The organism is Phormidium tenue FACHB-1052, from assembly GCF_014696675.1.
GTDB classification, from domain to species: Bacteria; Cyanobacteriota; Cyanobacteriia; order Phormidesmidales; family Phormidesmidaceae; genus Nodosilinea; species Nodosilinea tenuis_A.
In genome coordinates, this window is record NZ_JACJQN010000006.1 from 114,198 (window position 1) to 171,868 (window position 57,671).

At 57.0% G+C, this 57,671-nt stretch carries 47 protein-coding genes, 1 tRNA gene and 1 riboswitch (2 of these 49 cut by a window edge); of the genes, 23 read left to right on the forward strand and 25 right to left on the reverse strand.

All coding sequences use genetic code 11. From position 1 onward, the window contains the following. Positions 1 to 676, reverse strand: the 5' portion of a protein-coding gene (locus tag H6G07_RS10490) for a WecB/TagA/CpsF family glycosyltransferase (RefSeq protein WP_073608330.1). Its footprint begins 122 nt before the window's first position; only the first 676 of its 798 coding nucleotides appear in the window; it begins with the start codon at positions 674 to 676; the stop codon falls past the left edge of the window. A gap of 668 nt (positions 677 to 1,344) precedes the next feature. Between H6G07_RS10490 and H6G07_RS10495 the strand changes: the two genes are divergently transcribed. The 3 genes from H6G07_RS10495 (at position 1,345) to H6G07_RS10505 (ending at position 6,334) form a co-directional block, all read left to right on the forward strand. Next, complete coding sequence (locus tag H6G07_RS10495) at positions 1,345 to 2,862, forward strand: polysaccharide biosynthesis/export family protein (RefSeq protein ID WP_084173091.1); 1,518 nt, start codon at positions 1,345 to 1,347, stop codon at positions 2,860 to 2,862. A 96-nt stretch (positions 2,863 to 2,958) separates the two neighbouring features. Continuing rightward, positions 2,959 to 5,142: a GumC family protein gene (locus H6G07_RS10500; RefSeq protein ID WP_084173089.1), complete on the forward strand. Its 2,184-nt coding sequence runs from the start codon at positions 2,959 to 2,961 to the stop codon at positions 5,140 to 5,142. Between the two features lie 541 nt (positions 5,143 to 5,683). Continuing rightward, positions 5,684 to 6,334: a PTPA-CTERM sorting domain-containing protein gene (locus H6G07_RS10505; protein ID WP_171973000.1), complete on the forward strand. Its 651-nt coding sequence runs from the start codon at positions 5,684 to 5,686 to the stop codon at positions 6,332 to 6,334. 209 nt (positions 6,335 to 6,543) lie between these two features. On the opposite strand, the gene H6G07_RS10510 is transcribed toward H6G07_RS10505, so the two are convergent. From H6G07_RS10510 to H6G07_RS26675, 4 genes are all read right to left on the reverse strand, one after another. Then, positions 6,544 to 9,147 (reverse strand): chloride channel protein, encoded by a 2,604-nt coding sequence (locus H6G07_RS10510; protein ID WP_073608327.1) that lies wholly within the window; start codon positions 9,145 to 9,147, stop codon positions 6,544 to 6,546. A 115-nt stretch (positions 9,148 to 9,262) separates the two neighbouring features. Further along, positions 9,263 to 9,484: a hypothetical protein gene (locus H6G07_RS10515; protein ID WP_073608326.1), complete on the reverse strand. Its 222-nt coding sequence runs from the start codon at positions 9,482 to 9,484 to the stop codon at positions 9,263 to 9,265. Between the two features lie 231 nt (positions 9,485 to 9,715). Then, entirely contained in the window at positions 9,716 to 11,269 is a 1,554-nt protein-coding gene (locus H6G07_RS10520) for a TolC family protein (RefSeq protein ID WP_073608325.1), read from the reverse strand. A 142-nt stretch (positions 11,270 to 11,411) separates the two neighbouring features. Then, a complete protein-coding gene (locus H6G07_RS26675; RefSeq protein WP_277882065.1) occupies positions 11,412 to 11,546 on the reverse strand; it encodes a hypothetical protein in 135 nt (44 codons plus the stop codon). Between the two features lie 64 nt (positions 11,547 to 11,610). Between H6G07_RS26675 and H6G07_RS10525 the strand changes: the two genes are divergently transcribed. Both H6G07_RS10525 and H6G07_RS10530 read left to right on the forward strand, forming a co-directional pair. Then, positions 11,611 to 12,285 (forward strand): MerR family transcriptional regulator, encoded by a 675-nt coding sequence (locus tag H6G07_RS10525; RefSeq protein ID WP_242026725.1) that lies wholly within the window; start codon positions 11,611 to 11,613, stop codon positions 12,283 to 12,285. Then, positions 12,282 to 13,556 carry a vWA domain-containing protein gene (locus H6G07_RS10530; RefSeq protein ID WP_073608323.1) on the forward strand — a complete coding sequence of 425 codons (1,275 nt, stop codon included), beginning with the start codon at positions 12,282 to 12,284 and terminating at the stop codon, positions 13,554 to 13,556. Before H6G07_RS10525 ends, H6G07_RS10530 begins: the two co-directional genes overlap by 4 nt. A gap of 66 nt (positions 13,557 to 13,622) precedes the next feature. On the opposite strand, the gene htpG is transcribed toward H6G07_RS10530, so the two are convergent. Further along, positions 13,623 to 15,602: a molecular chaperone HtpG gene (gene htpG, locus H6G07_RS10535; RefSeq protein WP_073608322.1), complete on the reverse strand. Its 1,980-nt coding sequence runs from the start codon at positions 15,600 to 15,602 to the stop codon at positions 13,623 to 13,625. Between the two features lie 1,066 nt (positions 15,603 to 16,668). Here htpG and H6G07_RS10540 point away from each other — a divergent pair. Beyond that, positions 16,669 to 19,722, forward strand: a complete 3,054-nt coding sequence (locus H6G07_RS10540; protein ID WP_199312019.1) for a hybrid sensor histidine kinase/response regulator — start codon at positions 16,669 to 16,671, stop codon at positions 19,720 to 19,722. Next, positions 19,706 to 21,910, forward strand: coding sequence for a two-component system response regulator (locus H6G07_RS10545; RefSeq protein ID WP_073608321.1), 2,205 nt, complete (start codon positions 19,706 to 19,708; stop codon positions 21,908 to 21,910). The genes H6G07_RS10540 and H6G07_RS10545 overlap by 17 nt, the downstream gene beginning before the upstream one ends. A gap of 3 nt (positions 21,911 to 21,913) precedes the next feature. On the opposite strand, the gene H6G07_RS10550 is transcribed toward H6G07_RS10545, so the two are convergent. Next, on the reverse strand, positions 21,914 to 22,510 hold the full coding sequence (locus H6G07_RS10550; protein WP_073608320.1) for a YdeI/OmpD-associated family protein: 597 nt from the start codon (positions 22,508 to 22,510) through the stop codon (positions 21,914 to 21,916). A 95-nt stretch (positions 22,511 to 22,605) separates the two neighbouring features. Beyond that, a complete protein-coding gene (gene dnaA, locus H6G07_RS10555) occupies positions 22,606 to 24,027 on the reverse strand; it encodes a chromosomal replication initiator protein DnaA (protein WP_073608319.1) in 1,422 nt (473 codons plus the stop codon). 399 nt (positions 24,028 to 24,426) lie between these two features. Between dnaA and def the strand changes: the two genes are divergently transcribed. The 3 genes from def to chlP all read left to right on the forward strand — a co-directional run bounded on the left by def (position 24,427) and on the right by chlP (position 26,999). Next, positions 24,427 to 24,975, forward strand: coding sequence for a peptide deformylase (gene def / locus H6G07_RS10560; RefSeq protein WP_073608318.1), 549 nt, complete (start codon positions 24,427 to 24,429; stop codon positions 24,973 to 24,975). Between the two features lie 207 nt (positions 24,976 to 25,182). After that, complete coding sequence (locus tag H6G07_RS10565; protein ID WP_199312020.1) at positions 25,183 to 25,563, forward strand: hypothetical protein; 381 nt, start codon at positions 25,183 to 25,185, stop codon at positions 25,561 to 25,563. Positions 25,564 to 25,763: 200 nt separating this feature from the next. Continuing rightward, positions 25,764 to 26,999 carry a geranylgeranyl reductase gene (gene chlP / locus H6G07_RS10570; RefSeq protein WP_073608316.1) on the forward strand — a complete coding sequence of 412 codons (1,236 nt, stop codon included), beginning with the start codon at positions 25,764 to 25,766 and terminating at the stop codon, positions 26,997 to 26,999. A gap of 325 nt (positions 27,000 to 27,324) precedes the next feature. Here the strand turns inward: chlP and H6G07_RS10575 are convergent, their stop codons facing one another. Further along, positions 27,325 to 28,488 (reverse strand): GuaB3 family IMP dehydrogenase-related protein, encoded by a 1,164-nt coding sequence (locus H6G07_RS10575; protein WP_073608315.1) that lies wholly within the window; start codon positions 28,486 to 28,488, stop codon positions 27,325 to 27,327. Between the two features lie 172 nt (positions 28,489 to 28,660). Here H6G07_RS10575 and H6G07_RS10580 point away from each other — a divergent pair, with 172 nt between their 5' ends. From H6G07_RS10580 to H6G07_RS10595, 4 genes are all read left to right on the forward strand, one after another. Next, a complete protein-coding gene (locus H6G07_RS10580) occupies positions 28,661 to 29,365 on the forward strand; it encodes a potassium channel family protein (protein ID WP_073608314.1) in 705 nt (234 codons plus the stop codon). A gap of 3 nt (positions 29,366 to 29,368) precedes the next feature. Further along, positions 29,369 to 30,541 carry an anhydro-N-acetylmuramic acid kinase gene (locus tag H6G07_RS10585; protein ID WP_073608313.1) on the forward strand — a complete coding sequence of 391 codons (1,173 nt, stop codon included), beginning with the start codon at positions 29,369 to 29,371 and terminating at the stop codon, positions 30,539 to 30,541. Between the two features lie 148 nt (positions 30,542 to 30,689). After that, positions 30,690 to 31,151, forward strand: coding sequence for a hypothetical protein (locus H6G07_RS10590; protein WP_073608312.1), 462 nt, complete (start codon positions 30,690 to 30,692; stop codon positions 31,149 to 31,151). 373 nt (positions 31,152 to 31,524) lie between these two features. Further along, positions 31,525 to 33,066 (forward strand): serine/threonine protein kinase, encoded by a 1,542-nt coding sequence (locus H6G07_RS10595; protein WP_190740707.1) that lies wholly within the window; start codon positions 31,525 to 31,527, stop codon positions 33,064 to 33,066. Positions 33,067 to 33,093: 27 nt separating this feature from the next. On the opposite strand, the gene H6G07_RS10600 is transcribed toward H6G07_RS10595, so the two are convergent. The 7 genes from H6G07_RS10600 to H6G07_RS10630 all read right to left on the reverse strand — a co-directional run bounded on the left by H6G07_RS10600 (position 33,094) and on the right by H6G07_RS10630 (position 42,840). Next, complete coding sequence (locus H6G07_RS10600; protein ID WP_073608310.1) at positions 33,094 to 33,966, reverse strand: universal stress protein; 873 nt, start codon at positions 33,964 to 33,966, stop codon at positions 33,094 to 33,096. A gap of 592 nt (positions 33,967 to 34,558) precedes the next feature. Further along, positions 34,559 to 34,753 (reverse strand): NblA/ycf18 family protein, encoded by a 195-nt coding sequence (locus tag H6G07_RS10605; protein WP_073608309.1) that lies wholly within the window; start codon positions 34,751 to 34,753, stop codon positions 34,559 to 34,561. Positions 34,754 to 35,275: 522 nt separating this feature from the next. After that, positions 35,276 to 36,031, reverse strand: a complete 756-nt coding sequence (locus H6G07_RS10610) for a PP2C family protein-serine/threonine phosphatase (RefSeq protein WP_073608308.1) — start codon at positions 36,029 to 36,031, stop codon at positions 35,276 to 35,278. Positions 36,032 to 36,051: 20 nt separating this feature from the next. Next, positions 36,052 to 37,785: an ABC1 kinase family protein gene (locus tag H6G07_RS10615; protein WP_073608425.1), complete on the reverse strand. Its 1,734-nt coding sequence runs from the start codon at positions 37,783 to 37,785 to the stop codon at positions 36,052 to 36,054. A 237-nt stretch (positions 37,786 to 38,022) separates the two neighbouring features. Further along, the gene (locus H6G07_RS10620; protein WP_073608307.1) at positions 38,023 to 38,352 is read right to left on the reverse strand and encodes a DUF6825 family protein; all 330 of its coding nucleotides are present in this window, start codon (positions 38,350 to 38,352) and stop codon (positions 38,023 to 38,025) included. A gap of 124 nt (positions 38,353 to 38,476) precedes the next feature. Beyond that, positions 38,477 to 40,000: a serine/threonine-protein kinase gene (locus H6G07_RS26680; protein ID WP_139297017.1), complete on the reverse strand. Its 1,524-nt coding sequence runs from the start codon at positions 39,998 to 40,000 to the stop codon at positions 38,477 to 38,479. A 65-nt stretch (positions 40,001 to 40,065) separates the two neighbouring features. Beyond that, complete coding sequence (locus tag H6G07_RS10630) at positions 40,066 to 42,840, reverse strand: CBS domain-containing protein (RefSeq protein WP_073608305.1); 2,775 nt, start codon at positions 42,838 to 42,840, stop codon at positions 40,066 to 40,068. Between the two features lie 148 nt (positions 42,841 to 42,988). Between H6G07_RS10630 and psbZ the strand changes: the two genes are divergently transcribed. From psbZ to H6G07_RS10645, 3 genes are all read left to right on the forward strand, one after another. Beyond that, a complete protein-coding gene (gene psbZ, locus H6G07_RS10635) occupies positions 42,989 to 43,177 on the forward strand; it encodes a photosystem II reaction center protein PsbZ (RefSeq protein ID WP_017301429.1) in 189 nt (62 codons plus the stop codon). A 12-nt stretch (positions 43,178 to 43,189) separates the two neighbouring features. After that, positions 43,190 to 43,765, forward strand: a complete 576-nt coding sequence (gene ribH / locus H6G07_RS10640) for a 6,7-dimethyl-8-ribityllumazine synthase (RefSeq protein ID WP_073608304.1) — start codon at positions 43,190 to 43,192, stop codon at positions 43,763 to 43,765. 114 nt (positions 43,766 to 43,879) lie between these two features. After that, a tRNA-Gly gene (locus tag H6G07_RS10645) sits at positions 43,880 to 43,951 on the forward strand. A 207-nt stretch (positions 43,952 to 44,158) separates the two neighbouring features. Here the strand turns inward: H6G07_RS10645 and H6G07_RS10650 are convergent. The 3 genes from H6G07_RS10650 to H6G07_RS10660 all read right to left on the reverse strand — a co-directional run bounded on the left by H6G07_RS10650 (position 44,159) and on the right by H6G07_RS10660 (position 48,398). Continuing rightward, positions 44,159 to 45,925, reverse strand: a complete 1,767-nt coding sequence (locus H6G07_RS10650; RefSeq protein WP_073608303.1) for an adenylate/guanylate cyclase domain-containing protein — start codon at positions 45,923 to 45,925, stop codon at positions 44,159 to 44,161. 267 nt (positions 45,926 to 46,192) lie between these two features. Next, complete coding sequence (locus H6G07_RS10655) at positions 46,193 to 47,395, reverse strand: glycosyltransferase family 2 protein (protein WP_073608302.1); 1,203 nt, start codon at positions 47,393 to 47,395, stop codon at positions 46,193 to 46,195. A gap of 181 nt (positions 47,396 to 47,576) precedes the next feature. Continuing rightward, positions 47,577 to 48,398, reverse strand: coding sequence for an HAD-IIB family hydrolase (locus H6G07_RS10660; RefSeq protein WP_073608301.1), 822 nt, complete (start codon positions 48,396 to 48,398; stop codon positions 47,577 to 47,579). A gap of 388 nt (positions 48,399 to 48,786) precedes the next feature. Here H6G07_RS10660 and H6G07_RS10665 point away from each other — a divergent pair, with 388 nt between their 5' ends. Both H6G07_RS10665 and H6G07_RS10670 read left to right on the forward strand, forming a co-directional pair. After that, entirely contained in the window at positions 48,787 to 49,233 is a 447-nt protein-coding gene (locus tag H6G07_RS10665; RefSeq protein ID WP_073608300.1) for a T3SS (YopN, CesT) and YbjN peptide-binding chaperone 1, read from the forward strand. A 98-nt stretch (positions 49,234 to 49,331) separates the two neighbouring features. Beyond that, the gene (locus H6G07_RS10670) at positions 49,332 to 50,138 is read left to right on the forward strand and encodes a peptidoglycan recognition protein family protein (RefSeq protein ID WP_244901922.1); all 807 of its coding nucleotides are present in this window, start codon (positions 49,332 to 49,334) and stop codon (positions 50,136 to 50,138) included. Here H6G07_RS10670 and H6G07_RS10675 read toward each other — a convergent pair. The 4 genes from H6G07_RS10675 to H6G07_RS10690 form a co-directional block, all read right to left on the reverse strand. Beyond that, positions 50,135 to 50,803: a hypothetical protein gene (locus H6G07_RS10675; protein ID WP_073608299.1), complete on the reverse strand. Its 669-nt coding sequence runs from the start codon at positions 50,801 to 50,803 to the stop codon at positions 50,135 to 50,137. The genes H6G07_RS10670 and H6G07_RS10675 overlap by 4 nt on opposite strands. Before the next feature lie 42 nt (positions 50,804 to 50,845). Further along, positions 50,846 to 51,532 (reverse strand): response regulator transcription factor, encoded by a 687-nt coding sequence (locus tag H6G07_RS10680; RefSeq protein ID WP_073608298.1) that lies wholly within the window; start codon positions 51,530 to 51,532, stop codon positions 50,846 to 50,848. Positions 51,533 to 51,744: 212 nt separating this feature from the next. Further along, entirely contained in the window at positions 51,745 to 52,506 is a 762-nt protein-coding gene (locus tag H6G07_RS10685; RefSeq protein ID WP_073608297.1) for a response regulator transcription factor, read from the reverse strand. A 113-nt stretch (positions 52,507 to 52,619) separates the two neighbouring features. Continuing rightward, positions 52,620 to 53,951 (reverse strand): aminopeptidase P family protein, encoded by a 1,332-nt coding sequence (locus H6G07_RS10690; RefSeq protein ID WP_073608296.1) that lies wholly within the window; start codon positions 53,949 to 53,951, stop codon positions 52,620 to 52,622. Between the two features lie 240 nt (positions 53,952 to 54,191). On the opposite strand from H6G07_RS10690, the gene H6G07_RS10695 reads away from it, so the two are divergent. From H6G07_RS10695 to H6G07_RS10705, 3 genes are all read left to right on the forward strand, one after another. After that, positions 54,192 to 54,500, forward strand: a complete 309-nt coding sequence (locus H6G07_RS10695; protein WP_139297016.1) for a hypothetical protein — start codon at positions 54,192 to 54,194, stop codon at positions 54,498 to 54,500. Between the two features lie 77 nt (positions 54,501 to 54,577). Beyond that, a riboswitch (cobalamin riboswitch) is annotated at positions 54,578 to 54,768 on the forward strand. Between the two features lie 71 nt (positions 54,769 to 54,839). Next, positions 54,840 to 55,325, forward strand: coding sequence for a hypothetical protein (locus H6G07_RS10700; protein WP_084173087.1), 486 nt, complete (start codon positions 54,840 to 54,842; stop codon positions 55,323 to 55,325). A gap of 71 nt (positions 55,326 to 55,396) precedes the next feature. Further along, a complete protein-coding gene (locus H6G07_RS10705; RefSeq protein WP_073608422.1) occupies positions 55,397 to 55,798 on the forward strand; it encodes a DUF1636 domain-containing protein in 402 nt (133 codons plus the stop codon). Between the two features lie 17 nt (positions 55,799 to 55,815). On the opposite strand, the gene H6G07_RS10710 is transcribed toward H6G07_RS10705, so the two are convergent. Next, the gene (locus H6G07_RS10710; protein WP_073608294.1) at positions 55,816 to 56,313 is read right to left on the reverse strand and encodes an ureidoglycolate lyase; all 498 of its coding nucleotides are present in this window, start codon (positions 56,311 to 56,313) and stop codon (positions 55,816 to 55,818) included. Between the two features lie 158 nt (positions 56,314 to 56,471). Here H6G07_RS10710 and H6G07_RS10715 point away from each other — a divergent pair, with 158 nt between their 5' ends. Continuing rightward, on the forward strand, positions 56,472 to 57,620 hold the full coding sequence (locus H6G07_RS10715; RefSeq protein WP_073608293.1) for a pyridoxal-phosphate-dependent aminotransferase family protein: 1,149 nt from the start codon (positions 56,472 to 56,474) through the stop codon (positions 57,618 to 57,620). A gap of 21 nt (positions 57,621 to 57,641) precedes the next feature. Here H6G07_RS10715 and H6G07_RS10720 read toward each other — a convergent pair whose 3' ends face one another. Continuing rightward, positions 57,642 to 57,671 carry the final stretch of a DEAD/DEAH box helicase gene (locus H6G07_RS10720; RefSeq protein ID WP_073608292.1) on the reverse strand. Its footprint extends 1,560 nt past the window's final position, so the window shows 30 of its 1,590 coding nt (coding positions 1,561-1,590); its start codon lies off the right edge, out of view; the stop codon is at positions 57,642 to 57,644.

Here is a 57,671-nt window from a genome sequence, read left to right on the forward strand (position 1 = left end):
CTTGGGTGAGCCGATAGAGCCACTCTAATCCCGAGTCCTGTACCCAGGCGGGAGCATGCTTTTTTATACCGGCATAGATAGGAAATACTCCACCAATACCCACCATCGCCGCTTTAATTTTAGAGCGGTGTTGGTACATCCAAATTTCTTGCTTGGGGCAGCCCAAGGCAACAAACACAATTCCGGCCTGGCTAGCGTTGATGTCTTTTACAACCTGGGCATCTTCTTCGGCAGTCAAAGGCCGAAAGGGCAGCGGATCCATGCCTGCAATGGTTAGATCTGGATACTCTTTTTGAAGGCGCTGCCGCATTTTGCCGAGGGTCAACTCATCGGTGCCTAGGAAATAAACCGGTAAACCCGATGCTGACGCCCGTTCGCACACTGCGCGCAGAATATACATGCCTGCGACGCGATCGTGAGTACTCTTGCGCAGCAGATTTAAAGTCCACACTAGGGGCATACCGTCTGGAGTAAGCAGATCGGCTTGGCTTAACACCTTAGCAAAGGTCTCGTTCCACCGCGCTTCCATCAGCATGTGTACATTGGCTACACAAACTACTCGGCTCAGCCGCTGTTGGCCCCAGTGCATGATTAGATCAATTTGCTCTGCAAAAGGGTTGGCTGCAACCGAAAATCCAATTACGGATTCGTTGATGAGATTCTTGGAGATTGACATGATCCTAAGGAGCTTAAAGGACAATCAGTGGTAGACGCCCCGATAGGATTTGTCAGTTAAAAACTACTGGTTTACATCTGTTGTACACAGTCCGTAGCTAGCTAAGCTATGGACCCGTCAAAACACTTGAGACGCGCACCGTCTAAAAAAGTTCATCGTTTAAGAAAAAATACTGCCTAACTACTACATTTGGTTTGCTCAAAATGCAGCGCCAAGCTTAACTAGACCACTCCAAAGCAATTATAAAGATGCGGGTTTTGAGGAATATTCCTCCTAACCCGCTCCAACGGTTCTATCTGGGCTAGGTTGCTTATAAAAGTTTCCCGCCCATACTTTCCGTTGATGATCGTGACTACTAATGCTAACCCTGGATTTTGTTGACTGACTTTTGCTTAGACCATGGCTGGAGGGGGTGGCCTGAGACCTTGACTTGGCGATGCACCGCTCAACATTAGCATGTACATAACTTAATGTGACACACTTTTGCTTGGCCAGTGAAAATACGTACTCCCCTTTAGCCTATCTTAGCGGCTCTTACTCATTTACAAAAATTCTGTAAAGGGTTCAGTAAAACTACGGCCCGAGACCAAAACCTTTCGGATTCATGACAAGACCTACGGATATTGAATAGACGCAGGGCTTACTTTACCTGAAAAGGGAGTCTACTCATGTCTAGTTTAGTTATATCTAAGGCGCTGCTAAAGCAGCGCTTGGGCTTAGCCCTCACAGCAGGCCTGCTGCTCATGGGCATTGATGGCCTATACCCCAGCGTTGCCCCAGCCCAACGAATGCCGGGTGGCAGCACGACCGCGGTGCCTTTAGTCGAGGCTCAAAAACCTCCAACAACGACTGCTGCACCTCGGCTGTCACCGCAGGTGTTCAACGAACCTTACACGTTGGGAGCTGGCGATCGCGTGCAGCTTACCCTTTTTCAGCTGCCCCAGTACAGCGGCGATTTTGAAGTGCAGGCCGATGGCACCCTGACTCTGCCGGTTGTGGGCGATGTCAACGTACAGGGCCTCACCCTAAACACCGCTACCGAACGGATTACGGCCCGCTACAACCAGTTTTTGCGCCGTCCAGGGGTAACGCTCAATCTGCTCACTCGCCGTCCGCTGGTGGTGGGGGTCGCCGGAGAAATTAACCGGCCTGGGTCTTATACCCTAAGCATCAACGGCACAGCCTTTCCCACGATTACTCAGTTGTTGACTCAGGCAGGGGGTGTCACCGGCAGCGCCAACGTCCGCGAGGTGCAGGTGCGGCGGCTGCGCAACGGCCAGACTCAACTATTTGCTGTCAATCTGTGGGATTTGGTCAGCGGCGGCGACTTGGGTCAAGACATTACGCTGCGCGATGGCGACAGCATTTTTATTCCCTCTACTCTAGTGCCCCTCGAAGAGGCTCAATTGTTGGCCGAGGCAGCGATAGCGCCGACCAACACCTCACCCATCAACATTGCGGTGGTGGGCGAAGTCTTTCGCCCTGGCCCCTATACCCTTAGAGGTGGCAGCACTCGCACTGGTGATGCCGGCCTGCCCGGCGGTGAAGGTGGTAGCTCGGCTCGGCCTCCCAAAATTACTGATGCCATTCAACTTGCTGGGGGCATTAAGCCCATGGCCAACATTCGCCAAGTGCAGGTGCGGCGTCTGACCCGCACCAGTGGTGAGCAAGTCTTTACCGTAGACCTATGGAGCCTGCTAGAGGCGGGCGCCACCCAGCAAAACGCGCTGCTTCAGGAAGGCGATACGGTGTTTATTCCCACCGCAACGACAGCATTAGGGCCAGCGGAGTCTTCGAGTCTCGCCGCCGCCAGTTTTGCGCCCGACACCATTCGAATCAATGTCGTAGGTGAAGTTCGTAACGCCGGATTGGTTGAGGTGCCCCCCAACACGCCCCTCAACCAGGGGATTTTGGCGGCTGGTGGTTTCAACACTCGCGCTAGAGAAACCACTGTGGGGCTGGTGCGTCTTAATCCAGATGGCACAGTTACCCAGCGAGAGATCAACATCGACTTTGCCCAGGGCATCAGCGATGCTGACAATCCAGCGCTGCAAAACAACGACATCATTATTGTCGGTCGCTCGGGCCTAGCCAGTTTTTCAGACACGTTGGGCGGCATAGCCAATCCCCTCGCCAATTTCCTGAATATTTTGTCTGCACCCTTCCGCATCTTCAATTTGTTTTGATCAAGACATAGGAACGTGGCTTGCTACTAAAGCACACATTTTGTGATTGGAGCACCTCTTTACCGCCCACAACCACACTTAATTTAGGAATCAGGGATGAAAGCTCACACTCTCCAACCTTCGCCCACACTACCCATGGCTGCGGGGGCCGACTCTGGCTCAGAAGGCGGGCTAGATCTGGGCAGCCTGCTATCTACCCTCAGGCGCAGACTGCTCTTAATTGCTGGCATAACCGCTGCTTTGGCTGGGGCTGCGGGACTACGGGCCTACCTCAGCCCGCCCTCTTACTCTGCCACCTTTGAAATTTTAATTCAGCCTCAGAGCGCTGAAACTGAGGTGATCTCTTCGCTGTCTGAGGTGCCTGTGAATCAGCAGGAGACGGAACTAACCCTGGGTGACCAAACCAGAATCTTAACCAGCCCTGGGGTGCTGAAGCCAGTAGTGGACGATCTGCGCGCTAAGGGGCTAGAGGGCTGTGTGCCTCCGGCCCAAGCCGCATCAACCGGTACATCTGAAGAAGAGTTAAATAGAACTTGTTATAGCCAAGTTAAAAGTCGACTAGGTCTGCAACTAACGAAGGAATCAAGAATTGTTCGGGCAACATACCGGGGGGCATCGTCTCAAGATGTCGAGTATGTGGCCAATTTAATTGCCCGAACGTTTCTAGACTACGGGCTGGCTTCACGCCAGCGCGACCTACAGCAGGGGCTTAAATTCTTAGAGGACAAAATACCCGATGCCGGCAAAAGGGTAGATGAGCTTCAGGGCAACCTGCAAAGTTTGCGCCAGGGCTCTAATTTAATCACCCCCGAGGCTGAAGGCAGCAAGCTATCTGGCCAAATTGCTGACTTTGAAAATGAGTATCGGGCCGTACTGATTGAGTTAGAAGAAAACCTGACCCGTTACGAAGAACTAGAACGCCAGCTGAGCGATCGCCCTCAGGACGTTTCGGTGTCATCAGTGCTCAGCAGCAACAGCCGCTATCAAACTCTAGTTGAGCAACTACTGACTTTAGATAGCCAGATTGCTCAGGCTTCTACAATTTTTCGCAGCACCAGCGACGATATGCAGGTGCTGCAAGAGCAGCGCCAAAATCTGCTGGCCCTCATGGCTCGCGAAGGGGCCAACGCCCAACAAGAGCTAATGGGCCAAATTGAAGTCCTGGCGGCAAGAGAGGCGGCCCTCTCGTCGACGCTGGCCAACCTCAACGTAGATGTAGGCCAGCTAGCTGGGGTTACCCGCGAGTTTACTGATCTAGAGCGAGAGTTGACTATTGCTAACACCAACTTGAGCCAGCTGCTAGAGCGCCGCGAAACTTTACAGATTGAGGCAGCTCAGCGCGAGCTGCCCTGGGAGCTGATCACCCCTGCGACGGTGGCCACCGATGTTGCTAATTTGTCAAACAACTTGGTGCTGGGGGGGCTACTCGGGCTGCTGCTCGGAGTTGGTTTGGCCCTCGCCCTCGATTCTCAAAAAGATGTACTCTACACCGCCCGCGATCTCAAACGAGTTACACCAGTACCGATTTTGGGGTTGATTCCCCACAACGGTGCGGTCGAACGGGGTTATGACGAGCAGCATTTGCTGTCGCTGTATCAGGTAATCGATGAGATGTTGAATGGCCAAGGGCCTAAAAAGGGAGATTTGCCCATTGAAGATCTCTACGCCTATCGCGAGGCGTTTCGATCGCTGGTGGCTAACCTGCAGCGGCTCGATGCCGATCGCCCGCTCAGATCGCTGGTGATTAGCTCTGCCGACAACCAGCTAGCTGACTCAACCACCGCCGCTTATTTGGCCTGGGCCGCTGCTGAGCTAGGCAATCGAGTACTGCTGATCGATGCCGATTTTCGCTTTCCACACCTGCACAACTTTTTAGAGTTACCTAATCAGCAGGGCTTTGCCAACATTCTGGCCGGTGAGCTGGATCTAAAGAATGTGATTAAGCGATCGCCCACCGAACCCAATCTGTTTGTACTAACCACAGGCACTACAGAGATTGATCCGGCTCGGCTCTTGTCGTCATCTAAGATGACCCAATTTGTGGCCAAAACTGAGTCTTATTTCGACTTAATTATCTACGACTCGCCACCGTTTTCTGAGTACGCCGACGCCGCCTTACTTTCGGCAGAAACCAGTGGATTGGTGCTCGTATCTCATCTAGGCACTGTTAAGTCGATTCAACTTGAGCAAGCGCTAGAGAAACTCTGGATCGCTAAAATTCCTTTGGTTGGCTTAATTGCCAAAGAAGCTGTCTCTAAACTATCACTGCTACCCGTTTAATCTGTAAAGAGCCCAAACGTAAATGGGTTTACGTAGCTGCCGAGCGACCGAGTTGCAATGTTTCCAAATAAAGGCAAGCTTTACACATTTTGTTGATTCCTTAAAGAAAGGCGACTTAGAATTGTAAATTAGAGCAAATTCTGCCTGTGCAGTTTACTCTAGAAGGGTGGCATGAAATGCATCTTTCAACGCAGACATCATAGAATCTACCAAACTCTATACAGTGGATAACATCTCAAGCTTCAGGCATAAATCTACCTAAGGTGCAGCTACCACAGCAGATCGAGAGTTGCAAACGGTTTCTGTCTGGTCTGACCATTTTAAGGCCACTACTGAAGCTTAACAGAAACCCCAAAGTACAAGGCAACAACGTTCCACTGCACTGCATCTCCCAACCAATCAGCTTATAGTCTGCCCCCTCGGATCAGGGATTTCTAATACTTTAGGGCACAGCTAAGAACACGAATTTCTCATCTACCGCAGCTACATTGCCCAAAGTTAGTTTGAACTAAATCTCTATATTTGGATGAGGATTGAAGCCATGAAAACACTTTCCAAGCTTAGCCTAGCTGTTGCGGGTGCAGCGGCAATGGGTTCAATTGCAACTGTATTTAATGCAGATGAAGCCTACGCAGCCAGTCTATATGGCAGCATCTCCTTCAGCAACTCCCTGTCGGGAGTTAATCCAGGCGTTAACCCTGGCACCGACACCTTTAACCTTGGGGCACCAAATTTGGGAACAACGACCGGCGATTTTGCCGGGGTAACCATTACCTCGCTGATCTCGTCCTTCACGATTGACCGCGTAGACCCCTTTGACAATGACCCTTCTGGTGACGGAATTACCCAAGGGCTGTACAGCTTTGCGGAAATTTCTGATTTCTTTACATTGAGCAACGGCTTTACCTTTGCTTTAGATGCAGGACAATTAGTCAGAACCCGATTCCAAAATAGGAACTTTGTATCCATTGGTGGTTTGGCTCCCCTAAGCGGCCGGTTTATTGATTCCAGCGGCGAAGTCGCTGGCTTTGGTAGCCTTTCGTTTACCGGTGTACCGAACGGCTCGGGTACTTACGGAGTGAGCATCACAACCGAGGAAATTCCAACCCCATTCCTGCTGCCTGGCCTGCTTGGAATGGGAGTAGCTGCGCTACGGCGTAAGCAAGAGGAGTCGACAGAAGGAGACACCTAAGCCACAGACACGATACGCTATCAGTTTTCATATGAACGTTGGTGACCGTATCGTTAGCTACTGGTAATCATTAGCGTGATTTGTGTCGAATACGGGCCGCCTAAAAGGCGGCTTTTTTATGGTCGTCGCCACGAAGATTAAAACGTTTTCGTCGATAGTCTACAAGCGATGGCTGCACGACAGTTTGGCAGCTAAGGTTTAGGTCGCTTCTAGTTTTGGGTTTCGACTTGACGTAGCAGGATGATGGTGATGTCGGTGTTTTGGGCAATTTCCAATGGCACATTGCCCTTAATGACCTGGCTTAGCAGGTTTTCGCGGGAAGCGCCGAGTAAAATGGCGTCGCTGTGACACAGGTTTGCCATATCAACGATCGCATCTGAAACCGAGGGATGAGTCAGCACCTGGGTATAGACAGGCCGCCGCAAAGTAGCCTCTAGCTCATCGGCCATCTCGGAGATGTGTTGAGGCGTAAGGCACTCGCCCTTCTCGGGGTGACAGATGGTGCAGAGCTGAATTTCTGGGGAGTGGCCCAGGGTGAGCAGGCCAGGCAGCAGAGCCTGGGCGCTTTGGGCATTGGGGCCGCCTGCGGTGGGGATTAGCCAGCGATCGAAGGTGAGGTTGCGACCGGGGCGCACCACAACCACCTGGCAGGGAGCCTGACGAATTAAGGTATCGACCACGCCGCTGATGACGCGACCGGGGGTGAGGCTGGGGTGGTGCCAGCCCATCAGCACCAGGTCGATGTGGCGCTCTTTGATCACTTCGAGCAGGGTGCGACCAATTTCGTGGGCGGCCCGTACCTGAAAATGCACCGATAGGCCACTATTTTCGGCATAGGAAAGGGCAAGCTGACGCAGGGGCTCGACTTTCTGCAAATCGACTTTGGCTTCGGCGGGGGCGACGCTGCGGGGCACGGGGACGACGTGGATACATTCCAACTCGTAGTGCAGACCGTGGGCGATCGCCGCCGCAATCTTAATCAAATCGGGTGCGGTGCGGGGGTCAGCCAGGGGCACCAGCAGTCGTCCCTGGCCGATGGCAGGAGCCTGCTGTTGAAACACCATGTAGGAGGGTTCGGCCTGGGGGCCAAGTTCGAGTTGGTCGCCGCTGACCTGGTCGCACTCGGCGCGAATGATGTCGGCGCGGGTAATGATGCCCACCAGCTTGTTGCCCTGGGTGACGGGCAGGCGGCTGAGCTTAAGCCGGTTGAGCAGGTGCAGCACGCGGGGCAAAGTGGCGTCGGGGGCGACAGTGACCGGCTGGGTGGTCATAATATCGGCCAGGGTGACGTAGTCATCTAGGCCCTGGGTAGTGGAGTCGCTCAGGTCGCTCTGGGTGACGATGCCCACCAAGCGACCGTCTTCGAGCACTGGAAAGCCGCGATGGTGCGATCGCGAAAACGCCTGCGCCACCTCGGGCAGGCTCATCTGGCTAGAGAGGGTTTCGACCCGCCGCTGCATTAAATCTGCCGCCTTGAGGTGGCCCCAGGGGTTGTTGGCCTGGGGCACCGGCTCTAGGTGAATGCCCTGGAGGGCGAGCAGGCGGTTATAGATCGAGCCATCGTTGGCGCGATCGGCAATCAGGTAGGCCACCCCTGAGCCAATCATCAGGGGCAGCACCAGGTTAAAGTTGGCGGTCATCTCAAACACGATCACGATCGCCGTGATCGGCACCCCCGTCACCGCGCTAAAAAACGCGCCCATGCCCGTCAGCGCGTAGGTGGTGGTGGTGGCCAAATCAGCCGGCAGGGGCCAAGCCCCAAAGCCGGTGTAGACGCCTTGGGCAAAGAAGCTCACCAGGCAGCCCAACGCCGCCCCCAGCACCAGCGAGGGGGCAAAAATTCCCCCCGGTGCTCCAGAGCCGTAGGCCAGCAGCGTTAGCAAAAACTTGGCGACAAAGGCGATCGCGATCATTTGCCACCCAGCCGATCCCGTCACAAAAAACTCTTGCAGCCCAGTGTTATCAATTGCCGCTACCGGCACAAACACCCCCACCAGACCCGTGACCAGACCCGCCAGGCCAATGCGCCCCGGCAATCCCAACTGCTTAAACTGGCGAAAAAACGCCAAACTGCCAAAAATGCCCCGCCGAAATAGCGACCCCAGCAGCCCGGCCATTAGTCCCAAAATAATCAAAAAAGGCAGATCATGGACTGAAAGGCTGATGGGTCGGGCATCCATCGTCAGATTTAGCCCCTGCCCCCCCAGCAGCCGCGACACCACGGCCCCAATAAACGACGCCAAGATAGCGCTGCCCAGAGTGAGGTCAGAAAAATCTTGCAGCAGCTCTTCGACCACAAACAGCACCCCAGCAATGGGGGCATTAAAACCAGCGGCCAAACCAGCCGCCGCACCAGCAGAAATTAGCTGCCGCCGATACTCGGGCGAGGTTGGTACCCAGCGACTTAGCTGCGCCGCCAAGCCCGCACCAATTTGCACCGTTGGCCCCTGCCTTCCCAAAGAAAGGCCTGACCCCAGCGCCAAGAGTGTGCTGCCTAGCTTGACCAGCGCCACCCGCAGATTCAGCGGAATTTTGGCGAAACCGAGCGCCGCCTTGACCTGAGGAATGCCGCTGCCTGAAGCCTCTGGGGCCAGTCGTTCGACCGACCAGCCTGACAGCCAACCGCCCACCAGCCCAATAGTGGGTAGCGCCAGCCATAGGGGTAAAGTACTGGAGGTGCGCCACAGGGTAAGTAGCTCGACTCCCTGCTTGAGCAGCACCGCCGCTAGCCCCGACACCAGCCCGATGACGCACGCCTCGGCAATGGCTACCCGCTTGCGGCTCAGCAAGGGTTCCAGGCGCTTTAACAACATCACGGGGGCGGCATCATTACAGGGGCAAGGCAGACCACAGCCAGGGCAAGGGGCAGTGCCCGACTCAGTGTAGTCTTCCCTTAACTATCCCAAAGTGTAGCCTGTAATGAGACGCCTACGGATGGAGTTCGCAGTCAGGGAAGCGGCCCAGCCCATTGGCTTCCACAATGGCGTTGCGACATTTTAAGGGCGTTTTGCCAGTCATTTCCGATAACCGCTTCAGGCTAATGGCAGGAGAGCCACCCCTAGGAGCAGTCATATAAAGTCGGTAAGCCACCTCTAGCACTTGATCATCCAGCAGCAGCGGCCTAACTGTGGAACTAATGACGTCTAGCATGGCGGTAGGAGAACTCGTTATTTAAGTATGTTTACGGATGTTTCTCCTTAAGCCGTCTATCTCACGATGGGTTCTCAGGACAGAAATTGGACAGCGACAGCCTACTCTAGACGGATAAACCCTGCTCTGTAAGCCGAGCAAAATCAGCCTATGCGAGGGATTAGCTTGAAATCGAGGTGAGCGGCAGTGATTTGGAACAAAAGGTGCTGCCGTTTGCGTTTGTCCCCTCACCTATTCTTGCAATTCAGGGGCAATCTCTAGCTCCGTCGCCCAGCGATCGAGCGTAATGCCTACAGTCTGCTCTAGCTGCGCAACGCTGTTGAGAAAGTCGATACGGGCCGCCAGCTCGTTGGTTTCAGCCGTCACCAGCGCTTCTTCTTGATCGATTAGCTGAAACAGCGTGTTGCTTCGCCCTAAGCGAAACTGCTCTTGATCGGCAGCGAGCTGAAGGCGGGCGTTGAGGGTAGCCCGCTCGGCGGCGACCACCTGCCTGAGGCTCGACTGAGCTGAGCTGAGCCCGGCGATAACATCGTTGCGAATTTCGTCTTGCAGCTGGGCTAGGGTATTGTCTTGCTGTTGCAGGGTGATGTCGCTAGCTACCCGGTTGGTTTCGGGCTGGGGGTCGCCAAAGGTGCGGCTGGCCACTAGCCCCACAGCGCTGCGGGAGCGATCGCCCAGGGTGCCATCGGCAACGGCATCGAGCTGCCAGCGTAGGTTATCTTGAGCCACTAGCAGGTCGAGTTCTTGCTGCTGTCGCTGGAGTTGGGCCTGCCGGTAGTCGGTGCGCTGGTCTAGGGCCAGGATCACCAAGGCTTCTGGCTGGTAGGTGGCAAGCTGGGCGGCAGCAGCAGTGAACAGCTCGGCAATGGTTTCTACCGATGCCACAAAGCGCAGGTTGCGATCGGTGCCGATGAGGTTGAGTAGGGTGCTATTGGCCTGATCGAGCTGGTTTTGGGCATCGACTAGGCTGCGCTGGGCATCGGCTAGCGATCGCTCGGGTTCAAACAGGTCAATGGGAGCCCGCCGCCCCGCCTCTACTAAAGCCTGCACAATGTCGAGCTGCTGCTGCCGCCGCTCCAAAGCCTGGGCCTGAATCTCGACCTTGGCCTGGGCGTTGATCAGGTTGTTATAGCTGAGAATGGCGGTGGTCAGGGTGTCGATGACGGTGCTGCGTAGGGCTAGCTGGTTACGAGTTTCGCTCAGGCGGGCCTGGTTGAGCGGGGCTTCGTTGACAGCCGTGCCAAAGCCCCGCAGCAGGGGTTGGCTGACTCTAAATTGTAGGGGTGACCCATCCTCAAAGGGCGTTAGCCCCAGCTCAAAACTGGTGCCCAGACGAGTGGTGAGGGTGGTGTCGAGCCGCACCTGCTGGTCGAGGTCGGTGTCACTGCCCCCCAACAGAACTGAACCGGGAGTCGACTCGATGAAACCGCTATCGTCGGAGCGCCTGCGAGTGGCATCGACCCGCAGGGTTGGCGTTAGACGCGGGTTAAAGGTTTGCTCAGCGGCGGCGAGCTGCTGCCGCTGCACAATGCGCCCTAGGGCCTGGTTGCGCAACTCGCGGTTGCCCGCCAGAGTCAGGTTGAGCAAGTCGGGCAGGGTAAGCATGACTGGCTCAGATGTTTCATCCGGTGGTGAAACCAAGTCAGATTCTGAGGGAATCTCTACCAAGGGTTGCGATTCTGCTAGAGCTGGAGGAATGACTGCACCACCATGACCCAACCCCAAGGCTACTCCTAACCAGACTAGGGCAATGTGCTGGCCAGCTAAGACTGGTAAGGTTGCCATACATTTAGTCGTCTCCTCAACCTACGATCTAACGAAAATAGAACCGGCTCTCCTAGGATACCTATGCAGTGGTTGGAGAAGACTGCCAGCAGATGAGGCAGCGGAGCCGAAATCGCTCAAAGTTGATGCAGCTATAACCAAATCACTTGATCAACGCTAGACGAGTGTTGATGCCTTCGCCGCCCCCCAGGCGGGGGCGGCGCTCAAAGTATCTGGACAGCCGGTAATCAGAACAACGGGGGATGGCATGGGGTGGATAGGTGAGGGTCACGGGCATACACTTACATTTTTTAATGTCATTGACATTTTAATTTGCAAGTGACTATGATGGGTCTATGAGCATGTTGCAACAAATTGCCCAGCAACAGCCCGAGATGGTCTTAGATCGCTTCGTTGAGGTGACCAACGACCTACTGCCGCAGTTTTTGCCCGACCAGGGTTCTGGTAATCGTGGGCAAGAGCCGGTCAACCCTCGGCTGGTGCGCCACTACACCACTCAGGGATGGTTAGATAAGCCCCTCAAGCAGGGGCGCGAAGCTCGGTATACCTACCGGCATCTACTGCAATTGTTGGTGCTGCGCCGCTTGCTAGCAGAGGGCTACAGCACCAGCTCCATCGGCAGCCTGATCGGCGGCCAGTCGGACGCGGCCTTGGAAAACATTTTGCAAGGAGGCGTTCACCTCAAAGTTGAGGCCGCGAACCCGGCGCTGGCGTTTTTGTCTCAAATTCGCGATCGCCCCGCCATGTCCTCCCTCGACCGCTCGGCCTCGGCACAAAAGCAGTCAGCCATGCCAGGGTTGCAGGCCGCCCCTGATTCCCCGACCCCGGCAGCGCCCCCGTCCCAGTCCGCCTCATCGCCCCCCCAAACCTGGACTCGACTCGAAGTTCTCGACGGTCTAGAGCTCCACATTCGGCAAGACTTTGTAGCGCCATCTACCGCCCACGAACGGGACAGCCTGCTGCAACTGATTGCTGCCCATCTCGCCCACCTCAAATCCACCCAGAGGCCACCATGACCCAAGCCAAACCCGCTCTTCCCACTGTCGAATTGATTCCGCTCCACGGGGCGATCGTCACCCAGCAGCCCATGACCCTGGATGTGCTGGTGCGAATCACGCCCCCAGCCGTCACCCTCAAGGCCGATCGCGTGCCGCTCAACCTCAGCCTGGCAATCGATCGCTCTGGCTCCATGCAGGGGCAGAAAATGCATTATGCCCGCGAAGCCGCCCGCTTTGCGGTGGAGAATTTGCTGCCCTGCGATCGCATCAGCGTCGTCCTCTTCGATGACCGCATCGAAACCCTGGTGCCCAGCACCCTGGCCACCGACAAAAATACCCTGCTCGAAAAGCTCAGCCACGTTCACTCGCGGGGCTCAACGGCCCTCCATGCCGGGTGGGTCGAGGGTGGGGTGCAGGTCAGCCAGTACCTCAACCCCGCCCAGCTCAACCGAGTAATTGTGCTCTCCGATGGATTGGCCAATGTGGGGGAAACTAGACCGGATGCGATCGCCAATGACGTCCACGGCCTGGCCCAGCGCGGCGTCAGCACCACCACCCTCGGCATCGGCAACGACTACAGTGAAGACCTGCTCGCCGCCATGGCCCGCAGCGGCGACGGCAACTTTTTCCACATCGAGTCTGCCGACCAGCTACCGACAATTTTTGAAACCGAGCTGTCGGGGCTGGCGGCCACCCTGGGCCAGCGCGTCAGTCTGGGCATTAAGCCAGGCAACGGCGTCACAGTGATGGACGTGCTGAATGACTTTGATATGACCGACACTCGGCGTTACAAACTGCCCAACCTGATGGTGGGGTCACAGGTTCAGGTAGTGGTGCGCTTGCAGGTGCCCGCCCTAGAGCGCAGCGACGAACTGATGCAGGTGCGCCTCGCCTGGGATGACGCGGAACAGCCCGGTCGGCAGGTGCTGCGGGCCGGGCTGGAGCTGCCCCTAGTCAACTCCGAGCAGTTCAGCGACTTCCCCGCCGATGCCTCGGTGCAGGAGCAGGTCGCCCTGCTGATGGCCGCCCGCGCCCGCCGCGAAGCCGTTCAGTACTCCGACCAGGGCAACTATGCCGCTGCTAGCCTGTCCCTAGCCAATGCCCGCGTCGCCATGGCCTGTATGGCCCCCAGCGAAGCCCTATTAGAAGAGCAATCCATTCTGGAAGATTTAGAGGCTGACTACCAGAGCGGCAACGTAGCCAGCGCCCGTAAAAAGGCGTTTTCACAGTCCTACAACCTGTCGCGTACGGGGCAGTCTAAACCCCGCCGCTCCATGGATTCTAAATAACTAGAAGAGCCAAAGATCCCTGGGTTCTTGAAGAACCCAGGGATCTAGCTTCACAGAGTAACCTTCCTACCGCTCGGTCAACTTGGTTAGCAGCGTGTTCGATCGCTCCACAAAAGTCTTCATACCATCGGCATCAAAGCCCTTTTGGGCCATCAGCGCCGTGTCGTAGACCTGGTTGCAGATCATCCTGGCCAGATCGCCCGCCGGAGAGCTGCCGCCGTCGGCCCCAATAATTGTGCTCTGGCTCAGGCCCAGCAGGTTTTGAATCAGCGGGTGAGCGGTATTCACCATCAGCACGTGGTCGTCGGGGAACTGCATCTCCTGCTGCTGAATCATTGCCATGGTTTCCTGCATGCGGCGGGCTTCCTCGGGCAGCAGCACCATGGCCGGGGGCGCACCTTCGCCCTTCAACGCCTGGGGTTTGACGTTGACGCGGGGGCGGCTGATCGCCTGCTCAAACATCTCCTTAATTTCGTCGTCGCGGGTTTTGTTGGTGGCCGGGTCAACAATTTCGCTCTGCTTTTCTTTGTCGAGCAGAGTGTCGTCGAGGTCAGCATCGACGCGCACAAATTTCACGTCAGAGTATTCCCGCTCCAGGGTAGGAATAAAGTGCGTGTCGATGAACGAATCCATGAACAGCAGTTCTAGGCTCTGGCTTTTGAACAGCTCGATGTAGGTGGCTTGGGAGACTTCGTCGGTGGCGTAAAAGACGCGGTTTTCGTGCTTGTCTTTGTTGCGCTCTAGGTACTCACTCAGGGTGGTGTAGAAGTTTCCCTTGGCGTCGGTAGCGGGCTTAGCGGCATCAGAGACTTCCGACCAGGCATCCCCTTCGTCGGTTTGCACTTCGACTTTGGGCGCTTCCTCAGCTTCGCCCAGTTTGGCGGTGGTGCGGAAGATCAGAATGTCTTTGACCTGCTCTTTGAACTTATCGTCGTTGAGGGAGCCAAATTTGACGAAGTTGCCCAGGTCTTGCCAGCTAGCGATGTATTTGGCGGGGTCGTCACGATACAGCGCCTTGAGGCTGTCGCCCACTTTTTTGGCGATGTAGTCGGCGATGCGGCGCACGGTGCGATCGCCCTGCAAAAAGCTCCGGCTCACATTCAGCGGAATGTCGGTGCTGTCGATCACGCCGCGCAGGGGCAGCAGGAAGCGCGGCACCACCTCTTCGCAGTTGTCGGTGACAAACACCTGGTTACAGTAGAGCTTAATGCTGCTCTTGGTGATGTCGATATCGGGCTTGAGCTTGGGGAAGTAAAGAATGCCGTTGACCACGAAGGGGTAGTCGGTGTTGAGGTGAATCCACAACAGCGGGTCTTCCTGAAAAGGGTAGAGGTAGCGGTAGAACTCTAAATAGTCGTCGTCGGTGAGGCTGCTGGGCGACTGCTTCCAGGGGGCTTCGTGCTTGTTGACGACTTCGCCGTCGATCTTGATCGGCACCGGCATGAAGTCGCAGTAGGTTTTAATCAACTGCCGAATACGGGCCGGTTCGAGATATTCTTCTTCGCCCTCCATCAGGGTCAGGGTGATGGTGGTGCCGACGGTGGTGCGATCGGAGGCGCTCAGCTCAAACTGGGTCGAGCCGTCGCAGCTCCAATGCACGGCTTCGGCCCCGTCTTTGTAGGAGAGGGTATCGATCTCGACGGTGCTAGCCACCATAAATGACGAGTAAAAGCCCAGACCAAAGTGGCCAATGATCGGGTCAGCGGCAGCGCTGTCTTTATACTTAGTGATGAACTCTTCAGCGCTGGAGAAAGCCACCTGGTTGATGTACTGTTTTACCTCGTCGGCGGTCATGCCGATGCCGGTGTCGGCGATGCTGAGCGTCTTTTTGTCTTTATCGAATTTGATTTCGATCTCGGGGGCGCTGATGTCGCCGGAGTATTCGCCCGATCGCGCCACCATAGAGAGCTTTTTGATGGCGTCAACGGCGTTGGAGACCAGCTCCCGTAAAAAAATTTCGTGCTCTGAGTAGAGCGCTTTTTTGATAATCGGAAAAATATTCTCGGTATGAATCGAGATATTACCCTGTTCCAGAATCGTCGTCATGGCGGCTCGGTGGTGATTCAACTATGGGTTACCTAAGGGCAATTTTTGACTGAGACGACAAATTTTACAAGCGGCGATTTCTGTACTCAGAGGTTCGGTTGCCCCTACTCAGCAGGCCAGAGAGAATTTAAATTAACCGCTGAAATCTAACGTTGATGCTGGTTCAGCCCGCGCAGTGCAGGCTCCATCATCTAGCGCCTGGGCAAGGGATCAGATGCTTTACCAGGGCGGCTGATGACCTCAACTCGGGCCTGAATCACTAGCCCGCCGGCGAGGGAAAAATGTCGCCGCTGTAGCTTTAGTCCATCCAGAGCACTTGGATCCGCTCCAAACGCATGGCATGCTCTTTTACCAACGCCAATGAGCATCTAGCCTGCGGAGCGTTCATGGCGTTGGCTTGCGTCACGACAACTTTCAGAACTTGTCCCAGCTACCTACTAGCACATGGCGCTGGCGGCCTTCCATGCCTGCTGTCGTAACCGTATACTTCCTCCTTATTACTGCTAGTTTTCACTAACTGTTGTGATTCGCTTCTCAGCTATTGAGCGACGATTACAAGGGCCAAATTTTGACCAAGGGGGCGATCGCGGCTACTCATAATCAGAGTGACTCTTGTCATTGACCTCTGTCTATTTCGACTCGGCAACTACTTCTAGAAAGAAGGGAAATAACTAAAAAGTTAGTTTTGGTGACAACTCGCTGCCCTAATTCTGTCCTAGGTTGAGCTGACTTAAACTTCTCTTGTCGGCGGCAAAAGCTAGTAAAAAAACGTCACTTCAAAGACTTGATTAAACAGTAAAGCTAGGCATTGAGCTAGCAGGTTAAGAAAAGTAAGGATGTATACCGAATTTAGGCCCAAACAGCGTTCACTTGAGGATATCACTTGACGTCGGCTGATGCTTAGTCAGCTAACTGCGGTTGCCAAGAGGGTTTAGTCATCGGTTGGGAACCCTAAGATCGTCGGTAGCGGCGCTGACAGACCCAAGGCTAGCATCACAAACCCCAAGGGTCTCAAGCGTAAACTTAGATGCAGCCCTATCAGCATGGATAACAGCAACCAAGAACCATGAACAACGTTGCAGGAGACTTGTCGGCACATCAGCAAAGGGCGATCGCTCAGCAGAGTTCCTTGGGGTTAATTAGTCTGCTGATTTTGGGGGTGATGGGCAATTACTTGCGCTGGTCATTCTTCTTTCGTATTGACTTTCTGTTTGGCACGATCGCTGTGTGGCTGGTGCTCAGCTACTATGGCACCCGCTGGGGCGCAGTGGCCGCGGTAGTGGCCGCTAGCATTACCTACTTTCTCTGGAATCACCCCTACGCCATTATTATCTTTGCTGCCGAATTTTTGTTTGTCGCGTTTTTTTATGCTCGTCACTCTCGGCGTAACCTGGTGCTGGTCAATGCTATTTACTGGGTACTCATCGGCATGCCGCTGGTGTGGTTGTTTTACCACCTGGTTTTGGAGGTAGACTCCAACCAAACCCAGATCATCATGCTCAAGCAGGGGGTCAACGGCATCTTTAACGCCCTGGTGGCGAGTCTGCTGCTGTCCTACACCCCCCTCCACCGCTGGATAGGACGGCCCCAGGCGGCCAGCGCACTATCGCTTCAGCAAACTCTGTTTAATCTGCTGGTGGCGGCGGCCTTTTTCCCGACGCTGATTTTAATGGCGCAGGCTAGCCACGGGGTGGTTGCCCAGGTGGTGACCGAGGAGCAGATTCATCTCAATTTGTTTTCCCAGCCCTTGGCCGGTCGCATTGAGGCCTGGTACGACCGCCATGTGAGGGCGACCACAGCTCTGGCAGCTACTGCGGCTCAGGTGGCGGGCTCTACTCTCCGATCGCCGCAGACCCAGAGCACGCTTCAAGTTCAGGCCCAAACCATTCAAGCGCTGGTTTCAGATTTTCAGCATTTGGTCGTTACTAACGAGGCCAATGAGATTGTGGCCCAGGCCGACAGTGACCACGGCCTAGCCCATGCGCTCAGGCTGCCTGACCCCGGCCAGGCCACCAACGACTTGAAGCCCTCCCTATCGCGCGATCGCCTGGGCGACGACTCCGCTCAAGACAGCACCGTATTGCTCAGCCAGCCTGTGCTCAACCAGGGTCAGGTGAAAGGCCGCGTCTGGGGCGAAATCAATCTATCTACCCTGCAAGCCATCCTGACCGAAACCGCTACTGGGCTTGGCTTTCAGATAACGTTAGTCGATCAAAACCAGCAGGTGCTGCTCAGCACAGACCCAGAGCGGGCCTGGCGCAGCCTCTTTGACCTGCGCCAAACCGGCGACATGGTACCCCTTAGTGAAGGGGTTTACCACTGGCTGCCCACCAACGGTAGCCCCCTGTACGCCGTTCGCTGGCGCAATTCGCGGTTTGTAGAAGAGTCCCCCCTGCCTGCCATTGCCGGGTGGAAGCTGGTAGTCGAGTCACCGGCCCAGCCCCACGTGCAGCAGGTGCAGCAAGAGCACAGTAAAAGTTTATTTATTCTGATGGTGGTGACGGGGCTGGCCGTGGCCATTGCCCACTGGCTCAGTCGGCGGTTTGTGAAGCCGCTGTTTGAATTGGCCCAGTCCACCACCAATCTGCCCACCCAGGTGCAAGAGCGCCGGACGATTCAGTGGCCTTCTAGCCCGGTGGTAGAGCTGCGATCGCTGGTGCAAAATTTTCAGCAGATGGCCACCATCCTGACCCAAAAATTCCAGGAGCTGCAGCAGGCCAAGCAAGCCGCTGAGGTGGCCAACCAGGCCAAAAGCGAGTTTTTGGCCAACATGAGCCACGAGCTGCGCACTCCCCTCAATGCGATCTTGGGCTTTTCTGACCTGCTGGGTCGCCAGTCCGCCCTGGCCCCCCATCGGGCTGAGCTAGACCTGATCAGATCTAGCGGCGAGCACCTGCTCGAATTGATTAACGACGTGCTTGACCTGGCCAAAATTGAGGCCGGGCGCATGACCCTCAACGCCACGGCCTTTAGCCTGCCCGATTTTATTGCCAACCTGGAGAGTATGTTTTTGCTGCGGGCCCAGGCTAAGTCAATTGGCTTTACCGTTGAGCGCGGCGCTGAGCTGCCGCAGTTTGTGCAAGCCGATGAGCGCAAGCTGCGCCAGGTGATCATGAACCTGCTCAACAATGCGATCAAATTTACCGAGACGGGGCAGGTGACGCTGCGGGTGCTGTGGTCGGCTGAGCGGGGCGGCTGGCTGCGCTTTGAGATCATAGACTCTGGCTTTGGCATTGCCCCCGAGGAGCTAAAGCTGCTGTTTCAGGCGTTTTCGCAAACCGAGTCGGGTCGGGGCAGCAACGAAGGCACGGGCCTGGGGCTGCGCATTTGCGATCAGCTAATTCAGCTCATGGGGGGCACCATTGCGGTACAAAGCCAGCCTGGCCAGGGGTCGCAGTTTACGGTGCAGGTGCCGGTGGCGATCGCCGATCAGCTGCCGCCATCCCCCTCAACGCGTCAGGCTACGGGGCTGGCTCCTGATCAGCCGCCCTACCGGCTGCTGGTGGTCGATGACCAGTTCAACAATCGCTGGTTGCTGATGCAGTTTTTAAGCGATCTGGGGTTTGAGGTGCGCGAGGCCGCCAATGGCCAGGAGGCGATCGCCCAGTGGCAGGACTGGCAGCCCCACCTAATCTGGATGGACATGCGGATGCCGGTGATGGATGGCTACGAGGCTACCCGTCAGATCAAAGCCGAAGTGCAGGGGCAGGCCACCGCCATCATCGCGCTCACCGCCAGCGTCTTTGACGAAGAAAAATCGCTGGTGCTGTCGGCGGGCTGCGACGACTTCATTCGCAAGCCGTTTCAGCCGACGGTGATTGTTGACAAGCTAGCCCAGCATCTGGGGGTACAGTTTGTCTATGCCGACCTCCCGGCCCTCGACCCAGTCGCTGAAACGGCTTCCTGCCCGGTGGGTAGCCTAGCTATGATGCCCCAGGACTGGCGCGATCGCCTGTACAACGCCGCTACCCAGGCCGACCAAAAAGCCCTGCTTCACCTGCTCGACGCCCTGCCCAGCGAGCAGGCGTCTCAGCGCCAAACTTTGCAGGGCTGGGTGACCAACTTTCAATTTGATAAGCTTATGTCCCTCTGCCAGCGCGAAGATGAGCGAACGCCCTAACCCCAAACCCATTATTTTGGTCGTCGATGACATTCCCGACAATCTGCATCTGCTGACTCGGGAGCTGGGGGAGCAGGCCTACGAAACGCGGGGCGTGCTGACCGGAGCCATGGCCCTGATGGTGGCGCGTTCAACCCCCATCGACTTGATTTTGCTCGACATTATGCTGCCCGACACCGACGGCTATACCGTCTGCAAAACCCTCAAGGCTGACCCCGCCACCCGCGATATTCCGGTAATTTTTATCAGCGCCCTCGACGAAGCCCTCGACAAGGTCAAAGCTTTTGCGGTGGGCGGCGTCGACTATATTTCTAAGCCGTTTAAAACCGCCGAAGTGATGGCTCGGGTAAACACCCAGCTCAGTCTGCGGCGGGCCCAGCTCCAGCTCCAGCAGTTTAACCAATCCCTAGAGCACCAAGTGCAGCAGCGCACCGCCGAGCTGGCAGCGGTGAACCAATCGCTGATCACCGAAATTCAGGTGCGACAGCAGGCTGAGCAAGATCTGCGCAGCAGTGAAATTCGCTATCGACTGATTGCCGACAACATGAGTGATTTGGTTTGTCTGCACAACACCCAGGGAGAGTTTTTATACGTCAGCCCGTCGGCCCAAGCCCTGCTGGGCTATGGTGCCGCCGATCTAGTCGGCAAGCGGCTCCAAGATTTTTGCCACCCAGCCGACAGCCACTGCATTCAGTTCCAGTTTCAGCCCTTGTCGGGGCAGGCCGAATCGAGCCCTAGCTGCTATCGGTTTCGGTGTCAGTCGGGCCGTCACATCTGGCTCGAAACCCTGGCTAAGCCAGTGATCGATGACGCGGGCGTGGTTACGGGGATTGTCACCAGCTCGCGGGATGTCAGCCGCCGGGTCGAAGTCGAACAGCAGTTGCGCTACGATGCCCTGCACGATGCCCTCACCCACCTGCCCAACCGCGACTGGTTGGCCAAACGCCTGGAGCTGGAGCTAATGCAGTGCAGCTGGTATGGCGGCGATCGCTTTGGCCTGCTGATGATTGACCTCGATCGCTTCAAGGCAGTCAACGACAGCCTGGGCCACCTGCTCGGCGACAAGCTGTTGGTGGCCGTGGCCAATTTGCTAAAAGCCTGCGTTCACAATATCAATATGGTGTCGCGCTGGGGCGGCGACGAGTTTGTCATTTTCCTCGATAAAATTACCGACACCGCCGAGGTCATTCAGGTAGCCGATCGCATTCAGACTATGCTCGAAGCCCCCATCACCCTCGATGGCAAAATCATCTTTACTTCGGTCAGCATCGGCATTTTGATTGGCGACGGCTCCTACGCCAACAGCAACGACATTTTTAGGGATGTGGATATCGCCCTCTATCGGGCCAAGGAGCTGGGTCGCAACCGTTACGAAATCTTTGGCTTTGAGATGTATCAAGAGGCGATCGCGCGGCTCAACCTCGAAAACGATCTGCGTCTCGCCATCAAACAACAGAACTTTGTGGTGCACTATCAGCCGATTGTGTCGCTCGAGACGCGATCGCTGCTGGGGTTTGAGGCTCTGGCCCGGTGGCAGCACCCCGACCGAGGGCTGATCATGCCCAGTGAATTTATCGATCTAGCCGAAGACACGGGGCTGATTAAACCCCTCGGCGGGCAAATTTTGCGCCAGGTGTGCGAAACCATCGCCCAGTGGAGCGCCGCCCACTATTTAGACGATGGCTTTCAGGTCAGCGTCAATGTGTCGGGGCAGCAGTTTCGCGACCCGGTGTTTATTCAAACCGTCGATCAGATTTTGACCGACACCGGAGTAGCGGGTCACTGGCTCAAGTTTGAAATCACCGAGCGCATTTTGCTAGAGCAGTCCGAGAGCATTGCCTATACCCTGGCCGCAATTCGCGGTCGAGGCATTCAGCTCAGCATTGACGACTTTGGCACCGGCTACTCGTCCCTGCGCTACCTCAGCCAGTTTTCGGTGCAAACCCTCAAGATCGATCGCTCCTTTGTCAACCAAATGCAGCCCACCCGCCAGGGCATTGTGCAGGCCATCATCGATCTGGCCCACAACCTGGAAATGACCTGTATTGCCGAAGGGGTCGAAACCGAGTTGCAGCTTACCCAGCTACTCACCCTGGGGTGTGAGGCGGCCCAGGGTTATTTTTTCGCTCGTCCCCTGCCTGTAGAGGCGGCGACTCAGATGCTCCAGGGCGATCGCCGGTTGCCGTAGCCCCTAGCCGGGGCGCTTGGGCCAGCTATTGGCGCGAATATTTTGGGCGGCTAAGTCCACCGTTTCGGCAATACGGCGATGCCGCGTTTCGGCCCGCTTGGCACTGGCAATCCATTCCAAAATGCCCCGCTTGGCCGAACGCGGAAACGCCTCAAAATTAGCCTTGGCGAGGTCATTCTCCCGAAAAGCCGCCGCCAGATCCGCTGGCACCTCCAGACGCTCGATCGCGTCCAACAACTCCCACGATCCATCCAGTTTCGCCGCCTCAATTTTTGCTAACCCCAGCGGCATCATCACCCCCGCCTCGGTCAGGGCGGCAATTCGCCGTTTGTTGAGCGCCGACCAGCCGGTACCGGGCTGGCGCGGAGCCATCCACAGCATGGTGCGATCGTCGTCAAGCTTGTTGCCCTTGCTGTCGATCCAGCCAAAACACAGCGCTTCTTCGACCACCTCATCGTAGGAAACGTAGGGCCGACCCGACCGTTTCTTGTAGGTGATCAGCCAGATGCCTGCGGGGCGGGTGTGGTTCGCCGCTAGCCACTCGCGCCACTCCGCCCGACTTTCAACCTGCACAGAATTTTCAGGAACTTCAATCGCCATCACCACAGGAGCAATTAAGTTGGCCTAATCCCTCAAACCCCACCCGTCCACAGCCCAAACGACCCCATCTTCCCCATCTCCCCACCCCCGACTCCTCACCTTCCCCGCTCGCTCATACTCAGGCGATCGCCGAGCTGCCGAATGGTCTGGGCCAAATCTAGATCGCGCTTCAGCAGCTTCTCAATTTTGGTATAGCTGTAGAGCACCGTGGTGTGGTCTTTGCCGCCAAAGGCATCGCCAATTTTAGGCAGGCTGAGATCGGTGTGACGGCGCATCAGATACATGCCGATCTGCCGGGCTTGGCTAATCTCCCGCCGCCGCGAGGCCCCCTTTAAATCTTCCACTGAGACACCAAACTGCTCAGACACCACCGCTAGGACTGAACTGGGCGACGCTTCGATTTTGTCCCCTGGCGGATTCAGCACCGCCATTAGGTTTTCGACGGTCATGGACAGGCCCGAGATCGACGTGTAGGCGATCGCGCGAATCAACGCCCCCTCCAGCTCGCGAATATTAGAGGTATAGCTAGCGGCGATGTACTCGATTGCCTCTCGGGGCAGATCCACCTGCTCGTACTCCGCCTTCTTTTGCAGAATGGCGATCCGGGTCTCATAGTCGGGGGGCTGAATGTCGGCAATCAGACCCATGGAAAACCGCGAGATCAGCCGGTCTTGCAGCCGCATAATCTGGTTGGGGGGCCGGTCTGAGGCCAGCACAATCTGCTTGCCCGCCTCGTGGAGCGTGTTGAAGGTGTGGAAAAACTCCTCCTGGGTGTATTCCTTGCCCTCAATGAACTGAATGTCGTCCACCAGCAAAATATCCACATCCCGATAGTGGGAGCGAAAGTGCTGCATGCTGTCGCGGCGGATGGCGGTGATCAGGTCGTTGGTGAATTGCTCTGTGCTGACGTAAGCCACCCGCGCCTGGGGGGCAATTTCTCGCCGGTAGTGGCCGATGGACTGCATCAGGTGGGTTTTGCCCAGGCCGACCCCGCCGCACAAAAACAGCGGGTTAAACTCACGCCCTGGCAACTCGGCCACCGCTAGAGCCGCCGCGTGGGCCATGCGGTTGTTGGCCCCCACCACAAAACGCGAAAACACGGCTTTGTGGTTGAGATCGTTGTAATGCTCTTGGGCCGCTGCAGGTGGCTCCGCCGGTATTGCACGGGCAGGCAACGCCGGGGTCGAGTGAGCGGGCAGGGACGGGGACGAAGCTGGCCAGTTGACCTCAGCCATGGGTCGCAGCGCCGCCGAGGCGTCATCCCCGTCGGGCACCACCGTCACTTGAAGCTCAATGGCCTTGCCCAAAATATTGTTGACGACTTGAATAATGGTGCCTGCGTAATGCTTCTGCACCCAATTGCGGGCAAAGGGGTTGGGGGTCGATATCACCAGGGCGCGATCGCTCAGAGTCTGTGCCTGAGCAGGCTTAATCCAGGTTTCAAAGGTGGGTCGGCTCAGCTCCACCTGAAGCTGGCTCAGCACCTCTTCCCACAACCGATTTAGGGCCTGATCCACGGTTTACCTCGTAAATAACCGCTGCCCGAAGGCAGACATCGCGCATGAGTAGCTGATTGGGCCACCACTCCTTAGCCCGCTAGCATTCTGACACCAGAACTGGGGCTTTCCAAGGCGGTGAAACCGCTCTCCCGAAACTTAGCCGTAGACTGGGACAGCTCAGGCCAAACAGCGATCTTGGATCTATAGGGTACTAGATAGATAGATAAAAAATGTCCCTGATTCTACATATAGCGCTTTGATAAAAAATGGATCCCATAGTGCCGCAGTGAGCCAAGCACCAGAGGCGTCCCGCTGGTCTATTGAACCATAGGACCCTAGCCTCTGGGGAAGATGTATACAATATTGCTCAGCTAACCCCGTCCCCGGTTTACTCTATACGATCCCTAAGGCCTATCTATGACCATTCCAGAGCCATGCCCAACCCCGCTGCTAACCCTGGGCCATCCGGTGCTGCGCCAGGTTGCCAAGCCCGTAGCTGCGGTGGAAGATGAAGCCGTCCAACAGCTAATTGACCAGCTGTTGGCAACAGTGCGCACTGCTAACGGCGTCGGCATTGCCGCCCCCCAGCTGGGCCACTCGCTACGGATATTGGTGATCGCCTCACGCCCCAACCTGCGCTACCCCCATGCCCCTCTGATGGAGCCGACGGTGCTGGTTAACCCTCGTCTGGTATCGGCCAGCGATCAGCTAGAGCTGGGCTGGGAGGGCTGTCTCAGCGTGCCGGGAGTGCGGGGTCAGGTGCCGCGTCATCAAACCGTTGAGGTGGAATACTGCGATCGCCACGGGCAACCCCACCGCCAGATTTGGCAGGGCTTCGTTGCCCGCATCTTTCAACACGAGGCCGACCATCTAGAGGGCAAGGTGTTTCTCGATCGCGTTCAGTCTGAGGCTGACCTGCTGAGCGAAGACGCCTATCAGGCTCTGGAAATTGCCGCTCTCGGCTAGGGGTTTCAATACGTGACCTGATCGGCTCCCCGACGTTGGGCCAATTAATTCTTGACGGACTGTATTTCAGAATGCAACGGCCCTGGCCCGGTTTTGAAAAACATTCAGCAGAATCAGAGCCGCCCCAGGGGGCTCAGTTACCCTGATACCTCTGGTTAGAACATTTCTGGCCAGACTATCTGGCCAGCTAGGGCCAAAGGAAACCGCGTGAGTTCTCACCCTCAGCCCCGCATTGTCCACCTCGACATGCTCGACACCGACTACGCCAAGATAGCGGCGGGAGAGCCAATTCCCGATGCCAAAAAGCAGCGGCTCTCCCAAGACAGCTACGACTTCACCCGCCTAGGTCAGCACATTGCCCGCTACCGCTACGGCGGGCTTGACGAGCAGGGGCAAGATGATATTCTCTGCACCCTGGGCACCACCGCTGGGCTATTTACCCTGGCCGATGTCGAGGACATGAACGATCGCCTCCGCCAAACGGGCCGCTTTTACCTCACCCCCGGTGAACGTCAGCAGGTAATCAACTGGCTGGTGGATGAGTTAGGCATCGCGCTCACCGAAGAACCGAAATCTCGGGGTGAGTGAACGGATATAAAGCGCCATCTGTGAACACTTCACCCGCCATAGATTTTTCTCTGGCCAACGAATAGAACTTTGCCCGTTTGCCGTATCTCAATGTAAACGAGTGTTTCAATCGAGTTACAACCCTTGAGAGTGGCCCAAAATGCCAAAAATCCCGTGATACGATGCCCTCGTAGCTTTTTGCAATAGTGGAGTAAGCACCCTTGGTACTTCGGGTAGCAGTAGTAGGATCAGGTCCAGCAGGCTCCTCGGCTGCTGAGACACTAGTTAAAGCCGGTATTGAAACGTACCTCTTTGAGCGCAAGCTCGACAACGCCAAGCCCTGCGGCGGGGCCATTCCCCTGTGCATGGTCGAAGAATTTGATTTGCCACCAGAAATCATCGATCGCCGCGTGCGCAAGATGAAGATGATTTCCCCCTCCAACGTTGAGGTCAACATCGGCGCCACCCTCAAAGATGATGAATATATTGGCATGTGCCGCCGCGAGGTGATGGATGGCTTTTTGCGCGATCGCGCCGCCCAGCACGGAGCGAAACTCATCAACGGCACCGTTCACACCCTCGAAATCCCCACCACCGAGACGGGGGCCTATACCCTCCACTACACCGAGCACCGCGAAGACGGGCTGGTGGGCGACAACAAGTCGCTTCAGGTCGATCTGGTGATTGGGGCCGATGGGGCCAACTCTCGCGTTGCCAAGGCGATCAAGGCTGGGGATTATAACTATGCGATCGCCTTCCAAGAGCGCATTCGCCTGCCCGAAGACAAAATGGCCTACTACGAAGACCTGGCCGAGATGTACGTGGGCAACGACGTTTCCCCCGACTTCTACGCCTGGGTGTTCCCCAAGTATGACCACGTCGCCGTCGGCACCGGCACCATGCGGGTGAACCAGGCTCAAATTAAGAAGCTTCAGGCCGGGATTCGCGCCCGCGCCGCTAAGCGTCTAGAGGGTGGCGAAATCATCAAAGTAGAAGCGCACCCCATTCCTGAGCACCCCAGACCCCGCCGCGTCGTCGGTCGAGTAGCGCTGGTCGGCGATGCTGCCGGTACCGTCACCAAATCTTCTGGTGAGGGCATCTACTTCGCCGCCAAGTCAGCCCGCATGTGCGCCGAAACCATTGTGGAGTTTTCTAACAACGGCCAGCGCATCCCCACTGAAGCCGACCTTAAGGTTTACCTGAAGCGTTGGGATAAGCAGTACGGCATTACCTACAAGGTGCTGGATCTGCTGCAAACGGTCTTCTACCGCTCCGACGCCACCCGCGAGGCCTTTGTCGAAATGTGCTCTGACATCGATGTGCAGAAGCTCACCTTCGACAGCTACCTCTACAAAACCGTGGTGCCCGCCAACCCCCTGGTGCAGATGAAAATCACCGCCAAGACCATGGGCAGCCTGATTCGTGGCCATGCGCTGGCTCCGACTCGAAGCTGGTAGTGGGCGATCGTTCAGTTTCTTTCTAACCCCCAAACCTAACTGGCTTTGACAGAATATTGTCAAAGCCAGTTTTTTTATGTTGGTGAACCTAGAGCCTCCATAACAACTTGACCCAATACCTCAACTCTTTGGCTTCAGCCCTAAGCTTTGCTGCACCAACTGTCTATTCAACAAAGCCTGGATGTCTCTTCGGCAAACTTACCGGCCAAAATTCTGGGTAGCTTACTTCAATAGCGATGCCCTAGAACTCTTATAAAAAATGGCTTTTGGAAATTTAGATTTCCAAAAGCCATTTCGCAAACAATCGAGTCTCTAACAGATTGGCTTATTTACCCATGCCGAGCTGCTGAGCTTTCTGGTAGACCTTACCCTCGGTCAGCAGCGAGGGGGCAATCACTACCTCCACCTGCTGCATCTCCTTCAGGTCTTTGGCACCTAGGGTGCCCATGCTGGTTTGCAGCGCCCCTAAGAAGTTGTGGGTGCCGTCGTCTAGCCCAGCGGGGCCACGCAGAATTTGCTCCAGACTGCCAGTGGTGCCCACTTTGATGCGGGTGCCTCGGGGCAGCACCGGGCTGGGGGTGGCCATGCCCCAGTGGAAGCCGCGACCTGGCGCTTCGGCGGCGCGGGCAAAGGGCGAGCCGATCATCACCCCGTCGGCTCCACAGGCGATGCACTTGCAAATGTCGCCGCCGGTAACCAAGCCGCCATCGGCGACGATCGCCACATAGCGCCCAGTTTCGGCAAAAAAGTCGTCGCGGGCGGCGGCGCAGTCAGCCACAGCAGTCGCCTGGGGAATGCCAATGCCCAGCACGCCGCGAGAGGTGCAGGCGGCACCGGGACCAATGCCCACCATGACGGCGGCAGCCCCAGCCTTCATCAGATTGAGAGCGACCTCGTAGGTGACGCAGTTGCCCAAAATCACCGGCATGGGCATTTCAGCGCAGAAAGCGGCCAGGTCGAGCGGGCTAATGTCTGCCGGAGACAGGTGGGCAGTCGAGACCACCGTGGCTTGCACAAACACCAGATCGGCCCCGGCTTCGGCCACTGTCTTGCCAAACCGAGCCGCCCCGGCGGGGGTGAGGCTCACGGCAGCCACGCCACCGCCCGCCTTGATGGCTTGAATGCGCTTGGTGATCAGCTCAGGCTTGATCGGTTCGGCGTAGAGGGTCTGCATCAGACCGACAAACTCCTCTTTGCCCACTGAGGCAATTTTGTCGAGGATGGGATTGGGGTCATCGTAGCGGGTTTGAATGCCCTCCAAATTAAGTACCCCTAAGGCCCCCAGCTCTGAGAGCCGAATGGCCATGCCGACATCTACCACGCCATCCATAGCGCTGGCGATGATGGGAATCTCACGCTCAATGCCGCCAATTTGCCAACGAGTGTTGGCCAGGCTTGGGTCTAGGGTGCGAGGCCCAGGCACCAGGGCAATTTCATCAATGCCGTACGCTCTACGGACTACTTTGCCACGACCAAGTTGTATATTCACGTCCCTACTTTACCCTTTGGGCCAAAACCATTAGGCTAGCCTAGCAAAAAAGAATTCTCGCCGTACAGCTATTGGCTGAAACCCTGCTGATACTGGGGATACAGTAGTGAGTGATAAGATCTGATCGGTCTAAGGACAGAGCAGTGCTTTTTAACGAGGTAAAACTACGGTTGTGAATTTGTCATCGCTGACGTTTTTGCGCAAAATGCGATCGCCCAATCGCCAGTTTGCTGTAATTGGTTTAGGGCGGTTTGGTCGAGCGGTTTGCGCCACCCTCAACAACCTGGGCTATGAAGTGCTAGCTGTCGATACCAACGAAGTCCATGTTAGCCAGGCAATGACTGACCAAATTGCCGCCCATGCTCTCCAGCTAGATAGTACCCAGCCGTCGGCTCTCCGCGAAGCGGGCATCACCGACTTTGATACGGTGATTGTGGCGATCGGCAACTATGTCGAAGAAAGCATTATCACTACCCTCAATCTAAAAGAGGCGGGGGTAAAAAATGTGGTGGCTAAGGCCTCGTCAGAGATCCACGGCAAGCTACTCGATCGCGTCGGAGCCGATCACGTCGTCTTCCCAGAGCACGAGATGGGCTGTGAGCTGGCGCGATCGCTGACCTCCCCCGGCATTCTCGATCGCTTCGAGATTGACCCCAACCACTGTATTGCCGAGATCATTGTGCCCCAGGCCTTTGACCAAAAAACCATTGTTGACCTTGACCTGCGCAACCGCTACGAACTCACCTTGCTGGCGATTAGCCAAGACAACGAGCCTGAGCAGTTTGAGATCAACCCCAGCCCTGTCACTCGACTCAAAGCGGGGGGGCTGATGGTGGTGATTGGCAGCAATCGAGGTCTAGAGCGTCTACCGGTATAGCCCATGCGCGTAATTGGACTCATTAGCGGCACCTCGGTTGACGGCATTGATGCTGCCCTCGTTGAGCTAGATGGGCAGGGCTACGACCTGACGGTGTCGTTGGTTGAGGGGTTAGCCTATCCCTACCCCGACGAGCTGCGCCGACAGATTTTGGCCCTCTGCGCGGGGGAAGCGATCGCCCTCGACCAGCTTGCGGCCCTCGACGACGCCGTGGCCCAGACCTTTGCGGCAGCGGCCCAGGCGCTCCTCGCCCAGGCTGGCCCCGCCGACCTGATTGCCTCCCATGGGCAGACGGTCTTTCACCGTCCAGTAGGCCGCCCAGCGCGGCCCGATCAGGGGCCAGCCCAGCTGGCCTACACGCTGCAACTGGGGCGCGGGGTGGCGATCGCCCAGCAGACTAACCTGCCCACCGTCAGCAACTTTCGTCAAGCGGATATCGAGGCCGGGGGCGAAGGGGCACCGCTCGCGCCGATCGTCGATCTCTGCCTGCTCAGCCACCCCACCGAGCGGCGCTGCGTGCAAAACCTGGGCGGCATTGGCAATGTCGCCTACCTGCCCCCCTGGAATCGCCAGGGCAGCGCCCCCAAGGTGCTGGGCTGGGATACGGGGCCAGCCAATTCCCTGATTGACATAGCCGTCCATAGCTTATCGGCGGGGGCACTCACCTACGATGTCGACGGCGCTTGGGCGGCGCAGGGCGTGCCCTGCCTACCGCTGATCAGCCGGTGGCTAGAGCACCCCTACTTCACGCAGCCGCCGCCAAAATCCACCGGGCGCGAACTGTTTGGCTGGGATTTCTTTAATCGTTGCCGCCAAGATGCCCAAGAAGAAGGGTTAGCGCCGCAGGACTTGGTGGCGACCCTGACCGAGTTTACGGCGGCCTCGGTAGCCCACGAGTACCGCACCTTTTTGCCTGCCCTGCCCGATCGCCTGCTGGTGTGCGGCGGCGGCAGCCAAAACCCAGTGCTGATGGCGTGTCTCCAGGCGCAGCTACCCGAGATCGTGGTGCAGACCACTGACGCGGTGGGAGTGTCAGCTAACTATAAGGAAGCGATCGCCTTTGCGGTATTGGGCTATTGGTATCGCCAGGGCTTCCCCGGCAACCTGCCCACCGTTACCGGAGCCAGCCGCTCCGTGGTGCTCGGGCAGGGTCATAATATTGCCCTGCCTCGCTAGGTTTAGCGGTTGCCGAAGCCCCATACCCCAGTCTGAGCAATAGGGCGTATGCTTGAGAAGCACGGGACAGCGGACAGCGGGCTATGCCGGACATTAGCAGCGACACAACCGATGTTCCGGCCCATGGGAACGGCTGAGGGAGCATTGTGTGGACCATAGCTTTTTAATTGAGCCTGGCCGGTGGACGCTCCAGGGTAGCTGGATGGAGCGCGATCGGCTACCTACGCCAGTGAAGGGAAAAATTTTAGTCGCCTGGAGTCGCGACGACTGGTTCACGATGGTGATGAAGCTGGCTTTGCCCGATACCCAGCCCAGCGAGATGGCGCTTCAGTATCGGGGTCGATTGACCAGCGGCGACTGCCAATACACCTTCGTGCTGCAGCACAGTCTGCTGGGTCGAGTAGAGGGCGAGGGCTGGGTGGCCCCAGACTCGATTATTCAGCGCTACTGGGCTTTGGGCGATCGCCAGCGCCGCACGGGGTTTGAGACCCTATATCGCCTCGACCACGATCGCTACCACCTCTCTAGCGGCATTATGACCGGCCACTACCTGACCAGCGCGATGGAAGCAACCCTGCATCTGCAAGGGGCCTCAGCGCCAGGAATGTGAACGGCCTCTCTATAAGTGCTTCTAGGAGAATGTACTACAGTAAAAACAACACCTTTTAGATGCAGCTGGGCATATTAATTCTATGGTTCTTGGCTGCTGGCTGAGCCCAGTCCGAAGTATTGCAGGGCGCACAATTGGGTTGGATCTTAGTCAGCAGGGTATCAGTGGGCCACCCCAGTACCCTGGCCTAACCCTAGGGATCACACGACTGGGCTAGCTACGGTTCGTGGCCCCGCTTGCCAACGAACAGCTCACAGAGTTGAGTGAATCGGTTTGATCTTTGGCCCCAAATCCGTCGCCACTCTCAGCTTATATCCTCCTTCAATGCATCCCCCTTGCCTGCCCCTCCCTGCCTTCTGGCTAATACCATTCTATGGCTGACTCAAACCTAGGCTGTAAATTAGCAAATCGCTACGAATTGTTAGAACCTCTTGGCCAGGGTTCAATGGGTCGGGTGTATCTAGCCGAAGACCTGCTGCTGGGCAGTGTGAAGGTAGCGATCAAGCTGCTTTCCCAAACCCTGCCCGGCGAAAAAATGCGCGAGCGCTTCATGCAGGAGGCCATGACCTGTGCCCAGCTAGGTCAAAAAAGCATTCACGTAGTACGCGTCACCGACTATGGCGTCAGCGACGAAGGCGTGCCTTTCTACGTCATGGAATATCTACAGGGGCAAAGTCTCAGCCATCTGCTCAATCTTCAACCCCTGCCTATGCCTCGTTTTTTGGGCCTGATTCGGCAAATTTGCCTGGGTCTTCAGACCGCCCACGAAGGCATTATTCTCAAAACCCAGCCTGAGCCGGTGCCGATTATTCATCGCGACATCAAGCCCAGCAATATTATGATCGTGCAAGACCCTACCCTAGGGGAGCTGGCGAAGATCTTAGACTTTGGCATTGCCAAACTCATGCAGGTCGATAGCGATCAGACCAACTGCTTTATGGGTACTCTGGCCTACGCTTCCCCTGAGCAAATGGAGGGCCGTGAGCTCGACGGTCGCTCCGACATCTACAGCCTCGGGGTGATGATGTTTCAAATGCTGACTGGCCATTTGCCTCTCCGGGCCAGCAGCCATACCTTTGGTGGCTGGTACAAGGTGCACCAGACCCAGTCGCCCAAGCTAATGAGCGAGGTGGCCAGCAGCATTAAAATTCCTAAGTTGCTCGAAGACCTGGTGATGAGCTGTATGGCTAAGCTCGCTGAAGATCGCCCCCAGAGCACTCAGGAAATTTTGCAGATTTTAGAGCCGCTCCAATCTCGCTACGTCAACGGTTTTCGCATTAGCCAGCGGATTAGCACTACCCTCACCCGGGTGCCGGTCACTCGCCAGCCAACGGCCACCGAATCGCTCAAGGACGACCAGGTTTGTAAGCTAACCGTGTGGCCCACCGCCAAGCCCATAGCCGAGATTGTCTTTCCCCACTCGCTGCCCACCAGTCAGGGGCCACTAGCGACCCTGTGGGCGATGATGCCCGAGGCCGAAATTAACCGGCGGCTAGTCAGCACCCGCTACAACACCTTTATCTGCACCATGGCTCCCCACCCCATGATGCTCTGGCTGACAGTGCTCTATAGCAGCTCCTATGGCGCGCGCTGGCTGCCCTGCTATCTCGATCTCAAAACTGCCTTGGGCCAAGATATGGCTGGATTGCTGGGTAAAACCGGCACCTATAAGCTGCTGCTCTTTGCCCTCGAGAACCCGCGTCCCTGTGCCCATGTGCTGAGCTGTAGCGTCTCTGACCCTCAGCGCAGTCTGCTCCAGGAATGGGCGCTGACCGCCCGCAGTCGCCCCTCTACTGGGGCGATCGCCACTAGCCGCGACCTGTTGCGCAACGAACTCCAGACCAAGCTCAAAGCCAAGGTGCTGCAAAAGCTGGAGTCGATCTACGTCGATACAGGCTCTAGCCTCTCTGACTAGCGTCGTTAGCGCTCACAGGGGGCGGGCTTAGGAAGGGAAAAACAGCACTGGATGCCAGCTGCTACGCAGAATTTCACGGGTGAGGCTGGGGGCTGACCACTTGAGAATGCCGCCAAGGTTGCTAGAGCAGGTGGCGATCGCCCCAATATCGTGCATTTCAGCAGCTTTCAGAATTTCTGCTAGGGGGCTACCTTCGACGATGGTGGTATTGACCACTAGGTTGAGGGCCGCCAGCTCCGACTGAAGCTGGTCAAGTTCCTGTTCGGCTTGCTTCATTGGGTTATCGCCCCGCAATTCCCGGCGCATCGTTTCATCAATCACCCACAGCAGGCGCACCCGTTCTAGCACCGAGTTGGGGTTGCTCTTCACCTGCTGATGAATTTTTTTGATCAGGTTTTTGCCTCCCTGGGTGCCGTCGTAAGGCACTAGCAGGTAGCGAAATAGGTGGGCACAGCGCAACTTTAGCTCAGCGGTCGTGTAGGTCGACACGAGCTGGGGCCGCAGAATAATAATGGGAATGGTCGTCTTTTCGGCTAGACCAGCAGTAGTGCTGCCAAACAGTTTTTCTTCCAGCAGGGTGCGGGTTGGGCTACCCAAAAAAATCACGTCGCTCTGGTGCTTTTTAGCCAGACGCAAGATGCCCTCGCTGGCGCGTCCCATCTGCACTTCAACGGCGACATCAATACCGTCGGGCACATCGCGCAGCAGCGTCTGCAAGCGCTGGCGGTAGTTTTCCAGCAGCTCCGGGCTATCTCGCGGAATTTCCCGCTCACTGTCTACCGACACATTGTGGAAAAACACCAGAGACCTAAACCCCCCAGCGACGAGGCTCGGCACAAACTGAGCAAGACGGTAAATACCGTCGGTAAAGTCGGTACAAATGAGCGCGCGCTGAAACATAAGTCCCCCGATCAGGTGCAACAAAGCAGACAAAATTTGCGATCGCCCAATCTGGCAATCGTTGCGGCATGTTCCTCCAGGCCGTCAGCGGCCCTTGGGGAAGCCCTTCCCATTACCATAACGTTAGACAGGGCCGTTTCAACCCCTTAAAGGTCGTAGCTCCCTTCTGCGCAGAGGTTCTGTAGGCTAGCTAAACCGGTTAGATCTCGACGGCGGCGATGTCGGATTCCTTAAAAATCCGAAAATGGGCAAAACGGAGAGCTAGAAAAGGTTGGCTTGACCGACGTGCTGTGCGCTCGCTGCAGAAAAGCACTGGGTCGTTAAAATAGCTGGTTCACCAATGGACAAAGCATCAGAAGCGCGTTGCGATCGGTTGATCAAAATTTTTGGTAGAGCTATAGCTCTGATGAATGTTCTTAAAAAACAAGCGGATTAAATTAGGTAGCCTCTAGGTCAGCGCAAGCTTCGATTGTGCAGCTAATTAATCAGTTTTTAGCATCGAAGGTGACGCCCCAGCATCCCCGGCCTGATTCAAGAGAATCGTGCAAGAGAGGGAGGTCGCCGTCTTCATGCTGTTTTGGCGACGTTAGCCCTACATCTGAGGATTTGGCCCAATTCCCCATTCGTGCTTGAGAAAGTGCTTGTACATTGTCTCTCGCATCATCATCTGCTCATACATCTTGACTAGGAACTGCTGGGCCTGCTCCCGACTCATTTTGTCGACCTGAGTTTCAAAGGACCTCAAACTAAACTGCTGCTCTAAAGAGAGTTGCATCGGTTCGTTCATGGATTTGCTCCTGAGAGAGAGAGAGAGAACAACAATCCAGTAGTGGGTAACGACTAGGCTGAGCCTGAGTTACGGCCTAAGGTACAGGTTAGCTTTCTTGAGGAAAACCAATCCCAGCACTGGCTGCTCTACCGGAATAGGTTGTAACCACAGTACTGGCCGAAGCCAATGCGCAATGGTTTACAAATTATAACGATCATTTGACAAAGATCCACTTACTGGTCTTGTAAGCGAATATAGCAAGTCATCCCCAAACCGTCATCTGCCGGTAGAGAATTTACAACTTTTAGCAATGACTGCTAAGTAAAAATGCTCAGGGCAAACTTCTTGGTGGATTCTTTGTTTAGGCTAGGGCAGTGCCAGTGCAGGGGTGCTTTACCCGCATGATTGCGTAGTCGCAGCATTTACAATCGCCACGCATAGAGGCTTTTAGAGCTATATTCGCCTCAATTGCATCGGCTGAAGGGCTGATCGAACACAGATAAAATACCCACCTATTGGAGGGTAAAGTTATTGCCCTAACTAGCTGTTAACGCTGCCAGATGGTGCCGACAGATTCACGACTACCACAGTGATGTTGTCGCGCCCCCCCCGCTGCTTAGCAGAATTGACCAGGGCTGTGGCCGCCGCCTCGCAGGCGCGAATCGACTTGAGGTGAGACGCAATCAGATGATCCGATAATTCTTCGGTGAGACCGTCGCTGCACAGCAGCAGGCGATCGCCACTGTGCACCTCAATGGGCTGAATATCAATTTCGGTGAGGTCATCGCGTCCTAGACACTGAGACAGCACGTGACGCCACGGATGGCTACGCGATTGAGCCGAGCTGACCTCGCCCGCCCGAATCGCCTTGGCAATCCAGGTGTGGTCTTCGGTGAGTTGCTCTAGGTGGTGGCCCCGCAGACGGTAGAGACGAGAGTCACCCACGTGGGCACACCAGGGTTGCGGGTCACTGTCGCGAAAGGTGACCAACACAACGGTAGTGCCCATGTCGGCCCGTTCAGGGTGACGCCTCTGGTCGTCGAGAATGGCATTATTGGCCTGACGCAGGGCTTGCTCTAGGAGCTGGGCAGTGGCTATGTCTTTGTGCCAGTGCTGCTGCAAAAAGGTCTTAATGGCAGCGGTGGCCAAGCGGCTAGCTTCCTGCCCTCCAGCGTGCCCACCCATGCCGTCTGCCACGATGAAAAATCGTCCCTCAGGGTCGATGTAGTAGTCATCCTGGTTGCTGGTACGCAGCAGGCCCGGATCTGATAACCCTGAAAAAACACAATCCACCATAGCAAACTTGAGCTAAACCATTAAGGCAGACGATCGGCCCGGTTAACCTGAAGCACTGCTCGCAAGAACGCGATGCCAGTGCCTACCGCCAGTACTCCAGGTACTAGGGCCAGCCAAACAAACTCAGATAGTACCAGTACCGTTGCCGAAAGGGTAAACGCCCCCACCAAAATGGCGTAGTTATTGGCCATCGTTACCCCACTGATCCGGCGCAGGGCGCGATCGGTCTCGATCGAGCGCACTCGTACGCGAATGTCGCCGCGCTCTAGTTTGTCAAGGGTGTCTTCGATGCGCCGGGGTAGACCCAGAGCAGAGGTGCTGACCTGGGCGGCCTGGCGGCTGAGTTCCCCCAGCAAACTGTTAGCTCCATCGGTCGGATTGCCATTAGACATAAGCTGTGCAGCAAACGGCTTAGCCGCTTCCATAAAGTTAAACTCGGGGTCGAGCCCTTTACCTACCCCTTCCAAGGTAGAAAACGCCCGCATCACAAAGGTAAAGGTGGCTGGAAAGCGAAAGGGCTGATCGTAGGCGACGGCGTAAAGATCGTCGCTAATGGCATTGATGGACTGCTCCTCAAAGGGCTTATCCATAAAGTTATCCAGAATATACTGGATAGAACGACGCACCGGGCTCATATCGTCGATTTGTGCCAGTGCCCCCAGCTCCACCAGGGAGTCCATCACCTGCCCAGCATCGCGCCGAGCGACTCCCATGAATGTACTCATCAGCCGCTGGCGAGTCAACGGCTGCACCTGGCCCATCATGCCAAAATCGTAGAAGATCAAGGATCCGTCGAGACTGACGGCAATGTTGCCTGGGTGGGGGTCAGCGTGAAAAAAGCCGTTGTTCAGCAGCTGGTGTAGGTAGGCTTGAGCCCCCAATCGGGCTAGGCGCTTACGGTCTAACCCAGCGGCTTCAAGGGCATCGTAGTGACTAATTTTAATGCCCGGCATATACTCCAGGGTGACCACGCGGGAAGAGGTCAACCGCCAGAAGACGCGGGGCACGTTGACCCAATCTTCGCCGCGAAAATTGCGACGAAAGGTGTCGGCATTGCGGCCCTCATTCAGGTAGTCAATTTCTTCCCACAGAATGCGGCAGCACTCTTCATAGATACCCAGCCAGTCGCGGCCTTTGCCCCAGCTAGGGTGGCTCTGAAAGTAGCGAGCGATACCCTTAAGAATAGACAGATCGATGGTAAAGAGCGATCGCAGCCCCGGACGCTGCACTTTCACCACCACCTCGTCGCCACTGTGGGTCTGAGCCCGGTGTACCTGCCCCAGACTAGCCGCCGCGAGCGGAATTGGGTCAAAGGTGCGGTAGAGGGTGTGGATGGGCTTGCCCAAGTCAGCCTCAATGATGTCTCGGGCCTGCTCATAGCTGAAAGCCGGTACCCGATCCTGAAGCTTCGACAATTCCTCCACAAATTCAATGGGGAAAATATCGGCACGGGTTGAAAAAAGCTGCCCTACCTTAATAAAGGTGGGGCCTAGGTCGAGAAGAGTTTCACGAATCCAAACAGCCAGCTTCCGCCGCCGGGCTGTCTGAGCCTCTGCAGTCATGGTGCCACCGTAGCTCCAGGCTTTGCCGTAGAGCCAGCGCGCTCCGAGCAGCCGCAGCACAAAACCCCAAATGTCAACAAAGCGGCGCTGGCGAGAGTAGCGGCCTCGATTCCAGCGGTAGGAGTCTTGACGGAAAGGCGGCGTCTTTTCACCGGCAGCGGCAGCTAGGCTCGCCGCGTTGGCTAAGGCCAGTGGAATGGGTTCAGCTCCGTCTAAGGGTGTCTCAAAACCTGAGGTATTTAAGCTGTCATGCGTGCCTTCAACATAGCTTAAGTCACCCTCGCCATGGTCGAGAGGAGAAGGCCGCTGGGCCGATGCGGAGGAGTCAGAAACAGCAGACACTCAGATTCCTAGAACAGAAGGGATGGCAGCAACTTACAGACCAATACAATTCTTGGCATCAGCCTTGGCCTGGGGCCTAGACGGTGTTTAAACCTGGGAGGTAGCCCGATACTGCTGCAAGGCAACTCGTACTTGGGCAATTTCGGCCCGCAGGGTGTCGATGGTGGCCTGTAGATCGGTGGCTGAGCCTGCCGCAGCCGATGCTGAGCTTCCCATGTAGGGTTCTCCAGCTTCTGCCTCGGCCTGCTGGGCCCGAGTCATGACCTCTTCGGTGAACTGGCGAAAGTATTCCCGCTGCTCAGCATCAAACTTACCTACCAGGCTCAAGCCATCGGTCAACAACCGCTCGGCGCGCTCATTAACCGCATCAGCTAGGGCGCGGCCAACATAAAACGCATGCAGCACGGGGCTACTCATGGCAAACCTCAGGGAAAACGGGTGATGTAACAGAATTTCGTTTAACTGTAGAGAATTATAACGTCCTTATTCCTCTAGCACCGGGCGGATATTGAGTTAAGTTTTGGTTTATTTAGCAAACCGTCTAGCTAGACGACGGGGCCGGGGCCGGTGGTTGAAGGGGTGGAGATAGGGGCGGTGGGGCTGCTCCCTCCGTTGGAGCAGGCTCTACAGGAACTGGTGCGGGCAGCGGCTGCGGTGCCGGGGCGGGCTCCACGGGTAGCGGTGTGGGGTCGCTAGGGAAGATGGGTTCAAACTCGGGTTCAGGCTGGGGGGCTACTGGCGTTTCCCAGTTTTCCACGGGTTCAGGAATAGGCTCAGGGACAATTTCAGGCTGGGGCACTGCTGGGGGTGGGGCAGCCGGTTCTTGAGGGTTGGGGGTGAAGTCCGGTACCGGTGCCGAGCCAGGTGGTGGGGTGTTGCTATAGTCGGGGCGATCGCGCCGAGCGGGGGCATCGGCCCAGGGCTGCAAAAGGTCATCGCCATTCCAGTCAGGCAGGGGAGGGAACGACTGATTGGGATTGAGGCGCTCTTGGCTAGCAGAACTAGCGGGCTGGAGTCGGGCATAGAGGCCAAATCCTAAGCCACTAGCCGTGGCCATTAGTCCAGTCGTTACCAAAGCCAGCATTGTTAGCGAACGGCGGTGATGCTGGGTCGCGCCCACCGGGGCGCTGGCCTGCGCCGGATAGTCAATGGTGGTTTGGGGTTGGGCTCCAGGATCAGATTGGCTGAATACGGCCCGAGTTGCGGGGCTAGTGAAGTGCTGGGGCACCGCCCTGGGTGCTGGTGTCGAGGGTAGCTGTTCGGGGCGCGGCAGGAGGGCTTTCCACGCCGACAAAGTAACGGTGGGTGGTCGTTCTTGCAGGGTTGGTGTGGCCCCGTTCAAAAGCCTGGGGCTGCCTAGGGCTAGGGCCGTATCGACAACGGTGGGTAGCTCGGGGTGACGACGACGAACCGCCACTGCCAGGGGAGCGTTGGTGGTCTCAGCCCGCTGACCGGTTAGCAAAAAATACAGCAGGTGGGTCAGGTCGCGCACCATGGCTGATTCTTCTGAGGCAGCCTGATCTTTGTCGGTGGAATTTGGGATGGCGGGGGTGGATGGCGGCAGATCAAATCCTGTGAAGGTGATGGTTTGCTCCTGCGGGTCGTACCACACCTGGTCAGGGGTCAATCGCAGCCCAGCCCAGCCTAGCGGGTGGAGAGTCTCGAAGGCGTCTGCAAGGCGCTGAATAATGGCCATGCTGGGTTGAGGTGCTAGGGGGCTGGCCTCAGTCACCAGGCGATCGAGGGGGATGCCGGAGGGGCTGGCCAGGGTTTGATAGCAGACGCCCTCTTCTTCAAAGCCCCCTAAGCGCGCTGAAAATGCAGCCTGTTTAAGGCTGTTGACCTGGTCGAGGTACTGATAAAACACCTGTCGCTGGGGAGCCTCAGGCAAGTTTTCTGGACTGCGACTGCCCAAGATGCGCAGCTGAATCCACTGTCCCTTAGATACATCCATCGCTAGATAGACGGGGCCAACGGCATCGTCGGTGACCCACGCATCGATCACGTAGGTGCCATTTTGCAGGGCGGTGCCCACGGCTATGGTCATAAAAGCAGAGGGAGTCATTGATCTTTGCCACTCTACCCCTTTCTTTATCCGACGGGGGAGATATGGCAGTAGATTGTGCCCCCTTAGCGTTGAGGATAGTGCTGCTCTAGAAAGGCGATCGCGTCGGCCTGGGTTGCGATCGCGCCATCGAGCTGAGCGGCAAACAGAGTCTCCAGCATCGGCCTAAACCTGGGGCCAGGGCGATACCCCAGGGTCTTGAGCCGGTCACCGTCGATCAGGGGCGCAGTGGGAGCCCACTGAATGAGGTAACGCCACAGGGTAGGGCCTAGCTGCCGAGGATGGCGCGCACTGATGAGCAGGTGAGTGGGCATGTCGGCTTGATTCAAGGCGGCATACAGCTGGCTGGGCGAGGGCTTGGTGGCCACTAGGGCTTGCCACTGCTGTTCCCATTGATCGAGGTTAGTCAGACGCTCAATGGCACGATCGGGCAGTTGTAGATGGGCAGCCAGGGGCGATCGCAACCCAGCCGGTATGGCAGCCAGCAGCCCCTGTAACCGCAGCAGCCAGGGCGGCCCCAACTCGGGCCAGTCAAAGTGCTTGGCCCAGCGACTGAGGCGTCGCAGCTGTTGCCAGAGGGCGGGCGTCATAGTTAGCTCACTGTGGAGACACCGCAGTGCCCCAAGCTGGTCTAGTAGAGCCAGCGCCGACTCCCAGTAGGGTGCCTCAAGAATATATTTCAGCTCGTTTTTGAGCCGCACCTGTAGGGCCGGGGCTCGCCGCATCTGGTGCTGCATCTGGCTGTAAGCCCCGCTGGCAATGGCGTGATGAATGTAGCCCTCAGTCTGGGCGTCAAGGCTAAACCCCAGCCGCACCGCAAAGCGCACCGCTCGGTAGATGCGCGTCGGGTCTTCAATAAAGCTGTTGGCATGCAGCACACGAATGGTGCCCTGGCGCAGGTCAATGAGCCCGCCAAAGTAGTCAAGCAGCTGTCCGGCCCCAGGATTAGTAAGCCGCAATGCTAGAGCATTAACCGTAAAGTCGCGGCGGTAAAGGTCTTGCTGAATAGAGCTAGCTTCGACTTCGGGATTGGCGGCAGGGTAGGGATAAAACTCCGTGCGGGCGGTGGCAATGTCAATCATCAGCCCGGCCAGAGGATGGTCTAACTCTTTACGCCAGACTAGCGACGCCGTTTGAAACCGCCCATGGATCTGTAGATCAACCTCTGGAAATCGTTCTTTGACCACAGTCGCCAGGTCAACCCCAGCCCCCACTTGGGCAGTGCTGAAAAATCCATCAACCACTAGATCGAGGTCGGGCAGGGCGGCTGCAACTGGGTCGGTACAGATCAGCAGATCGCGCACCGCGCCGCCCACCAAGTAGAGGTGCCAGCCCCGCTCCTCGGCAGCGGCGGTGATTTGCCGCAAAATCCCTTGCAAGACAGGGGACAGACTGGCTCCGAGGGTCTGCCGTAGGGTGATGGCAGCAGGTGGATTTAGTCGAGCGGGTTCGAGCGAGGGAGAGGGTTGCCCCTGGTGTAGGTGACGCAGTAGGTCGGTGCGGGTGACGATGCCCACCAGTGCCCCCTGATGCAGCACCGGCAGGCGGCCAATATCGTAGGTCACCATTAGGTGCTCAATGTCGGTGAGGGGGGTGTCGGGGGTAATGGTTTTGAGATTGGTGGCCATATAGCCCTTGACCGGAGCGTGGCTAAAGCCATGGTGAAGAGCCAGATCCAGGTCGCGGCGAGAGATGATGCCGACCAGGCGATCGCCCTCATCGACCACCGACAGACCCGAATGGCCATAGCGCAGCAAAATCCGCTGGGCCTCATGGATCGTGGTGTCGGGGCGAATGGTGCGTACCGGCGACGACATCAGATCGCGGGCGATGGGCTGGTGGGGTAGGTGCGATCGCACCGCCGCCATGACCTCCTGTACCGTCCCTAAGGGGTCCTCCGTCGTCACGCTGGCCGAGGCAGCCGCAGCATGCCCACCGCCGCCCAAGGCTGTCAGCACCGTGCCCCAGTCGAGGCGATCGCTCACTCGGCCTCGGGCTCGGCCAATTAGCGTGAGTTTTTGCAGCCCCATCGCTGGGTCGGATAGATCGCGGTCTGATAAACCAGCGGCATCCGCCTCTTCCTTGGCGGCGTAGTAGGCCCCAAAGAGCAGCCCATCGGCATCGGCTAGGGATATCAGTCGCTCTGCCAGCCCCGACAGACCCGGCACATACCCATCCACCCGCAGCAACACCCAGGCCAACGTATGGCCGCCCACGGCCTCTACCTGGAGGGAGGCCATGGCCTCGGTCAACAACCCCTGCAAAGTGGGGCTCAGTCCCGGTTCGACAAAGTCGGCAATAATCGAGAGGCTAGCCCCATGGGCCATTAGCCAAGCCAGGGCAGAGGCATCCCGCGCCGTCGCCCCTTCGTACAGCAGCGAACCGGTATCGACATGAATGCCCAAGGCCATGACCGTTGCTTCCGCCACGCTGGGCTCAATCTTTGCTTTTTGTAGGGACTCCACCACTAGGGTAGTGGCTGCCCCCACAGCCTCAATCGTGGTCTCCTGGGCCTGCACCGTCTCGGCACTGGTGGGATGGTGATCGTAGATCTCGATGGGTACCTGGTTGTGTTCAGCCTGGGTAATCCAATCGTCGGCTGGGCCAAAGCGATCGCGCTGCTGAGCATCGACCAGGGTGAGGCGGGCAATCTGGCTAGGATCCACCGATCGCCGCTCAATCAGCGGGTACTCGTCCCGGTGGAGGGCCAAAAATCGCTGCACCGTTGGATGGCAGCCCCCAGTCAGCACAATGCGACACCCTGGCCGCAGGCGTGCCAACCCCACAGCAGCCCCTAAGGTGTCAAAATCGGCGGTGGTGTGACAAAGGACTAAGTCCATAATTTTCGGGCCTTTTTTAGGGCCATGCTTTCCGGCGGGGCCTCTTTCTGATAGCGTACTGGTTAGGGTAGTGTGGCTGTTAGCCTGGGCTGATCAGGTTGTTCACCGCCGTCTCCGCTGCTGTGTTTGAGAGAGCAAATATAAACCCATGGTAATTCTGTTTCAACTCGCGCTGTTTGCCCTGGTGCTGATGTCATTTGTGCTGGTGGTGTATGTGCCCGTAGCCTACGCCTCTCCCCAGGATTGGGATCAGTCCAAACGACTCATCCTCTTTGGCTCCGTTATTTGGGGCGCTCTGGTGGTGGTCGTCGGCGGCCTCAACTACTTTGTGGTGTAGATAAGCATATTTATGGCGGTTTTTGAAGGCACGTTAGTCTCCACAGGGTCTCCCCGGTTTGCCATTGTGCTAGGCCGATTCAACGATTTAGTTACGGGTAAGCTGCTGGAGGGTTGCCAAGATTGCCTGAAGCGCCATGGTATAGACGTTAACCCCGAAGGTACCCAGGTTGACTACGCCTGGGTGCCCGGCAGTTTTGAAATTCCGCTGGTGGCTCGGCAATTGGCCCTCAGCGGTCGATATAACGCGATCATCTGCTTAGGAGCCGTCATTCGCGGCTCGACTCCCCACTTTGACTATGTGGCAGCGGAGGTAGCCAAGGGCGTAGCAGCAGCAGGTTTCCAAACCGGCGTGCCGATCATCTTTGGCGTCCTCACCACCGATACGCTGCAGCAGGCCCTAGAGCGGGCGGGTATCAAGGCCAACCACGGGTGGGACTATGCCATGAGCGCTCTAGAAATGGCCAGTCTCATGGGCGTGATTCACTCGGCCATGGGCAGTGGCTCGGGCAATGGTTCAGCTCGCTTAGCGCCTGGGATGCCAGTGGCAACTCAAGCCGTCGTGGTTCCCAACTCAGACTCGCTTTAGGGCTGAAATTTCTCAAGAAAATCCAAAAAAATGTTGACATAGTCACACTTTTTTGAGATTCTAGATAGAGTCAAAACCAGCGAAACGAAGTTGCTTCCAACACTGGTTTTTAATGCGGGTATAGCTCAGTGGTAGAGCGTCACCTTGCCAAGGTGAATGTCGCGCGTTCGAATCGCGTTACCCGCTTACTAAAATGTTGTGCGCTTCTTCAGACTTCTGAGAGGCCCATTCAATCATTGATACAAGTTTTTGGGGATGACGATCCACGGATACAACATCTGCGATCGCTCAGGTCTGATGCTAACTTGAGCCCCACGGCCACGGTTTGGCAAGGGGTAAATAATTTGTAGGGACGTTGGTGGATTCAATCCGTGAGTTGGCCCCACCAGTGCCCTAGAGAGTCGTGGGTTGAATGCTTTCTCGCCGAAGAGCACAGAACAAGGCTTCAGGTCGATGACCACGCAGCCAATAGGTTTCCATTTCGCCGCGACCTTTAATGGCGATGCAGCCACGGCGTTCAAATTGGTAGCTATCTTTGAGGCGCTCATAGGTCGCAGCCGTCACCTGAATCTGACCGGGTTCGCTGGAGGTTTCCATGCGGCTAGCCACATTGACGGCATCGCCCCAGAGATCGTAAATAAATTTCTTCGTGCCGATTACTCCGGCTACCACGACTCCGGTATTGATGCCAATGCGGATCTCCAGCGGTTCTCCTGACTCGGCTTGAAAGGAGGCGGTGACCTGCTGCATGGCCAGGGCCATTTCGGCGATCGCCTCCGCATGATCGCCTCGCGGCGTAGGTAACCCCGCCGCCACCATGTAGGCATCGCCAATGGTTTTGATTTTCTCTAGATCTAGCTGCTCAGCCAGACTGTCAAAAGCCGAGAAGATTTGGTTGAGCAGGTCGACTAGCTTAATGGGTGACAGGTGGTGCGACAGGCTGGTGAAGCCGACGATGTCGGCAAACAGAATGGTCACCTCGTCAAAGTGCTGGGGAATGGAGGCCTTAGTCTGCATCAGCTCGCCCGCGATCGGCGCTGGCAGAATATTGAGCAAGAGCTGCTCGGCCTTTTGCTGCTCTTGGGTTAGCTTCTGATTGCTGATTTGCAGTTCACTCAGCATGTCGTTGATCTGGTGGCCTAAGGAACTTAGCTCATCGGTTCCCTGCACCGACACTCGCTGGGTGAGGTCGTTAGAGCGCCCGATGTGCTGCACTTGCTGACTGAGCCCCAGCAACCGCCGTAAAATGACTCGGTCGAGCAGCAGCAGCATGCCGCTGGTAAACACAAGGCAGGATCCGAGCAGTGACCAGCCGAGATAGTGTCGGCTAATCAGCCCTTGCCGATAGATATCGCGGGGTAGCTTGACCTCCAGCAGTGCTTGGGGAGCGCCGTAAAGGTCGGGCCAGAGAGTGTAGCCCATTAGGGTATCGGCACTTTGAGGGCGCACTAGGGTGGGTAGCGTAGCCGAGTCGGTGGCATCGCTGAGAGTCGTGAGGATGGGTTGCAGCGACTCCGACAATTCGCCCTGACCTAGGGGATAGAGCTGTAGATCTAGCCGCGTACGCTGCGCTAGAGATTCGATGACGCTGGCACTTAGGGTTCGCCCCATGAGGAGGGCACCCCTTGATGGACCGGTGGCATCGCTGCGCAAGATAGGCTCTACCACAACCAGCATCAGGTGGCCATCCACCGTCATTAACCCTTGGTGGTGGGAGGCCAGGTTCTCAAACTGCATCAACGGACTGGTGGGAGTAAGCTGCTGGGTCAGACTGGGTGGTAAGGGTGAAGCGGTTCTCTTGTCTAAGTCGTAGCTCGTGCCGTAGACGATCTCACCATCGGGGTTGACGAAGGCGATCGCGTTGAGCTGTAGGCTTTCAAAGGCGTACTTCCTGAGGTTCGACTCGAGGTAATTAGGGTTGCCGTCTTGAATGAAGGCATAGGTGTCATTCCAAGCGGCCCAGTCTTCGGTAATGCTCTGGATTTGGGCAAGGTCGCCCGCTAGCACCTCATCAACCCGTTGCAGGTTGCGCTGGGCATCCTGCTGCTCAAGACGACCGTAGCTGCGCTGCAAAATGACGGAAAAACTGCCGTAGAGAATCATCATCAGCCCCAGCAGAGGCAACGTGGTCAGCAACAGAGTTTTGTGGCGCAGTTTCATAGGTTAGGGGCACTGTGGGGGGTGACACCCCTCAAAATTACCTGTAGAGTACCCAAGACACACCACTACAGCGATGTCCCTTACCATTGCTTCTAAATAAAATGTCGTTTTTCGGCGCTTTTGTAAGGAGTCGTCGGGAGGGGCGTTATTAACTTAAAAGACTTGCAGCATGGTTGGCGGTGTCGCCCCATGCCCTCAATAACAGCTAAAGCCTAGCCAAAAGTCGCCTTGGCCTTGGCATCTGAGAACTGCTGCAACGGTAAAACGCTACCCATCGCGCTCGGTGCGCACCCAGTTTTTTTCGGGCTTGACCAAAAATTTGAAGTACAGCGGAATTTTGTTGAGCACGTAGAGCGGCACCGTTAGCAGATCCTTGAGGGAGAGGTCGCTGCGTCCGTAGCCTGCCCAGGCCAGGCTGACCCCAGTGCTGAGGGCGAGTACTGCCCCTAGAGCTAGGTAGGCAGGGAGCCAGCTCCAGCCAGCGAGGGCCGCAGCTAGGCAGAGGGCTGCGATCGCCAAGGTCACCATCACCTGGAGTGAGATGGGCAGTATCCCCAGCTCTAGGGCCAGAACGAGCAGGTCAACGCGCCCCTGGCGCAGGGCCTGACCCAGCAGCTTAGGCACATACTCGCTCAATATTTGCAGATGCCCGTGTTCCCAGCGGGTGCGCTGGGTAGTGGCGGCCTGGTTGCCGCTGGGTAGACGGCTGGTGACCCAGGCGTTTTGACAAAATTGAGGCCCATAGCCAGCCAGAGCCAAATCGAGGCCGAGCTTCATATCTTCGACGATGTGACCGCTGGCGATGTTGACGGCGATCGCAGCCTCCCAAGGCATGGCGATACCAGTGCCGGTCAGTAGGCAGGGCTGCCCCAGGCGATATAACCCGAGGGGACGCACCCAGTTTTTCACCTTGAAGGCAAAGGCTGAAATGCCGTCTTTAAGCCCAGGGCTAGGGGGCTTTTCCATTAAGTAGACAGCCTGAACCGGACGCTGGCTCTGCTGGGCCTGAATGGCCAGGGCGGCCAAGCTGTAGGGCTGTAAATCGCAGTCGGCATCGACAAAAACAACGATCTCGGGTGGATTGGCCATGAGATGGTTGAGGCCGAAGTCGAGGGCATAACCCTTTCCACGCTGAGCAAGGTCGTGGCGCTCAATCACGGTGGCTCCAGCCTGGCGGGCGGCCTCGGCAGTGGCATCGGTGCAGTTGTCGGCGATTACCAGCAGGCGATCGCTAGGGCGCATCTGGGGCAGAATAGTGGCCAGGGTGGTGGCAATGCCTTCAGCCTCGTTGTGGGCGGGCACCAGCACCGCCAGGGACAGATCGGCAGATAGGGTAGATGGGTTGGCAGCCGATGGAGCGCCGCCCAAGGCCATCAGGCATTCAAGGGCAAAAAAGGCTGAGGTGGTCAGCAGCAGCAGCGGCAAAACCGCGAGCATGACCGTGATCAGGTCGCCTAGACTTACGTTCATAACTACCCAACGTGTTTGACTGAATCGGTGCTGCTAGGTTGCCCAGATTGTCAGGTCTGCCTGCTGCTGAGCCCAACGCCCGCAGTAGGTACCTTAACGAAACTTGGCCAGGTCGTTGCCTTCGCCCTACCAGATTTACAAGAGCTTCAAAAACCTGTGTCTCGGTGGTGCTGGCCCATTGCTAGGCCATTACCGCGGCTAGGACAGTCTCTACGGCGATCGCCCAGCCCTCGGGCGCTGGCGCTGGCGCGACCTGCCAACCGCGATCGGCTAGCTGAGGATGGGGGCCGTGGGCGCTGGGCAGCACAATCGGATAATCGACGTTCTCTAGCATGTCGAGGTCGTTGGGGCTGTTGCCTAGCCCAATGGTGGTGATGGGCAGGGCCTCAGGACTGCTGGCTTGGTAGAGCTGCACTAGCTGGCGCACAGCGTGGCCTTTGCCCGCTTCGCTGCCAATCAGATGGGAGAAGCGATCGCCGATTACGACCCGAAATCCCATGGCTGCTACCGCCTCGCGCAGCTGGTCGGCGGGCACATTTTTAGGAGTCATAAACGGTTCGGTAAACTCCCTGGCCTTCGCCTGCTTGGCCTCTGTGAAAGATAGCCCGGTGAGTTGCACTACTTGGTCTACCGTCCAGTCGCCAAAGCCCTTGAGGGGGCGACCGAGATCCTGGGCGATCGCCTTGAGCCCAGCGCGAGCGGTGACATAGTTGCAGCCTAATTGAAGTACTCGGTAGCCATCGACATCGTCGCCGGGCGGTAGGGCAAAGCCAGGGTGATCAATGGGAATGTAGATGGCGCTGCCGTTTTCCACCACAAAGGGATCGCGCAGGCCGACATCCTGCCGCAGTTGGGCAACCTCTTGGCGGGTTTTGCTCGTCACCGGTATCACTGGAATGCCCTGGTCGGCAAGCTTGGCTAGGGTGGGCAAGGCTGCCTGGTAGGCGTAGGTTTCGCCATTGAGCAAGGTGCCGTCGAGGTCGGTGAAAATAATGCAGGCCATAGAAATAACGAGGGGGCGCTATAGATAAGGACAGAGTACCTATCCAAAGCCTACTGCAAGGGCCACCCCTAATTCTGACGCTTCAAATTCAGAGTTATCGGGCGCTGTAGCCTGTGATGGGCTTTGGTTTAGAACGGCTGAAATTCGCGACTGGCAGAGGGCACGGGGCTGCTGGGTAAGGAAATTGGTTTGAACCTGTCAGGGTTGTGGCGCGCCTGCCGGTGTCGCCAAACGGCTAAGCCACAAATAGTCATTGAATGCGAGCTGACGTTAAAGCAAGAGTGAGACAATTGGGATGCAGCTTTTCCTTGGGCTCGTTCTAGGGCTAATCTGTTAGGGCTTTAGCTTATGGCTAAAGTGCTGCTGTTCGTTCCTCTACGAGTGTTGTATGGAGTTTAAGACCCCTGGACAGGAGGCCGTCTACCATCGAATTTTGCCTTGGATGCATGAGCTGTTTGGCGAAGCGCTGGTGGTGTTTGAGGATGAACCCCTCTTCATTGTGAACTTGGGGTCGGCGGTGGCCTCGACTCGAGTGGTGCCCTGGCACGATTATGAAACGCTGATTACTACGCGAGCCTATGTGGTAACCGCGATTGACCTCACCCCTGAGCTGAGCTACTACCTGCTGCGGGAAAACAACGGCATCTACTTTGGCCGTTTTGCCTACGATTCTGAGGATGACATTGTGTTTGAGCACAGTTTGGTGGGTGAAACCTGCGATCGCCTCGACCTAAATCACTCCGTTGCCACCGTGATTCGCATTGCCGACAGCTACGACGACGAAATTGTCGCTCGCTGGGGGGGGCAACGGGCCCTCGATCGCTGGGCTTCCTAACGATCTGACGCTGGTTCAGGGGTTTCATCGCAGGATGCGGGTTCCATTGAGCCCATTTCGCGCTACAAAATAGTCTGACAATGCACCCGGAGGTTGCCGTGGCTCGTCGCTGGATTTGGATAGGGTTGGGGGGGGTGCTAATGGCGCTGCTGAGTTTGGGGCTCGGTTCAGCCCGCGCGGCAGGCCCTTTAGAACCTATGCTCACCGTGAGCGGTTTGCCGCCCATGCAAACCACGGCGGCGGCAACGCTCCAGCCGCTCAAAGCCGCTCAGCCTGGGCCGACTGATTTTGCTGCCCCAGCGGAGCTGGCCCAGGCGGCTCCGCCCCGACAGGTAACGGCCTTAGCCGACCCGACTAACTATGGCGATCGCTATCTCACCGACATCAACGGCCAAGTGGTGCAGAACGACTTCATCGCCGTGCTGCATGAAACTGTAGGCTCGGCTCAGAGTGCTCTTAACCTATTTCGGACGCGGCACCCGCGTGACCAAGACCAGGTCAGCTACCATGCCCTAATTGGCCGCGATGGCACGGTCTACTACATTGTGCCCCCTGAAAAACGGGCCTTTGGGGCTGGCAACTCAGTGTTCAGCGGACCCAACGGCCCAGAGGCTGTGCGCACTAATGCAGCGTTCCCCCCCTCGGTGAACAATTTTGCCTACCACGTGTCTTTGGAAACCCCCGGCGATGGCTTCAACAACCGCCGTAGCCACAGCGGCTATACTCAAGCCCAGTACGATTCCCTGGCCTGGCTGCTGGCTCAGACCACTATTCCTGACAGCCGCATTACCACCCATCAGGCCGTCGATCGCTCCGGCAACCGCATGGATCCGCGCAGTTTTAATTCCTCTAACTTTTTTAGCCAACTGCGCCGCTACCCAACCCGCACCAGCCTCACGGGCTAGGGGGCGACGTCGAACGACACGACCATCTCGTACACCGATGGGGCGAGCATCGTTAAGTTAGGGTCACTGCTGGCAAATATCTCATCCCCCATCATGGCCTCGTAGGCCTCAAGGTGTGCTGCTATGGCACCGTCTGAGGGAGCTAAGCGCAGCCATAGAGCATTGTCGTACTGGGCTAGGGCGGTGCCCTCAAGCACGATGGTGCCGCCGTAGTCCCAGGCAAAGCCGTAGAGGTCGAAGTCGCCTAGGACGGCTTGAACCGCAGCATAGGACGCACCCACCCCCAACCCCTCTGGAATTTGCCAGGCCGGGCCAAAGTCTTTGATCAGCCGGGGCCGACTTTGGGCGGCGTCAGCCCACACCACGGCAAACTGTTGATCAGTACCAGAGTTCACCACTGTGCCTACCTCTGTGCTGCCTTCTCCTAGGGAAATGGGGCGATCGCTCAGAGCGGCCTCGCCATAGAAATTGGCCAAATCGGCGCGGCTGGTTTGGGCTGTAACTGGGCCTACCCGCTCGCCGGGAATGACCAGCCCGTCGCTAGACTCACCGGGCACACTAGGCGCTACAGCAGCAGATGGTTCAGCGGGAATGGCGGGTTCAGATGGCTGCGCTTCAGGCCGCGCTTCCTGGAGTTGGCAGGCGGCTAAGGGTACCAAAGCCATAAGCAACACTGTTATCCACAATTGCGCCATGACGGTTGATGGCTAGGGCACTAGGTGGTGGCTAATGGCAAATCGCAGCAGCTCAGAACGGTTACTGGTCTCGGTTTTGCGCAACAGACTGCTGACATACTTCTCGACGGTGCGGGGGCTTAGAAATAGGCGATCGCCGATTTGAGCGTTGGATAGCCCGTCCGACAGCAGCGTCAGCACATCCTGTTCCCGAGCCGTAAACTCAGTTACCAGATCGACAGGATCAGGAGTCCAGGGCGCAACCGCTGCGCTGACTTCGCTGGCCTGAAGGGCGCGCTGCTGAGCAGTGCTGAGCGCCACCTGCTGAATCCATGCCGACTGGATTAGCTGCGATCGCTCCAGCAAATTGCGCACGATCGCCCCGATCTCTCGCAGCTCAAAGGGTTTGGGCAAGTAGAGGTCACAGCCCAGCTGATAGCCTCGAATCCGATCCTGAGTCTGATTGTGGGCGGTGAGGAAAATTACTGGCAGCAGCCGAAAGGCTGGATACTGCCGCACCTTTTGCACCAGGGTAAACCCATCGAGACCGGGCATGCCGATGTCGGTAATGATGAGCTGGGGTTGGTGGCTAAATACCTGCCTCAGCGCCATTTCGCCGTGGCTAGCCATCAGCACAGAATAGCCCTCAAGCTCTAAATAATCGCACAACGCAAGACGAGTGCCCTCGTCGTCTTCGGCAATTAAAATGGTGAGCGGCATAGCGTTCTACCAGGGTTAGAGCTGCTGACAGGTCCAACATTACAGCCTACGGCCAGGATCTCAACCTTGGCACACAGACGACTTTCGCTCCTGCCCCTTCAGACTAAACGACAATTCAAGGACTAGGTTTATTTGTTGCTGAAGTTAAAGTCTTGTGAAGTGGGTACTCCGCAGGGGTTAACATCGCCCCGACTGACGGTTTTTGACAGCCTCTAGCCCAGGCGATAACCGAAGCCACGCACGGTTTTCAGGTATTGGGGGTGGCTGGGGTCAACCTCTAGCTTTTCGCGAATCCAGCGAATATGAACGTCTACGGTTTTGTTGTCGCCCATAAAATCGTGCCCCCAAACCTGGTCGATAATCTGATCGCGCGACCATACCCGCCGGGGCTGGCTCATAAACAGTTCCAGAATTCGAAATTCTTTAGGGGAAAGGTTAACTTCTTCGCCCTTCAAAAAGACCCGGCACTCCTGGGGATGGAGCGTGATGTCTTCAAACCGGAGTGCGTTGTCTTTCTCAACGCTAGCTTTGCCCCGCTGTCGGCGCAGCAGCGCCCGGCAGCGGGCAACCAGCTCCCGCATGCCAAAGGGCTTGCTTAAGTAGTCGTCGGCACCAATTTCGAGCCCCACCACGCGGTCGGTTTCGGTACCCTTGGCGCTCAGCACTAGAATGGGCACATCGATGCCCTGGTGGCGCAGCAGACGGCAGAGGTCAAGCCCATTCATGCCGGGTAGCATGAGGTCGAGCACTACCAGGTTGACTTCGGGGCGGTCGGTGCGGCTCGACACCGAGGTGCCGCCCAGCATATCGAGAGCAGTCAGGCCATCGGCGGCAACGAGAACATCAAACCCTTCCTCGGCCAACCCAAGGGCCAATGTCTCTCGAATCAGTTCTTCATCTTCGACAATGAGTACTCGCCCTAGGCCAACCCGTAGGTTTGGCTGAGCCTGAGGCACGAGGTCTACAGAATCCATAAGAAATGGTTAAAAACTGCTCACTAAAATCATATCAGCCCCTAGGGGGATGATCAGCTTGACAAAAGCTAAGACTTTGTAAACCCCCAGTTTGAGGTCGGTCGGAAAACGCCCTAGGCTCCGCTGACTAGGGCTTCTACAGCGTCAGCGTGGGTAGGTAAGGCGGCGGTTAAAACAGTGCAACCCGTTGAGTTAATGTGCACATCATTCTCGATGCGAATGCCGCGTACCCCGTCAAAAACCTCAAGACGGTTCCAGTCAATAGCATCGTCGTACTGGCCCGACTGCCGCGCCGGGCCGAGAATGCCGGGTACCTGGTAAAACCCCGGTTCAATGGTAACTATCATATTGGCGGCTAAGGGCCGGTCTAGGCGAAGAAACTTTAGCCCAAAGCGATCGCTGCGCGATCGCCCCGGTGCGTAGCCTGCCACATCCCCTAAATCTTCCATGTCATGCACATCTAGCCCCAGCAAATGCCCCACCCCATGGGGGAAAAACAGAGCATGCACATCCCGCTCGACCAAAGCGTCAGGATCTCCTTTCAGAACCCCCAGATCGACCAACCCCGCCGCCAGGATACGACAGGCTAGCAGGTGTAAATTCCGGTACTCAATTCCAGGGTGGGCGGCGGCAATGCAGGCATCGTGGGCGGCCAGCACGAGGTTGTAGATATCTCGTTGGGCCGAGGTGAACTGTCCAGACACAGGCCAAGTGCGAGTGATATCTGAAGCCCAGCCGCTAGGGACCTCGGCCCCCACGTCGGCCAGCAGCAGATCGCCCGGAGCCAGGTTGTGGTGGTACTGCTCGTTGTGGAGCACTTCGCCGTGGACGGTGACAATGCTGTTGTAGGCGCAGGTCATGCCCTGGCCCATAATCACCTGTTCCATAGCGGCCCGCACCTGGGCCTCGGTGGTGGCCCCTGGAGTGGCGGCCATACCGGCTTTGTGGGCGGCAACAGAGACTGCCGCCGCCCGTTTGATTTGGTCGAGGGCGTAGTCATCGTGGTGCAGTCGCAGGGTTACCAGGGCTTCAACTAAGGCTCTGCTGCGCTCTGGGTTAGCGGCGGCTTGGGCGGGGAGGGTTGCCGCTTCGGCTAGATAGGAGTCTAGGTCTTGGTAGGGATAGGCGGCATCAGCTCCGATGTCAGCGGCGATCGCATCTCGACTCGGGCTTGGCCCATGCCACAGCGCGGCTTCGGGGGAGGTGTCATCCATAAACAGCGTCAGCCGCCCCCCTTCGAGGTGAAGGGCAGCATTGGCCAGGGGCAGGCCTGCAAAGTACAAAAAATGGCTATTAGCCCGAAAGGGATAGGTGTTGGCCGGAAAGTTGCGCGACACCGCCTGCCCCGACCACAGCACCACTGGCCGTGGGTGGAGTTCAGCCAGGCGATCGCGGCGCTGCCGCAGCACCGCAGCCAGCGATAACGGGGCGGTCTGAAGGGGCATAGAGAACCAAAGCCGACGACTTCCTCAGTCTGCCACAGCACACCAGTCCTGGAGAGGTAGCAAGCTTGACGGTCTAGATCTAGCTTTAACTCCCATCGCCAGCAGGTAACCCCAAAGGAGAGAAACATCCCTTAAAATGAAACCAATAAAATTATTTTTTTGTGAATTCTTCGTTCAAAGCCAAGTTCAAATGAACTACTGTTGAATCTATAACGGCTAGCCTACTTCAGGTGCAGCGCTATGGCTTCCTTAACGATTTGTCTAGGATCACGGGTTCGCCTTAAGGGTCAAGACGACCACATACCCGATTTTGTAGTAGTGCGGTGCGAGCGCGATCGCTGCTGGGTGCGACAGCAAGACTGGACTCCCGGCACCGAAATCCAGGTCAGCTTCAAAGAGCTGCTCGTGCCTCCCGAGGCAGGCTCAACCCTAACGGTGGCGTTAGCCCAGCAGGTCAAAGCATCAGGGTTATTGGCTGGACACGGTGACCACCGCGCTGGAGACAACGTAGTCTACATGGACGCCTACCGCCGTCGCCATGCCCCCTAGACGCGGTAGCGCTGGCGGGTAATAGCTCTTTCTCCAAGTTGCAACGATTTGTTGCGGATCGCTTCGTCCCTAAGGTGTTAGGATGCAGCTCTGTCGGTTTTAGCGGGGGTCAGCCGCTGAAGGAAACGGGGAAAGCGCAGCGAAAATCTGCCACTGTCCCGCAGCTGTGAGGCGATTTTAGAATTCGGATTTTGGATTGACATCTCTCCAACGTCTAGAAACTTAAAATTCTCCAAGTCAGAATGCCCGCCGATGGACGCCCACTGTTATTTCCATCTGCGAGGTACAGATGACTATGAATAGTCTTTGGTTTGCTCTAGGGCGATGTTGCCCTAGGCGATGTTTTTTGCTGCTGCGCCAGGCTCCAAGCGATCGCCGGTGGTGGCTGTGCGCATAGATAACAGCGTATGGCAGGGCTGTTTTGGCGACTGGCAGCCGCTGTTTATTCGAGAATACTGGCTACCCCTCGGCCATCTAGCTTGGCAGGGGTTCTTGGAACATGGCCACGGCATGGTGGTCTGCGAAATCCACGGCGTTACCGCCACGGTGGACTGGAGCTGCACGGCGGTGTCCTACACCGCCTACTTTGTGCCCCAGGCCAAACTAGCGACCTGCTGGCAAAACTTTAACCTGTCCGCCGATCAGCGACCAGTGGTAGAAAATGCCGTCGCTACCTACGACCCGGCGCGGGACGCCATGTTGTTGTTGCTAGGTGACTCGCAACCTTACATCTCTTGCTTAAAGGGCTGGGCGGTGCCACCGCCGGAGTGTTCTCGCCAGATGGGCGATCGCCAGGCCGAGTTTACCGCTACTCCCAGATCCTAATGTCTCGGTTTTGTCAGTCGCCCAGCTTCGAGGCTGGCTGGCAAACCCTATTCACTTATAGTTTGAACCCAATGACTCAACCCACCTTATTTGTCTGTGCCCTGTGCAAATTCCCCGCTGCTGAGTCTGGTGCGGGCGACACCCCCGGCGGGCAGCACTTGATCGATCAGCTAACGAACTGCCTTGCCACCGAAACTGGCTCGGGCGAAATCACCCTTCAGCCGGTGCGCTGCATGGCCGCCTGCGATCGCGCCTGCAATGCCGCCCTCAGCGCCCCCGGCAAGCTGACTTTTATTTTTAACGATCTTTCGCCCAGCCAGTCGGCCCCTGACCTAGCGGAGTTTTGTCGCCAGTACGCCGTCGCTGCGAATGGCAAGGTGCCCTATGGGCTGCGATCGCCCGCCATCAAACAATCCACCGCCTATGTCCTTCCTCCCCTACTGACCGATCAAGTTCCGCTCCCCGTCGCTTAACGCTCTGCCCCCACTCCCTACTCCCCTACGATCTCAAACTCCACCCCAAACTCCCTCGCCAAATTGCAGGTCTGGTGGTCGGTAATGTTGGTGTCGCTCAGCTCTAAGTTATAGAAGTTCACCGTGGGATGGCAAAAGTATGGCCCCGCGTGCCAGGTGCCCACCGCTAGCTTGATAAAGCAGTCGCCGGGGATGTGCAAGGCGCGAATTTCTTGCGGATCGGGCTGCTCAGCCGTCCCCGGTGGAGCCACCGCCATGAACCAATCTTTGCCCTCCAGCGCTCCTAGGCACTGGGTGCAGCGCTGATGCCGAGTGATGGTACGAAACCGGGTGCCCCTGTGCTCTAGGGTCATCAGGTAAAAACGGGGAATGCCGCGATCGAGCTGGAGCTGGGCGTCAGCGGGGCCAAAGACAGCACCGTCGGCGCTGGGAAAAATCACCTGGCCAAAGGCAGCAAAGGCTTCTGGAGTGATGGGTTGAGCTGTCAGTTTTTGGACAGTAAGGGGTAAGGCCATCGGTATATTGGTACGGGAGGTTTGAACACTGCATGCCTTCGCTTTGCTTATCCTATGCTGGCAACTTCTTACAACACCTAAAAGAAAATTCTCACCCTCTAACCCTTGTTGGTAAGCTGGAGGTTTGTTCTTCGATCGCAGAGTTGGGGCAGTAAGGCATGGATAACAAGTTGATGCTGATGATTCCGGGGCCGACCCCGGTACCCGAGCAGGTGCTGTTGGCCATGGCCAAGCACCCCATGGGCCACCGTAGCGGCGAATTTAGCGCCCTGATGGGCGAGGTGACTGAAAACCTCAAGTGGCTGCACCAAACCAAAAACGATGTGCTGGTGCTCTGCTCCAGCGGCACCGGAGCGATGGAAGCGGGCATTATCAACTTTCTCAGCGCGGGCGATAAGGTGCTGGTGGGCAACAACGGCAAGTTTGGCGAACGCTGGGGTGAAGTAGCCCGCGCCTACGGCCTCGACACCCACGAAATTACCGCTGAGTGGGGCAAACCCCTCAATCCCGACGATTTCAAGGCGGCCTTGGAGGCCGACACCGCTAAAGAAATTAAAGCGGTGATTATCACCCACAGCGAAACCTCTACCGGGGTGCTCAATGATGTGGAAACCATCAACCGTCACGTCAAAGCCCACGGCGCGCTAATCATGCTGGATGCGGTGACGAGCCTGGGAGCTATCTCGGTACCCGTGGATGAATGGGGTCTGGATGTGGTGGCCTCAGGTTCCCAAAAGGGCTACATGATTCCGCCCGGTCTGGCCTTTGTCAGCGTCAGCGCCAAGGCATGGGAGGCCTACGAAACGGCGACTTTGCCCAAGTTTTACCTCGATCTCAAGCCTTACAGCAAAGGGGCGGCTAAGAATACGACCCCTTTCACCCCCCCGGTTAATCTGTTCTTCGCCCTGCACGCAGCCCTGCAAATGATGCAGAAAGAGGGGCTAGAGGCGATCTTTGCCCGCCACGATCGCCAGAAGCGAGCCACCCGCGCCGCCATGGCCGCCCTCAATCTGCCACTGTTCGGGGCCGACGACTGCGCTAGCCCAGCCATTACCGCCGTCATGCCCCAGGGAGTCGATGCCGAGCAAATTCGCTCGGTGATGAAGAAGCAGTTTGACATTGTCTTAGCCGGGGGCCAAGACCACCTGAAAGGCAAGATCTTTCGGATTGGGCACTTGGGCTTTGTGGGCGATCGCGACGTTTTAACCGCCGTTGCTTCCCTAGAGGCCACCCTGACCAAGCTCGGCTACGACCAGTTCACCCCTGGGGCTGGGGTCAACGCCGCAGGCCAAATTTTGCTGGCCTAGACTCACTCCTAAAGGCCCTGGCTACCTAACTTGGTATAGATTGAGCAATTG

Bases quoted from the DNA above. Each gene is read 5' to 3' on its own strand.
- H6G07_RS10495 (WP_084173091.1), top strand. From the start codon at position 1,345: ATGTCTAGTTTAGTTATATCTAAGGCGCTGCTAAAGCAGCGCTTGGGC.
- H6G07_RS10500 (WP_084173089.1), top strand. From the start codon at position 2,959: ATGAAAGCTCACACTCTCCAACCTTCGCCCACACTACCCATGGCTGCG.
- H6G07_RS10505 (WP_171973000.1), top strand. From the start codon at position 5,684: ATGAAAACACTTTCCAAGCTTAGCCTAGCTGTTGCGGGTGCAGCGGCA.
- H6G07_RS10510 (WP_073608327.1), bottom strand. From the start codon at position 9,147: ATGTTGTTAAAGCGCCTGGAACCCTTGCTGAGCCGCAAGCGGGTAGCC.
- H6G07_RS10515 (WP_073608326.1), bottom strand. From the start codon at position 9,484: ATGCTAGACGTCATTAGTTCCACAGTTAGGCCGCTGCTGCTGGATGAT.
- H6G07_RS10520 (WP_073608325.1), bottom strand. From the start codon at position 11,269: ATGGCAACCTTACCAGTCTTAGCTGGCCAGCACATTGCCCTAGTCTGG.
- H6G07_RS26675 (WP_277882065.1), bottom strand. From the start codon at position 11,546: ATGCCCGTGACCCTCACCTATCCACCCCATGCCATCCCCCGTTGTTCT.
- H6G07_RS10525 (WP_242026725.1), top strand. From the start codon at position 11,611: ATGTTGCAACAAATTGCCCAGCAACAGCCCGAGATGGTCTTAGATCGC.
- H6G07_RS10530 (WP_073608323.1), top strand. From the start codon at position 12,282: ATGACCCAAGCCAAACCCGCTCTTCCCACTGTCGAATTGATTCCGCTC.
- htpG (WP_073608322.1), bottom strand. From the start codon at position 15,602: ATGACGACGATTCTGGAACAGGGTAATATCTCGATTCATACCGAGAAT.
- H6G07_RS10540 (WP_199312019.1), top strand. From the start codon at position 16,669: ATGAACAACGTTGCAGGAGACTTGTCGGCACATCAGCAAAGGGCGATC.
- H6G07_RS10545 (WP_073608321.1), top strand. From the start codon at position 19,706: ATGAGCGAACGCCCTAACCCCAAACCCATTATTTTGGTCGTCGATGAC.
- H6G07_RS10550 (WP_073608320.1), bottom strand. From the start codon at position 22,510: ATGGCGATTGAAGTTCCTGAAAATTCTGTGCAGGTTGAAAGTCGGGCG.
- def (WP_073608318.1), top strand. From the start codon at position 24,427: ATGACCATTCCAGAGCCATGCCCAACCCCGCTGCTAACCCTGGGCCAT.
- H6G07_RS10585 (WP_073608313.1), top strand. From the start codon at position 29,369: ATGCGCGTAATTGGACTCATTAGCGGCACCTCGGTTGACGGCATTGAT.
- H6G07_RS10595 (WP_190740707.1), top strand. From the start codon at position 31,525: ATGGCTGACTCAAACCTAGGCTGTAAATTAGCAAATCGCTACGAATTG.
- H6G07_RS10600 (WP_073608310.1), bottom strand. From the start codon at position 33,966: ATGTTTCAGCGCGCGCTCATTTGTACCGACTTTACCGACGGTATTTAC.
- H6G07_RS10605 (WP_073608309.1), bottom strand. From the start codon at position 34,753: ATGAACGAACCGATGCAACTCTCTTTAGAGCAGCAGTTTAGTTTGAGG.
- H6G07_RS10610 (WP_073608308.1), bottom strand. From the start codon at position 36,031: ATGGTGGATTGTGTTTTTTCAGGGTTATCAGATCCGGGCCTGCTGCGT.
- H6G07_RS10620 (WP_073608307.1), bottom strand. From the start codon at position 38,352: ATGAGTAGCCCCGTGCTGCATGCGTTTTATGTTGGCCGCGCCCTAGCT.
- H6G07_RS26680 (WP_139297017.1), bottom strand. From the start codon at position 40,000: ATGACTCCCTCTGCTTTTATGACCATAGCCGTGGGCACCGCCCTGCAA.
- H6G07_RS10630 (WP_073608305.1), bottom strand. From the start codon at position 42,840: ATGGACTTAGTCCTTTGTCACACCACCGCCGATTTTGACACCTTAGGG.
- psbZ (WP_017301429.1), top strand. From the start codon at position 42,989: ATGGTAATTCTGTTTCAACTCGCGCTGTTTGCCCTGGTGCTGATGTCA.
- ribH (WP_073608304.1), top strand. From the start codon at position 43,190: ATGGCGGTTTTTGAAGGCACGTTAGTCTCCACAGGGTCTCCCCGGTTT.
- H6G07_RS10650 (WP_073608303.1), bottom strand. From the start codon at position 45,925: ATGAAACTGCGCCACAAAACTCTGTTGCTGACCACGTTGCCTCTGCTG.
- H6G07_RS10655 (WP_073608302.1), bottom strand. From the start codon at position 47,395: ATGAACGTAAGTCTAGGCGACCTGATCACGGTCATGCTCGCGGTTTTG.
- H6G07_RS10660 (WP_073608301.1), bottom strand. From the start codon at position 48,398: ATGGCCTGCATTATTTTCACCGACCTCGACGGCACCTTGCTCAATGGC.
- H6G07_RS10665 (WP_073608300.1), top strand. From the start codon at position 48,787: ATGGAGTTTAAGACCCCTGGACAGGAGGCCGTCTACCATCGAATTTTG.
- H6G07_RS10675 (WP_073608299.1), bottom strand. From the start codon at position 50,803: ATGGCTTTGGTACCCTTAGCCGCCTGCCAACTCCAGGAAGCGCGGCCT.
- H6G07_RS10680 (WP_073608298.1), bottom strand. From the start codon at position 51,532: ATGCCGCTCACCATTTTAATTGCCGAAGACGACGAGGGCACTCGTCTT.
- H6G07_RS10685 (WP_073608297.1), bottom strand. From the start codon at position 52,506: ATGGATTCTGTAGACCTCGTGCCTCAGGCTCAGCCAAACCTACGGGTT.
- H6G07_RS10690 (WP_073608296.1), bottom strand. From the start codon at position 53,951: ATGCCCCTTCAGACCGCCCCGTTATCGCTGGCTGCGGTGCTGCGGCAG.
- H6G07_RS10695 (WP_139297016.1), top strand. From the start codon at position 54,192: ATGGCTTCCTTAACGATTTGTCTAGGATCACGGGTTCGCCTTAAGGGT.
- H6G07_RS10700 (WP_084173087.1), top strand. From the start codon at position 54,840: ATGTTTTTTGCTGCTGCGCCAGGCTCCAAGCGATCGCCGGTGGTGGCT.
- H6G07_RS10705 (WP_073608422.1), top strand. From the start codon at position 55,397: ATGACTCAACCCACCTTATTTGTCTGTGCCCTGTGCAAATTCCCCGCT.
- H6G07_RS10710 (WP_073608294.1), bottom strand. From the start codon at position 56,313: ATGGCCTTACCCCTTACTGTCCAAAAACTGACAGCTCAACCCATCACT.
- H6G07_RS10715 (WP_073608293.1), top strand. From the start codon at position 56,472: ATGGATAACAAGTTGATGCTGATGATTCCGGGGCCGACCCCGGTACCC.